Genomic DNA, 43956 nt, shown 5'->3' with positions numbered 1-43956 from the left:
CATCACCAGCCTCATCGGCCCCGACCGCAGCCACCGATAGCGGCCACCAACAAGAGCGTCCGTCTACCCGCTGACCAGGCACTACGCGAACTTCGTTGTTTTTTGCGCCATTACTACCGTGACCCCGGAACGGCAGCGGGGCTGCGGATCCCGGCGCGGTACCGGCACGACTGGGCGCTGTTCGCCGACTGGTGCACCGCCACCAACCACCGGCCCATCCCCGCCACCCCGGAGGCGCTCGCCCTGTTCCTGCGCGAGCACCCGGCCGCGGTCGCGACCCAGCGGCGCCGGCTCTCGGCGATCAACACCGTCCACACCCACCACGGCCACCCGGCGCCCGGCCGCAGCGAAACCGTCCGCCGCCCGCTGGATGCCGCCCGTGCCACCCGCCTCGACCGCCTCGCCCCGCTCCTGCTGCACAAAGCCGCCGAGCTGCCGGTCACCGGCTGGCCGAGCGGGGTGTTCGGCCGCCGCGACGGGCTCCTGTTGACCCTGGCCGCGACCGGGATGCCGTTCGCCCAGCTCGCTCGGCTGCGCCGCGGCGATGTCACCGTCGCCGCCGGCGCCCTCGTCGCCACCACGACCGACGGGGAACGGTTCTGTCTGCCGCCGGAGCCCGGCGCCGGCGCGAGCCCGGCGGTGGGGGTGTACTACAGGTGGGCGGAGATCCAGGCATTCCTGGATCAGTATCCGAACACCGACCTGCTCGCCCAGCACCTCACCGACCCCGTCGAGGTCGAACATCGCGTGCTCACCGACCGGCAGGCCCGGCAACCCCTGCTGTCCCCGATCGACCGCTGGGGACACCTGCCACTGATGCCCCAACCGATGACCGCCCAATCCATCGCCTCGATCGTCCGGGAACACCTGGCCGGCCGGGTACGGCCCCGCACCCCACTGCCCCTGCGCAAGCAGGGGGACCGGGACGACGACCCGCACGTCCGGCTCGAGACCGAGATCGACCTCGATCCGCACTACTACGAACGCGGTATCGCAGCCCGCCGCAGCGCCCGCGACAGCCTCGACGGCCTCGCCGACGTCTTCGACGACATCGAAGCACGTGCCGATGCCTTGCTCGAGGAACTGCTCACCGTGCTGGAGGAGCTGTAGGCATCCTGCCTTTCACCGGGCTGGTGCGCCGGACCCGCCACGAAACTGGCGGCGGGCAAGTCACTAACGCAGGTCGTTGACCGGGGCGAGACCTCGACGTCGATCGCCGAGTTGGTCGGCCTCGACGGTGCGACGGCTGGTGACGCGGACCGAGGATGCGGACAGCTCCGATAACGCCGCCTCGGACGGCGACAACGCGCCGAACTCGACCGTGCCGGGGCGGCTCGGCCGCAAAGTCGGTGGGATCGCCTGACGTAGCGCCCGAACCGGTGGCGGCGCGAGAGTAGAGGTTGGTGGCGGCGTGCGGTGGGCGCCGAGTGATAGGCCGAGGTCCGCCTCCCTCACCCCCATCGGGCCTGTCCGGGATTCGCCGCGTAAGAAATGTCAACCGGCTCAACGCGAGCGCGTAGAACACACCGACCGGCGAAGAAGCTGTCACTTCTGCACCGCGCCGACATCGACGCGCCACGCGCAACCAGCACCGAAGGCGTAGACCCCATGGAGTAGGGGTCCGGTCGTAACGGCGCATCAACAACGAAGTTCACGTAGCGCCCGGCCAGTGGTGCGAGTCCGGCACGGTCCGGGCAGAGCAGTCCCGGTGGGTCCTCGAGAAGTAGGGTGCCTACCGGGAGTGATCGGACTATTGGCCTGGTCGGACAGGGCCGGGTCAGTTCCCCTCGCCGTAGGAGGCGAGCATCTCCGGGGGAAGGGGCTGTTCCATGACGATCTGGGATCCGTCCCAGGTATAGGTGACGGCGGCGGGACCACCGGCCGGGCAGCAGAACGGTTCGTCTCCGGCGAGCCACCGGTATTCGACGGTGACGGAGGTGTCGGTGGCGGCGGCGACCGACGTGTAGGCGTAGGCCTCGGATGTGCCGGTGCCGAGATAGCGGCCGTCGGCGAAGAACAGCACATGCTCCGGAGCGGCAGCACTGTTGCCGCCGACTGCCACCAGCCACATCAGCGCAGGGCACTGTCCGACGACGGCGTCGGTCGCATCCTCCACCTGCCACGCAAAGTCGTCGTCGCTCAGGCTTGCGAGCGCGCTGGCGACCGGTGCCGACGTCGGGTCGAGACACAGCCCCTTTCCTTCGAGGGCGGAGGCCTCTCGAGGCGGTTCCACGGGGACGGCCACGGGTGCCTGCGGCTCGGTCGTCGACCGGGTGGGTAGGGGACCCGGAATGCGGGTCGACGGCTCGGCCGTGATGGTGGGGGCAACCGCCGCGGACGGTATCGCGGGGGCCGGGGTTGTCGGGGTCGCCGGATCGTCGGTGGTGGCGCATGCTGCGAGCAGGGCAGTCGCAGCGACACCGATCGCCAGGATGGTCGTGTGGAGCCTCATGGGCATCTCCTGCAGGGGCCGAGGCGTCGGTCGCCGGACCCACCCGGTACGTCGCGCAGGAAGGGAGCTGCCGTTACGCCATCGTCGGCCCGTTTTCCACGAAGTTCGTACCACACCTGCGGTCGGCCGGCCTTTCCGTACTCCGGGGAGCTGGGACGCGGCGCCGTCGGCGGCGATCCGTTCGAGGTAGCGCCATGCCGTCACTCAGGTCAGGGGTCGTGTCGCATCAGTTCCGTGGCGTCGCGACATAGTCGAAAGTCTTGCCGCTCGCCGTCAACGGGTTATCCCGCTTCCTCGTCGAGGACCCATGCCCTCTTCAGGGGAATGGCGCGACGGGTCTCTTCGGGCAGTTGTTCGTATACGTCGAAGAGCTGGTCCAACACATCATCGGCATCCCAGACTCGCATCGTCAGTCTGTCGGTGCGAATCTCCCGTTTGGCATCCTTCGTGATGCCACCCCAGGCAACGAGTAGTCCCTGATCTGAGCGGTTAGACAACATCGCGCCTTGAAGTCCGCGAACCACAGGAGCCTTGATCTGTCCCTCCTCGGATTTCACTTCGACGATGAGCGTCGGCGAGTCCAGCCCCAAGGGGCCGGAACCCGCGAGGATGTCGACGCCTTGGTCGGGTCCGGGTGGAGAAACGTCACAGACGAACCCGCGAACCCTGAGGATGTCGGCCACGAGTTCACTGAGGCGATGTCCCTTGAAGTTCTCCGACACATGGGTGCGAACACGGTCCCGGATTGTCTCCAATGTGGGAACGGAAACGGGGTCGACGACACTGTCGGAGTCGGCCGCGTCCCCGGTCGACTGTTGCGTCTTGGCGGTCTCGTCGAGTGCTAACGACCCCGGATCTGTCCCGGTCTCAATGACTGTGCGGAATCGGACCTCTGCTTCGTTTCTGCTCGCCGTGAAGATCGTCATTATCGCGCCGAGTGTGTAGAGCAAGTCGTCTTTGATGGCCGACCGGGGCACGTCATCGCGTTTCCAATTGACGGAGACGACGTGTTTCAATGGGGCGCTCGGCCAGTATTCGTAACCTTTGGTGCAGATACCGAATGCGAGGGACTTCGTCGTCTTTCGGGGCAGGATGACGATGTCCCCCGGCATTACATGGAGCAGGCCCCAGAGTTGGCCCGCATTGTTCGCGCGCAAGCCCGATGTGGTGCCCGGCATCGCGTCGTCGAGTAGCTTCCGGACATCCGCACGGGACTTGCAGTGAGAGAGATCGCCGACTTCATCCCACCCGCCACCGGCGGTGCCGTTCTCGAGACACCACTGTTCCCGCTCACCGTGCCTTCCAGCACGGATCACCCATGCGGTCATTTCTCTGATCCCTCTCCGTGCTGTGCGGATGAATCTCCGCGGTGCGGCCCGGTCAGGATCAGGTTGTTTACCGCGGTAAACAACCATACCAATTGGCCCTTTTCGTTTACCGCCGTAAACGGCCGACATACTGCAGCAAGAGCGTGAACTCATCCATGGACTGGGGGCGTACGGAAACGCTCGCACCCTACGACGTGCCGGATGTGGCCGGCTCGCCTGCCTGCTCGCCCCGACGGCAACGTTCGGCTTCCTCGCCCCAGTGCTCTCCGACGGCACGCACCACATGGGTTGACGATTTGAACGCGATCGCTCTTACAGCTTGGCTGTTTCGTTTTCCCTACTGTTGCCAGCCGATTGCACCACGCGGACATGCTCAGGTTGGCTGATGTCGCGCGAGTAGCGCGGTGATAACCTCACGGCGCAGCGAACAGTTACGCATATAGGACGGTGTGGTGGACGAATCGGTGGAACGCAGTTGGTCCCGGGCCCACCACGCACAGCATGCGGCCGGCAACGAGTTTTCGGCTTCTGACAGGGAGCGTGTGCGGCGACGATGACGTCCGAATTGTGTTCTACCGCTCCACGGAATCCTTCGCCCGCAGAACCATTTACTGCCGCCCCCGGCTCGATCGTGATCGTCCGTGACGAGGACTGGCTGGTCACCAAGGTCGAGGCGACGCTGGACGGGTTCTTCGTGCACGTCACGGGCCTGTCCGAGCTGGTCCGTGACACCGACGCCGTGTTCTCGACCGCGATCGACAATGTCGTCGAGGCCGATCCGACGAAGGTCGCGCTGGTCGCCGACACCTCCGACCAGTTCCGGCGGTCCCGGCTGTGGCTCGAGTCGATGCTGCGCAAGACGCCGGTCGCGGTCGCCGACCCGGGCCTGACTACCGCGCACCGTGGCCTCGCGAACCACCTCGAGTATCAGATGAAGGCCGTCCGCAAGGCCCTCGACCCCGACAAGCTTCGCCCGCGCATCCTGCTCGCCGACGCCGTCGGACTCGGCAAGACCCTCGAGATCGGCATGATCTTGTCCGAGCTGGTGCGCCGCGGCCGGGGCGAACGCATTCTGATCGTGACGCCGAAGCACGTGCTCGAACAGATGCAGATGGAACTGTGGACGCGGTTCGCGCTGCCGTTCGTCCGCCTCGACTCGACCGGTATCCAGCGCATCCGCCGGGTGCTGCCCGGCAACCGCAACCCGTTCACCTACTACAAACGGGTCGTCATCTCGATCGACACCCTCAAGAGCGACCGCTACGTCGCCAGCCTGCGCAAACACACCTGGGATGCGGTGGTGATCGACGAGTCGCACAACGTCACCAACTCCACCTCGCAGAACAACAGGCTTGCCCGGCTGCTCGCTTCCCGCACCGACGCGCTGATCCTCGCCTCCGCCACCCCGCACAACGGCCGCGCGGAATCGTTCGCCGAGCTGGTCCGCATGCTCGACCCGAGCGCGGTGAGTCCCACCGGTGAGCTCGACCTCGACGAGGTCGCCAAGCTGGTCATCCGCCGCCACCGCCACCACCCGGACGTCGCCGGCGAGGTGGGCTCCGACTGGGCCGAGCGTCAGCCGCCCCGCAACATCCCCGTCCCGGCGTCGCCGCTCGAGGACGAGGTCGCCCGCGAACTCGAGCAGGTGTGGTTGTGGCCGGGGTCGGGCACCTCGCCCTATTCCGGCAAGAACGCCTCGCTGTTCCCGTGGGTCCTGGCCAAGGCCTATCTCTCCTCCCCGGCGGCGCTGGTCGAATCGGTCCGTGAACGCCGTCGGCGGCTGGACGAGGACGACCCGGCCACCGCACCCGAACGTGACGCGCTCGACCGGCTCGCCGGCCTCGCCGTCCGGGCCCGCCACGCCGGCTCGGCCAAGTACGATGCCCTGCGCGAGCACCTCGCCGAGATCGGCGTCTCCCGCACCGGCACCCGCCGCGTGGTGATCTTCGCCGAGCGGGTCGCCACTTTGAACTGGCTCGCCGATGCCCTCGCGAAGGACCTGAAGCTCACCCCCACGCGCGGTAGGGAGCTCGGCCAGGTAACGGTCCTGCACGGCGGCCTGTCCGACACCGAGCAGCAGGACATCGTGGAATCGTTCAAGCTCGAGTCGTCACCGATCCGAGTACTCGTCACCGGCGATGTCGCCTCCGAGGGTGTGAATCTGCACTCGCAGTGCCACCATCTGGTGCATTACGACATCCCCTGGAGCCTCATCCGCATCGAGCAGCGCAACGGCCGCATCGACCGCTATGGTCAGCGTCATCGGCCTGAGATCACCACCCTGTTGCTCACCCCGTCCACCGAGCGGTTCGGCGGCGACATCCGGGTGCTCACCAAACTCGTCGAACGTGAGCACGAGGCGCACACCGCGCTCGGCGACTCCGCCTCGCTGATCGGCACCTACGACGTGAAGGCCGAGGAGGACGCGATCCGCGAGGTCCTCGCCGGCCACAAGCAACTCGACCACGTGGTCAAGACCGTCGACCAGGTCGGTGCCGGCGGCGGCCTCGACGCGCTGTTCGCCGACCTCGCCACCGGCCAGATCCCCCAGGACGTCCCCGAACCGGTGGGCGCCATCCCGGATCAGGCCGGAACCGGCGTGTACCCAACGGAATTCGCCTTCCTCTCCGACGCCCTCGCCGAGTTCATCAAGACACCCGAGAAAGCACCACCGAACGGCGTGAGCTGGACGGTGCACAAGCGGCAGTCGATCGCCAGCCTCACCCCGCCGCGCGATCTGGCGCAACGGCTCGAGGTGCTGCCGCAGTCCTACCTGCGCGACCGCAAGGTCACCGAGTCGTTCAAGCTTGCATACACCACCCTGCGCGGTGAGGAGGAATTGCGGCAGGCCCGGTCCGGGGAGTCGACCTCCACTTGGCCGGAAGCACACTATTTGGCGCCGCTGCACCCGATCATCGACTGGGCCGCCGACCGAGCACTCGCCGAACTCGGCCGCGACCAGATCTTCGCGGTCCGCGGGGACGTCGCCTTCCCCACCGTGTTGGTGCAGGTCACGCACACCAATGTGCGTGGCCAGGTGGTCGCCGCGTCCTATTACACCGTTGCCTTCCCCGACCCCACTGCCCCGTCCGGGCTCGCCCTGCCGCATGCGAGCGCACCGGATGCCGTGGCGACGCTGGCCTTGTCGGCGGTCAACGCCGGTGACCTGACCGGTGTCGACGCGTTGCAACCGCTGGTCGCGGCGGCTGTGCGCGCCGCCGATTCGGCGGCCGACCAGCAGGCGACCGCGATCCGGCAGGAAACCGCGCAGCGAGTGGACGACTGGATCGCGCGGTCGAGAAGATGGAAGCAGGAGGCCGACGCGCTCGTGCAACGCGCCGACCTCAAGCGGCGCACCGCCCGGATCACGGAGGAAGAGACCCTCGCGCAGGCCATGAACCCCGATCGGCGTCTGACCCGGCCACTGATCGTGGTGGTCCCGCAGAACTTCACGCCCATGGCACAGGAGCCACGATGACCCCGTCGGATGCCCTCGTTCTCGGCGAGGACTTCATCAGCGAGCACTACTTCGGCACCGACGCGAAATCGCAGTCGTTCCAGGCGAAGGTACTCGAACGCCGCAAGCAGTGGGACACCGCCAAGGACAACGGGGACGCGACGCCACGTACCCGCTACACCGAGCACCGAAACGCGTTAACACGCACGTTCAACGGCCTTTCCGAGGCGGCCGACGAGGACCTGCTCGATGAACTCTACCGGCAGCTACGGATGATCCTCGGTTTCGACGCCTCACTGCGGTGGGAGTGCGAACGTCTGGGCGGCTCGGACACCGAACCCGGCCCGGTGCTGGCGTTCCGCAGCCGCGGACTCACCGGTCCGGCGCCGCTGGTGATCGTCGAGGCGCGCGCCAACCTGACGATCGACGACCTGCTCGGCAAGACCGAGAAGACGCTGCTGCGCGAATTTCACACCGACGACGAGGCGATCACCTCGACCGCGTCGCTGCTGTCGCGGCTGTTCGTCGCCGACGACGGGCCCCAGTTCGCGCTGGTCCTCGCCGGCGGTCTCGCACTCGTCACCGAGCGCGAGCGGTGGCTCGAGGGCCGCTACCTCGCCGTCGACCTGCAACTGGTCGGCGAACGCAACGACGACAAACGCGGCGCCGAGATCGACCGCGCCCTTACCTGCCTGGCGGCCGAGTCACTCGCCCCCGACGCCGAGGGCACCATCTGGTGGAGCCAGGTGCTCGAGGAATCGATCAAACACACCGTCGGGGTCTCGCAGGACCTGCGCGAGGGTGTGCGGCTGTCCATCGAGATCATCGCCAACGAGGTGGTCACCCGCCGACGCGAACTCGGCCTCGATCCGCTGCCGGCCGGGCAGGCGCAGCCGCTGGCCCGCCAGTCACTGCGGTTCCTGTACCGCATCCTGTTCCTGCTCTATGCCGAGGCCTCCCCGGAGCTCGCCGTGGTCCCCGTCGGCGTCGACGCCTACGAGCGTGGATACAGCCTCGACCGCCTGCGTGAGCTGACGCTCGTCGAGCTCGCCAGCCCCCGCGCCAAGGCCGGCACCCACCTGTACGACTCACTCGCCGCGCTGTTCGAGCTCGTCGACCGCGGGCACGACGGCGGCGACGAGGACGAGACCGACGACACCGACCCCACCGAATTCGACCCGGCCGACGAGGCCGAGCAGGCCGGGCTCGCCGGGCTCACGTTCCGGTCGCTGCGAGCCGACCTGTTCCGGCCCGTCACGACGGCGCTGATCGACGAGGTGAAGCTGGGCAACGCCGCGCTGCAGCAGGTGCTGCGGCACCTGCTGCTGAGCAAGGAGGCCAAGGGCCGCGACCGCGGTTTCATCTCCTACGCCCAGCTCGGCATCAACCAGCTCGGCGCGGTGTACGAGGGCCTGATGAGCTACACCGGATTCTTCGCCGAGGAAGACTTGTACGAGGTCGCGAAGAACGGTGATGCGTCGAAGGGCTCCTGGGTGGTGCCGCACGACCGCATCGAGGGCATCGCGAAGGCCGACTTCGTCCGTGCGCCCGACGAGGTCACCGGTGAATGCAAGCCGGTGATCCACCGGCGCGGCACATTTGTGTTCCGGCTCGCCGGCCGCGAACGCCAGCAGTCCGCGTCGTACTACTCTCCCGAGGTGCTCACCCGGTTCGTGGTCGGGCAGGCGCTCGAGGAACTGCTCGACCAGGACGGCATCCGCACCCCGGCCCGCGACATCCTCGACCTGACCGTGTGCGAGCCCGCGCTCGGGTCCGGGGCGTTCGCGATCGAGGCGGTGCAGCAACTCGCCGAGCAGTATTTGACCCGGGCACAGGAGGAACGCGGCGAGCGGATCGACCCGGACAAGTACACCGCCGCGCTGCAACGGGTGAAGGCCTACATCGCGCTGCACCAGGTATACGGAGTGGACCTCAACGCCACCGCGGTCGAGTTCGCCGAGATCTCGCTGTGGCTGGCGACCATGGGCGAAGGCCTGTCGGCCCCGTGGTTCGGCCTGCACCTGCGGCGCGGTAATTCGCTCGTTGGGGCGCGCCGCGCGGTGCTGCCCTCGGCAGCGGTCAAGGCGGCGGGCTGGATCACCGCCATGCCAGTCGACAAGCCGATCGCCGGGCTCGGCGAGGATCTGAACGGGGCTGTCCACCACTTCCTGCTGCCCGCGGACGGCTGGGGCAGCACCGTCGACGCCAAGGACGCCAAGGAACTCGCACCCGACACGCTGCAACGCCTCAAACACTGGCGAAAGTCGCTGCGGCCCAAGCTCACCGCGAAACAGGTCACAGCCCTCGCCGAGCTCGCACGCCGCGCCGACCGGCTGTGGGCGCTGGCGCTGCGCCGGCTCGAGATCGCCGAGACACAGATCCGCCGCGACATCCCCGTGTGGGGCGCCGACCAGCTCCCCGTCGGCGGCGCCGTCACCCGAGAACAGATCGAAGCCTCCCTCGCCGATCCCCACGGCTCCTACCAGCGCCTACGCCGCGTCATGGACGCCTGGTGCGCACTCTGGTTCTGGCCCCTCACCGACGACACCGCCACCGTGAACGGCGAACTCGTGACGCCACCGACCATCGACAACTGGATCGACGCCCTGCGGCAACTGCTCGGCCAAGACCTCAAGGTGAGCCGGAAGGACCAGCAACAGCACAGCCTCGCCGACATCGCGGAATGGACGGAACTCGGCGAAGCCGAGGACGCCGACCTCGCCTTCGCACAGGCGAAGGATCCCGAGGACGTGCTCACAGCGCACCCGTGGCTGGTGGTGTGCGAGCGGCTGGCCGAGCGGCACGGGTTCTTCCACTGGGAGCTCGACTTCGCGCCGGTATTCGCCCGAGGTGGATTCGACTTGCAGGTGGGAAATCCACCCTGGGTGCGGCCAATAACGGACGTAGACGCTCTTCTCGCCGAAGGCGATCCCTGGTTTCAACTCGCAATCAAGGCGACTCAGGCACAGGTGAAAGCGAAACGGGAGGCCACGCTCACACTGCCAGGAATCTGCAACCTTGTCATCGACGGGACAGCGGACGTCGCCGCCTTGGCCGAGTTCGTGGGCGACTCTCGCCAGTATCCGCACCTCGTGGGCTTACAGCCGGACCTCTACCGCTGCTTCATGGAGCAAACCTGGCGACACATATCGGCCAGAGGCGTGGTGTCCCTGATTCATCCCGAGACGCATTTCACCGACGAGAAGGCGGGGGTGCTGCGGGAAGCGACGTACGGACGATTGCGCCGGCACTGGCAGTTCATCAACGAACTCCAGTTCTTCGAGATTGACCATCATGTCTCCTACGGCATTCACGTATACGGACCGCACCGCGACCCGAACTTTCTGAGCGCGGCCTCGCTGTACCACCCCGACACCGTGGTGCGCTCGCTGCAACACGAAGGAACGGGGCCGGAGCCCGGATTGAAGGACGACGCCGGTGCATGGGACCTGCGGCCACACGCGGCACGGATCATCACCGTCACCGACGAAGTACTCGAATCGTGGAAAAACGCACTCGAGGCTCCCGCAGTGCCGGCTCGGCAGACTCGAATGGTCTACACGGTGAACCGATCGGCAGCGAGCGTGCTCGAGAAGCTCACAGCCACTTCACGAATCGGGGCACTCGGACTTCAGTTCTCGGCGGGCTGGCACGAGAAGAACGACCGCACCAAGGGGTACTTCGAAGCCGAGTGGGGTGTCGCAAACTCATGGGATGACGTGATCCTCCAAGGCCCGCACCTACACGTCGCGACCCCGCTGTACAAGACGCCGAACTCGACGATGCGGAACAACCTCGACTGGTCAGCGACCGATTTCGAGGCGCTCGCCGCCGACGCGATCCCGGCGACCTCGTACAAGCCCGTCTGCGCACCGGAGAAGTACGATGCCGACTACACCTCCTGGGAGGTCACCGGCGAGGACGGCATTGTCGAGACCGTTCGTGCCCGGGATTGCTACCGCATCGCCTGGCGAATGATGGCCGCGAACACCGGAGAACGCACCCTCATACCGGCCATTCTTCCCCCTGGCGCAGCGCACATTCATGGACTCACCGCCGCCGCGATCCCTCACAGTACTCGCACAATTGCAACAGTTGTTGGCGTTGCGAGTTCGTTGATCGCAGACTTTGGAGTTAGGTCCGCGCCAAAGGCGACGATCTCTCCCACCACAGTGTCACGTCTCCCGTTCGTGGACCACTCGCGCATCCGATTGGCCATAGCCGGCCGCGCCCTTCGTCTAAACTGCGTAACCACCGCCTACGCCAGCCTATGGAACGAATGCGTCTACCCAGCAATGCAATCCGACTCCTGGACCGGCGGTTTCACCCACACCCGTCGCCGCCCCCTGGGCGAGATTGGCCTGGAGTGGACCCGTGACACCCCTCTCCGTATCGCCGCGGACCGCCGGCAGGCGCTGGTGGAGATCGACGCGCTCGTTGCCCTCGGCCTGGGCCTGACCGCGGACGAGTTGTGCACGGTGTACCGCACCCAGTTCCCGGTGCTGTACGGGTACGACCGCAAGACCTACCTCTACGACAACGCAGGGCGGCTGGTGCCGCAAGAGGTTCTCGTCAAGTGGCGCACCAGGGGCGACAAGCTGTCCGAGGAGGAGCGCACCGCCACCAATCCGGCCGGCAAGACCTACACCTATGAGCTGCCGTTCCGGTTCCTCGACCGGGAGGCCGACATGCGGGAGGCGTACACCGAGTTCGAGCGGCGCCTCGCCGCGGAGCGGTAGCGCATGTCGGAGTTGCTGCCGCTCGCGCAGGCCGAGTCGATCAAGCACAGCCTGCTCGACTATCTCGGCACTACGTTTGCGCTTGCCGACCCCGATGCGCGCCGGGTGCTCGACGAGTTCCTGCAGCATCCCGAGACGGGGATGTTCCGCGGGCCGTATGTGCGGTTGCGGCTGCCGTTCCGTCCGGCCGCGCCGGGCTGGCGCGACAGCCTGGAATGGTACGAGGGCTTCACCCCGTACGGGCATCAGGCGGTGGCGTTCGAGCGGCTGTCGAGCTACCGCCTCACGCCCGAGCGGCCGCGCCCGCTGCCCACACTGGTCACCACCGGTACCGGGTCCGGCAAGACCGAGGCGTTCTTGTACCCGATCCTCGATCACGTGCAGCGCGCCAAGCGTCGCGGAGTGACCGGGACGAAGGCGATCATTCTCTATCCGATGAATGCGCTCGCCAACGATCAGGCGTCCCGGCTCACCGCCCTGCTTACCGAGCACGCCGCGCTCGGTGGCATTACCGCGGCCCTCTACACCGGTGAGGCGGGGGACAAACGCACCCGGGTGACCGCGGACGGACTGATCACCGACCGCGACGTGATCCGCGACCTCGCCCCGGACATCCTGCTCACCAACTACAAGATGCTCGACCAGCTGCTGCTGCGGCCCGCCGACGCCGACCTATGGCGGCAGAGCGCACACAGCCTGCAGTACCTGGTGCTCGACGAGTTCCACACCTACGACGGAGCCCAGGGCACCGACGTCTCCATGCTGCTGCGCCGACTCGGCCTCACCCTGAAAAGTCACTGGGCCACAGACGATCCGATCATCATGGCCGAGGATCGGGCCCGCCCGCTCGGGCGTATCACACCCGTCGCCACCTCCGCCACCCTCGGCGACGGCGGTGACCCGGCCGCCATGCTCACCTTCGCCCACACCGTCTTCGGTGAGGAGTTTCCCGTCGATGCGGTCGTCACCGAGTCGCGCCTGTCCATCGACGACTGGGTCGGCGACGCGCCCACGAGCGAATCCGTCGCCGGGTGGCGTGCCGGCAACCTCGACCCCCAGCGGATCACCGACCTCGCCGCCGCGGCGGCCGGGCCGGCCGACCCTCGGACGCTCACGCTCGCGGTGTTGCGCGGACTCTACGACGGCGGTGACGACGCGGCCCTCGCCGCCGCGGTCATCGGCGACGGCCCGCTCGTGCTCGACCTCGTCAAGACCCACCCGGTGTTCCACCGCCTGGTCGCCCTCACCCGCGAGGCCGTCCACCTCGACGACCTCACGCCAGCACTGTTCCCCGACGACACCGCGCGCAGCGTCAGGGCGGCGGTGCGGCGCACCGTCACCGCCGCCCTGGTCGGCGTACTCAGCCACGTGCGGGCCCGGCACGGTCGCGCGGCCGCATCGGTCGACGTGCACCTGTGGACGCGCGAACTCACCCGCCTCGACCGGGCCGCCTCAGGTGCACCCCTGTTCGCATGGGGCGACGACGGCGTACGCGTCGACAGCATGGACCCCGACCTTCCGACCGAGCCGCTTCTGCCGGCCGTGTACTGCCGGCACTGCAACCGCTCCGGATGGGGCATCGCCCTCGCGCCCACCGGATCCGACCTCGACTCCGACGACACCACCATCCGGCGCCGGGCACTGCGCAACGACGACCGGTTCCGCGCGCTCATCCACGCCCCCGGCGAAGCCGCCGAACTCGAGACGAAACTGGCCGAGGGCGCCGGGACCGACCGGTCCGACGATGAACCGTCGGGCTTGGCGTGGCTGCTCGTCGACGAACGCCGGCTCGCCTACACGCCGCCCGGCGCGGCCGTCCTGGCCGAGGGCCGCGCACTGCCGGTGCTGGTGCACCGCTCCGACTCGGCCGGATCGGACTCGGTGAAAGACGTCTGCCCCGCGTGCCGGCAGCCCGAAGGCATCCGCTTCCTCGGCTCCGCGATCGCGACCATGCTGTCGGTGTCGTTGTCCACCCTGTTCGGCAGCCCGGATCTCGATGCCCGGGAGAAGCGGGCGCTGGTGTTCACCGACAGCGTGCAGGACGCCGCGCACCGCGCCGGCTTCGTGCAGGCCCGCTCGCACGCCCTGACCCTGCGCACGTTGCTGCGCCAGGCCCTCGCCGACGGCGAGTCCGACCTCGACTCGCTCGCGCACCGCGTCATCGACCTCGCCGGCGACGATCCGGGCGCCCGCTACCGAGTGCTGCCCCCCGAACTGGCGGACCGGGACGCGTTCAGCGAGTTCTGGAAACGGCCGACACTGGCCCGGGTACCGTCGAAGACACGCACCAATGTGCGACGCCGGCTGCTGCTGGACATCCAGCTCGAACTCGGACTGCGGTCCGGCGTCGGCCGCACCCTCGAACGCACCGGGACCATGGTCACCCGCCTCGATATCGCGCCGACCGTGCTGCTCGCGTGCGCCCGCGAGACGGTCGACTCGCCCGACGTGCAGCACGGCCTGTTCGGGCCCGTCGACGATGCCCGCCTTCTCGCGTGGGTCCGCGGTGTTCTCGAACGCATGCGCAGCCGGGGCGCGATCGAGCACGAGTGGTTCGCGAAGTTCCGCCAGGAGGATGGCAACCGGTGGTGGATCACCGGCGGACGGCGTCGTGGCGAGGGCATGCCGGGCTTCGGCAGGGGGAACTCGGCCCCCGGCTACCCCGTGCTCGGCGGGTCGGTGCGCGACACCGACCTCGAACCCGTGGCGTCGGTGCGCGGCTGGTACGCCCAGTGGACCGCGAAGGCGCTCGGTGTGGGTCGCCAGGAGGGCGCGGTCCTGGCGCGGCTGCTGTTCACCCGGCTGCGCCGCCGCGACGTCATCGGCGAGGCCACCTCGAACAGCGGTGCGCAGACCTTCCACCTGCCGGCAAGTGCGATCGTGGTGCGTCCGGTCGCCGACACGGAACTCGCGTCGGGCGCCATCGCCCTGGCCTGCACGATCTGCCGCGACGTCCTGCACGGCGCCCCGGAGGCCCTTCGCGATCTGCGCGACGCTCCGTGCCTGGTCGACCGGTGCGACGGCAGGCTGCGGCCGCACCAGCTCGAGGACAACTTCTACCGGCAGATGTACGCGGCCACCGACATCCGGCGCGTGGTGGCCCGTGAGCACACCAGCCTGCTGCCCGACGACGTGCGTCTCGAGTACGAAACCCAGTTCAAGCAGCCCACCCCGCCGCCCAACGCGCCGAACGTGCTGGTCGCCACCCCGACGTTGGAGATGGGCATCGACATCGGCGACCTGTCCGCCGTGTTGCTGTCGTCGCTGCCGCGCTCGGTCGCGTCGTACCTGCAACGCGTCGGGCGTGCCGGCCGACTGACCGGCAACGCGCTCGCACTGGCGTACGTTACCGCCCGCGGTGACCAGCTGCCGCGTTTCACCCGGCCCGAGGCCACCATCAACGGTGCGGTGCGTCCGCCGGCCACCTACCTCGACGCCGAGGAGATCCTGCGCCGCCAGTTCACCGCGTCGGTCGCGGACGTACTCGCCCGCCGCGCCGGCGCGCCGCATCCACGCACCACAGCGGATGCGTTGCGCTCTACCGGACGCCGGACGTATCTGGGTGCGCTGATCGCCGAGGCCGAAAGCCGGGCCGCCGACCTCGCAGGGGAGTTCCTCACCGGATTCCCCGCCCTCGATGCCGAGGTCGCGGCACGTCTGCGCGCCTTCCCCCAACCGTTGACCGGCCCGGGCACCAGCGAACTCGCGGCCCGGTGCCACCGAGCGTCGGCGGAGTGGAACCGCCGCATCGAGATGCTCACGCACCGCAAGGCCGCTGTGGACAAGGCACTTCCCGGCCTGCAGGATCGGGCCACCTCTCCGGCTGCGACCGAGGAGACCCGCCGTGACCTGCGGGCAGCGGAGGCTGCGAAACGCCTGATCAACAAGCAACTCGCCGAATTGCGGTCCGAGTACTGGGTGAGCGCCCTGGAATCGTTCGGGCTGCTGCCGAACTACACCCTGCTCGACGACACCGTGACCCTGTCGGTGTCGGTGAACTGGCTCAACCCGGACAGTCAGGAGTACGAGCACTCCGAGTTCGAACTGCACCGCGGCTCGGCGCAAGCCTTGCGCGACTTCGCTCCCGGCTCCACCTTCTACGCCAACGGTTTCGCGATCGCGATCGACGCGGTGGACCTCGGCGCCGACGGTGATGCCGTCACCCAGTGGGCGTGCTGTCCCGCATGCGGATACGTCAAGGAACTTTCCCCCGACCTGGCCGGGGCGGATGCGCCCATGCGATGCCCACGCTGCGGGTCGGCCGCCATTGCCGACACCAGCCAGCGTCTGCCGGTCGCCGAACTGAGTACGGTGTCGGCGATCATCCGGCGCGAGGAAGCGACGATCGACGACTCCCGCGACGAACGCAACCGGGAACGGTTCACCGTGCTCACCGCCGCCGACATCGACCCCGCGCACGTCGGCAAGCGCTGGTTCGTCGAGGGGGTGGGCTTCGGTGCCAAACACCTGCGGCACATGCAGATCCGTTGGCTGAACCTGGGTGCAGCAGCAACCGGGGGCGGCAGCCGCCTGCTCGCCGGGCAGGAAGCCGATGCCGCGCTGTTTCGGGTGTGCTCGGAGTGCGGCAAGCTCGATGCGGCCACCGGGGCCAATCGGGCGAGCGAACACCGGCCGTGGTGCTCGCTGCGCACCGCGATGGAGGAGTCGATCACCTCGCTGGCGCTGGCCCGCCGACTGACCACCGAGGGTCTGGTGCTGCGCCTGCCACCGTCGGTGACGCTGGGGGACTCGTTCGCGATGCCCTCGCTCTCGGCCGCGATCCTGCTCGGCCTGCGGGAATACATCGGCGGCGATCCCGACCACCTGGAGATCACCCCCACCGTCGACCCGTCCCCGCACGGCGCCGACCATGCTGCGCTGCTGCTGCACGATGTGGTGCCGGGCGGCACCGGTTACCTCGCCGACTTCACCAAACCGGAAACGGTGTGGGACATGCTGCACCGGGCGTGGGCGGTGGTGAAGGACTGTCGGTGCCGCGACGAGGGCAAACTCGCGTGCGAGAACTGCCTGCTGCCGTTCGCGGCCCTGCCCGACGTACCACGGACCTCGCGGTCCGCCGCTGAACGACACCTGGCGAACCTGCTGGCGGGCAAGGAGTTCGGACCGGCCGACGAGCCGGAGGTACCCGACACGATGCCATGGTCGGTCACCGAGACCGAACCCGACGTCACCGAGAACGAATCCGATCTCGAGAAGCGATTCCGGGTCGAGTTCGCCGAACGGCTCAAGGCGCTCGGCGCGACCATCACCGAGAAGCCCACCGACCGCGGCATCATGTGGGACATCGCGCTCGGTTCGAGCAACCGGTGGACGCTGCGGCCGCAGGAGAACGTGCTCGGCAGCAAACCCGACTTCGTGCTGACCTCGGCTCGCGGTGGCGTCCCGCCGACCGCGATCTTCACCGACGGGTGGGCCTACCACGCGACCCCGGCACACAACCGCATCGCCGACGACGCCGAGAAACGCCGGAACCTGCGCGACGGGGGCTACCAGGTCATCGCCGTCACCCGTGACGACGTCGACGGTGCGGTGCTCGACACCCCCGGATTCCGCTCCGAGGTCACCTCGTTCGTCTTGGGCCGAGCCGGAGACCAGCTGTCCAAGAGGGCACTCGACCTCGTCTTCGGCAATGCGATCGACCTGCTGCTGGCCTGGATTCAGCAGCCCTCGCGGCAGGCTCGCGGCCAGCTTGCGCACTGGTTGCCGATTCTCGGCCTTGCCAGCCTGCAGGGCGTGGGGCGCCGAGCTCATGGAGCGCCCACCGCACTGGCGCTGGCGGCACTCGACGATGCACTCGACGAGTCGCCCTCCGGGGACACGCTGGTCTGGCGCTACGGCGGATTCGCCGCCGCCATCAGACTCTCACCCGGCTCGCAGTCGTCCACCGAGGTCGCGGTGGTGCTCGACGACGCCGCCGCGGCGCTGACCGAGGATGCCAAGGGCGCGTGGCGGGAGTGGCTGCGCTGGGCGAATCTGCTCAACTTCCGATCGCTGCCGACCGAGATCACCAGCCGGGCCGCGCTGTCGGGGGGCCTGCCGGCGCCCGTCCCCCCACCCACGCCCGTCCCGGCGCCGGAGCCGCAGGCCGCGACCGGCCTCACCGGTCCGTGGCGCGACGTGTACGACGAGGTCGCGGCGAGCGAACGCGAACTCGTCACCCGCCTCGCCGCGGCCGCCGTGCCGGTGCCCGAGGTCGGCGAGGAGTTCCGCGGCATCCCGCTCGAGATCTCGTGGCCGGACCGCAAGGTCGTCGTCGACACCGGCATCGAGGACGCGGAGCGCGAGGAGTTGTCCGCCGCCGGCTGGGTCCTGTGCCCGGCCGACACCGACGCCGTCAAGGCTGCGTTGCAGGAGGCAGGTGCGTAAATGGCACAGATCATTCTCGGCCCCGGACTGTCCGGGATGGACGGCAGCCTGCACCAGGCCACCTACCGGTTCCTGGCGAAACTTGCCGCCGACGACACCGCGCCGGGCCTGCACATCGAGCCGATCAACAACTCTGCCGATCCGCGGGCTCGGACCGGACGGGTGGACATCTCCAACCGTGCGGTGCTGTTCAAACTGCAGGGCAGCCAGCAGGACGCGTCCTACGTCTTCATCGGTACGTTTCCGCACGACGAGGCCATCGCCATCGCGCAGAAGTCGCGGGTGAACATCAATCCGCGCAACGGTGTCGCCGAGCTGATTCCCGTGGACGACCAGCCGGTCACCGCATCTGCCCCGGTCACCCCACCGCCGGTGACGGCACCGCCGGCCGCTGCCGAAGACGAGGTCGAGACCAGTCTGCGGGCCCGCGAGTTCACGGTCGACGATTTCACTGCCTTGGGCATGGACGCCGCGTTCGCGGAAGGGGCGCTCGACCTCCTCGGTAGCGACGCCGTTCTCGACTACGCCGAGCAGGCGCCCGCTGCATGGCAGGCCAGCGCATTGCTCGACATCTACACCGGCGAATCGTTGACCACGATCCGGGAGAAGTACCAGCTCGATCAGCCGGCCGCCGTTGATGCCGCCAATGACGACGACGTGCTCGCCGCGCTCAAACACCCGGCAGCGCAGATGGAGTTCGCGTTCATCGAGGACGACGCCGCGTTGCGGGCCGCCATCGAGAACCCCGACTTCGCAGCATGGCGCATCTTCCTGCATCCCGAACAGCGGGCGTATACGACGCGCAGTTACAACGGCCCGTTCCGGCTGTCCGGCGGTGCTGGCACCGGGAAGACGGTGGTGTTGTTGCATCGTGCTCGCGAGTTGCATCGTCGCGATCCCGAGGCACGGATCGTGCTCACCACCTTCAACCGGACCCTTGCCGACGCGCTCCAAGAGCAGCTGAGCGTGCTCGATTCGACCATCGTGCTCGCGGCAGAGCTGGGGGAGCCCGGGATCTACATCGCCGGTGTCGACGCGATCGCACACCGGGTGCTCACCTCGTTCGCGATCGAACTCGGCGGCGCGGACGGTAATCCGGGTGCCGTCGCGCAGGTGCTCGGACCACGCACCGCGCAGGTGAGTAGACACACCCATGCTCAGGCCTGGGCGATGGCCGCCGAGGAACACGGCGCCGGACTCGGACCCGACCTGTGCACCCCGTCGTTCCTCGAGGCCGAGTACGCCACCATCGTCCTGCCGAACCGGGTGACTACCCGAGAGGAGTACCTCAAGGCCCGCCGCACCGGGCGCGGCGTATCGCTCAACCGTGCCCGGCGCAATGCGGTATGGGACGTGATCGAGGCATACCGGGCCGCCGCCGCCGCCGACGGCACCACGGACTTCGAGGAGAAATCCGCCATCGCCGCCCAGGTCCTGCACAACATCAACGGCAAGAGGCTGGCCGACCACGTGCTGGTCGACGAGGCACAGGACCTCAGCCCGTCACGACTGATGCTCCTGCGGGCACTCGCCCCGTCGGGCAAGGACGATCTGTTCATCGCGGAGGATTCGCATCAGCGCATCTACGGCCAGCCGATCGTGCTGGGCCGTTACGGTATCAACATCGTCGGCCGCGCACGCCGGCTCACACTGAACTACCGCACCACCGAGCAGAACCTGCGCTACGCGTTGGGCATCCTGTCCGGCGCCGAGTACAGCGACCTCGACGACGAACCCGAGAGCACGGAGGCGTACCGGTCGGCACGACGCGGCCCGAAGCCGCGCCCGATCGCGGCGAGATCACTCACCGACGAATACGACATCGTCGCGCGCACCGTCCGTGAGTGGCTCGACGCCAAGGTGGCCCCCGAGTCGATCGGTCTGCTGGTGCCCACCCGCAAGGAAGGCGAAGCGCTACCACGCGCCCTCGGCGACCGCGGTGTGACGGTCGCCTTCGTCGACCGGGACACCGCCGGACCGTCCGGCACCCCCCAGGTGATGACCATGCACCGCTCGAAGGGCATGGAGTTCGCAAAGGTGGTCCTCGTCGGTGTCGGCGCCAAGAACATGCCGCGCACCTACTTCATCGAGGCGCTGCCCGAAGGCGACCGTGCCGACGCACTGCAGCGGGAGCGGTCGCTGCTGTACGTCGCCGCGACACGAGCTCGAGACGAACTAGTGGTGGTGTACGCAGGTGACCCGAGCGAGCTGCTGCCACAGATCGGTTCGGACATACCCACATAGGCGACGTTCCCACCGTCACGTTCGATTCCAGTACCCGAAGCCACCGAATCGAGACCATGGGTCCGCGCCGGTTCCCGGAGGCCTCGGGGCTGTCGCACATGCAGCGGGCGAGATCCGGGGATAGAAGGGGGCCCCGACACGAGAGTTGAACGGAACTATCTGCACCGGTGAGGATCCGACTTCCACCACCGCGCAGTCCTGGTCGGGCATCGTAGCGGCCACAGAACCGAGACCAATGGGCTGTGTCACAAAAACTGAGGAGAAATGATGGCGAATAGCGGCTGGGAGTTCTGGCGAGTTCCTCCGGTGGCCGACGACGGTTGGAATGGCTGGCCATCACACGACCCGGCGCCCGTGGGATCGACCGCCGCAAGGTCTGGACGTTGATGCCGAACGGCTTGTCGTTCATCGCCAACTGGTGCCTGACCAAGGACTACTGGCGTGAAGACACCCCGAGTGTGTGGGCGTTCGAGAATATCGACGTCGAGGAAGCCCGACAGGTGGCACTCGAAGTGCCGCAGCTTTCGCCAGAGACCCATGGCTCTTCGTACGCGTCGATACTCAAGAATCGTTACGAGCCATGGAATCATATAGCAGAATCAGAGGAAGTGAAGGAGGGTGTCGTGTCAAAGAAAATCGTTGTCGTAGGCGCCGCCAAGCAGATTATTCTAGGGTTGAACAGCGAGAGCAGGTCCAAGATGGCGGACTGCCTCAGCAATGAGCTGGTTCCCCCCATAAACGTCACCTTCTCTCGCTCAGAGGGGGGGAAAACGATCACCTACACGCCCCTGAGCAACGGCTGGATTGCGGCGACGCGGCCAGAGGAATCATCCGAAAGACCGCCAGGTATCCGCGAGAAGAGAACCATATTGCTCGACTTGCTTTCGCCGGGGTCGGCACTCGCAGTCCTGTGAACTCCTCATGCGCCCTCCATGCGCCAGACCAGCCAGAATAGACAACGAGGAGATCAGGAGCCATTCCCCTGAATAAATAACCAGACATCGTCTGAAATCTGAGGCGAAGCGGTCGCAGTTTTGGGTTCTTCCGACTCGGGGGGAAGGGATAAGGCAAACAAAACTGTACCAATCACAACTGCAACGGATGCATATGCAAGGCTGCGCCGCAACCGATCAAATTCCATCCGCGTTCGGCGGTAATTGGCATATTGGATAACGTTGTATGCGGCGTTTCGCAAAGTCTGCGCAGCAGGGCCCGAATTTGGCATGGTGCGGGCGGCAGCATTCGCCTGCTTAAGCTTTCCATACAATTCTTCAGGGCTTTCTGCTAGATCGCCATAGAGCTCATCGCGATAATCAGTCAATTCCGAATAGACCGTACTAATTATCTTCCTGCGCTCTTGAGCTCGCCCGTTTCCGATGTTTATCCGGTTCTCGAACTCGGCGACGTTGAGTTGAGCGAGAGTGATCCATTCGTCGGTAAGTAGTGCGGCGGTTCGCCAGATCATGTAGCCAACCCCTGCGAGGGCGACAAGCAGACTCCCTACCGCCAATGCAAGACGTGGCCACTGGTCGAGCGTCAGGGAACCTAAACCACTTAGTTGTAGACCTGCCACGAGCGCTGCTCCTACGCCGGCAGCGGCAGCAAGCATCCATTTTGTGGCACTTCGAAGACTCTCAGTTGCCGCCGCATACGAGTCTGCAGGTGACGTAGGACCAGCAGCAGTAGTCACAGACTCTCCTCCACGCCGGAAACGGGGACTACAGCGATGTTCGCCCTGCATAGCGCCTTTGTCAACACTTGTCTACAGGTGTAGATCTTCGTTGACATATGTTGACAAGTGTTGACAGGCGTTGACAAGGAGTAGATTCGAGACCAAGATGGACGGTCTACCGACGACCCAGAGGGAGTATCCGGTGGAGACAATCAAGATCAGGGATGTGCGGGGAGACCTCATCGAGGAGCTGGCGCAGGCAGGCAAGCTGGTGGGAATCACCAACAACCGAGTACTCGTCGGAGTCCTTTGCCCCGTCACTCAGCGCTGGATCGAACACGTGGTGGAAATGAACTACTCCCGCCTACAACAAAACCTTCCTGCGGGTGAAAGGGAGGTGGCCAGCAAGCAGCCGCTGACAACTCTCGACGAGCTTCTCGAAAGCCAAGAGGAAGCCGAGATGCCCTTGCAGTCGGATTCGAACCAAGCCGGCGTGATGGGCGCCTTCCTCCCTGACATTGGCAAGATGGTCACGGCGACAACATCGGGTGCAATCCACGTAGCGGGCGCGTTGCATGCATTGCTCACTGCGTGCGGCCCAGGATCGGATAAAGCTGAACCTCAGACAACATCCATCATGGAAGAGACCAAAACTGTCCGTATCGGAGATTTGTCTGGAGCCGTGATCGAAAAGGCTGGCCGTGACGGTCAGATGATCCTGGTAACGAACGACCGCGTTCTCGTAGGAATCATCGTTCCGGTTACTAAGCAGTTGGTGGCGCATGTTGTGGAACAGAATTTATCCCGAGTGATGTATAACATTACTCAAGGGGAGAGAGAAGTAAAAGAAGGGCATACCAGCACCCTGGAAGACGTTCTTCGAGAAGCCGATCAAGATTCACAGGACCCCAGTCCAGTGCATAAAAAGCGGGTGCGAAATCGCCACGTCCCCAGCTGACGAGCTACGGGTCAAAGGCTGGCGTCAACTCATGAGTAGGCGTCGTCAAGCCTCTGATGGTTTGATCTAGAGCTAGGTGTGACGCCTCAGTTGTGATCAGACCGGTGGTGCCGGGTTCAGTCTGCTTCTGCCGTGGAGTGGACCCGGTAGTTTGGCGTTGTGTTCAGATCTAAGGTGACTTATTTCGCTAGTCCTGAGTTGCATCAGGTCAGCAGTTTCGTGGTGGCCGAGGGGATTGTGGTGCCGCTTTCGTGGTTATTCGGCAGCCACCACTGGCCTGAGAGCTCGGTGTCAGACATCGACCAAGGTTAGCGCTGTAGATGGACGCTGGCGTAACCGCTCCCACGAAGCGTCCGTCGACAAGGGACGGTCATCGGATGCAATATGCAGTGCTTTACTTGACGTAATATCGCATATCGGCGTTTCGTGTCCCGTTGTGCCACAGTAGTTTTCGTGGGATATCGGCGCAGTTCCTCGCGGGAACGAGGTGCGGGACGAGCGCACATGCACGGTCCGGTCGGCAGTGCCGGTGCATCCCTGGCGCTGTTCTCTGCCGCCGACGTGGTCGGATTGATTGACGGGGACGGTGCCGGCCCTGAACGAGCCTGAACGTGTGGTCCCACGCGAGGTGCGGCACCGGTACCATGGCATCGCGCTCGACCCGTCGTTACAACTAAATACGCTGCATTACAACATGATTGATGGATAATCGTGCTTATCCATCATGGACAACCATGAGTGCATCGACGACACTTCACTCCTTCGGGTCCTGATCGATGCTGCCTCGCACGCTAGGACGCGGGGGCCGAATCGGCGGGGCCGAGTGCCCATGGCTCGTTGGTTGCGGCCCCGCACACCAACTGGGGGCTGGCGGAACGAGCTTGCAGCGTCGCGTGGGCATGATGGCTCGACCCCCCGTGACTGCCGGGAGCAGACAGGTATGGGCAGGGAACCTCACGGCGCCTGTATCTGTTCGGTAAGGTTTTCACGTCACCGTCATACCCCCTGCACGGTGACCGAGGCCCCGCCGGAGTTGCCCCAAACTCTCTCCGGCGGGGTTTCTCAGTTCCATCTCGGGCCGATCTCGACCGAGGGTGCGACACTGCAGGGCGGCTGGCTCGGACTGCGCCTTGCAGGGGGTTGCACAGTGCGGGCCGGCCCTTCTCGTGTTCCGGGCACGGGGTCCCGTCGGCGCTTACGCTGACGGAGCGGGATCATTCCCCTGCCGGGAGGGTGTCGGGGTCCCCGACGCGATGTCGACGCACGCTGCCGGAAACATGCGTGCATTGCATGCACGCTACGCATGCAGCCTTGCGTCGCGACGGACCGAGCCTCCAGTTCGACACCGCCGCCTCGGGCCTGCGCACTCGGTAGGCGCTTGTTCCGCTTGTGGTCGAGGTCCTCGGCCCAGCTCGCAGCACAGCCGCGTTCGTACTCGCTCGGATCTCTGCTGTGCGTGCTTGTCCACCCTGCTCGACCAGAGCTCAGGGGCGGCACCCCCTACTCCCCCGGCTCGACGCTGCGTCGCAGGCAGGGCCCTCAGTCCTGATCGTCCAGCGATGCGAAACGAACGTCCCGCCAGAATTCGCACAGCAGGGTCAACGACCTGTGCTGATCCCATTCCCGCAACGCCGCCACATATCGGGCATGTTGGGCGGTGTCTCGTTCGACGCTGAGTTCGAGGACGGGAAAGTCCAGCCGCCGCATCGCTTCGGCGACCATCACTCGGACCGCTCGGCCGTTGAAATCCTCGAACGGATGCACGTGCAGTGCCTGCGCCTCCAGGTAGGCGAGGGCTTCGAGTTGCAGCTCGACGTCGCCGGCGCAGTAGTCGAGTCGGCCGGTGAAGCTGTGGAACAGCTCCCGCATCTGTCGGTCCACATGGATGTGATCCGGTGGATAGTGGCCTCCCACCCGGACCGGCTTGGTGCGCCACCGGCCGGCGATGTCAGGCATCACGTCGATCAGGATCCGGCGATGGAACTCGCGGAGCAGATCCACGTCCATCGCCTCGTCGGCGAAGCGACCGGAGGCCACCTCGTCGAGCAGCCGGCGCAGTGGCTCGGCGATCAGATCGGCGACCTCGTGGTAGGTCTTCGTGCCGAACAGTGTCTCGAACTGGCGGGTGCTGCCGGTATCGACCGGCTCCGCCGGCTCACCCACCGGTCACCGCTGCTGCACGGATCCGGGCGTGCACGATCAGTGCGAGCCCAGCATGGCGCGCTGGTGGTGCCGTGCCTGCTCGATCCACCGGTCGGAGACCGGCTCCCCTTCCATCGCCATGCTGTGGATCACGTGATCGACCACGGCGGCGCGCCGCCGATAGACCTTCTCCTCGGTAGGCAACGCACGCCACCGTGCGACCAGTGCCCGAACGTCGTGTGTGGTCACGGCGTGCTCCCTTCCGTCTCGATCCGGTCCGTCGTACTCCCCATGATGGCAGCCGGTGGCGACAGCGAGCAATCGAGACGGGCTCTGCCGGCCTGCGGACGTATGCGTACCGCGGCGCTGTCGGCGCCGTGGTGTAGGCACAGCTGGACGACGAGACGACGGATGGGCCTATCGCGCCCACCGGGGCAGGGGGATCGAATGGTTGTGCTGCTCATCTTCAACGTGCTCGGAATCGTGGCCGCGCTCTTCTGTGCGCACCGGTCGTATCGCCGGTACGGCCGCCCGGGTCGGGCAGTGGCGGCCGGCGTCGGAGGGCTTCTGATTCTTCCGCTGATCGTCGTGGTGGCGGTCGCTGCGGCCGCCCCACGCGCATCGCGCATCGGGTAGCGGAACGTCAGGTAATCGCAGTTCAGTACGCATTTCGAGTGCAGTGATCGAGTAGAATTGATCTTGAAACGTTCCCGGAATCGGGGGGAGCTCCGCCCAGGGTCGGGCGCAGTCGAGGAGGTCGCGTGGCGGACGAGAACGCCAACCAGGACACGTTCGGTACCGAGGATCAGGGAGGACGAAATGGCTCCGCAGAGCGAGGATTTCAGGGCGCAGGTCGAGGGGATCGACCTGACGATCGCGGCCGAGGCCAGGCGGATCCTGGTCGAGTGGCTGGGGATCGATCCGGCGACCGAGCAGGAGCAGATCGACCGGGAAGCGTTGCGCCTGCAGCAGATGACCGAGGACGCGGCCGAGCAGTTCGAGCAGGCGACTCCGGACGCGACGTACCGGGACGCGGTACGCGCCAAGGCAACAGCGTGGCGAGCAGCGCGGGAGATGGTGCTGGAGGGCGAGCTGTATCCGCAGGTGACGCCGGAGATGCAGGCCGCTCAGGAGAAGTTCGAGGCGGGGCTCGATCAGCGGATCGAGGAACGCAGGGAGGCAGCCCGGGCAGCGCAGGATCCCGATCGGTGGCGGACGCGGAACGTTCGGCCGAACCCGACCGCGGGTCGAGTCGTGGAAAGGGTGTGGGTGTCGAAGCCGGGATGGTTCCTGTCGCTGGCGGAGGCGCTGATCGCACAGCGGATCGAGGACAACCAGCCGGTGCCGATGACCTCCCGCGATCCGCTGGCGGACGAGCTGGCGGCGATGATCGAGGACGAGATGCGGCGCAACCCGCCGCAGGACCCGGATCTGCCGTTCTGATCCAGGCACAGTGGGCACAGGTCCGCGACGAACAGTTTGGCCTGCGTAAACAGGGCGAGAAGCTCGCTGATCGTCTGGCCGAGGCCAGGAAGGCCCTGGCGACCGCGCAGGAACGCGGACTGGGCCATGGCGTCGACATCAACGGTCAGCGAGTCGCTGCGCTGACCGAGCACCTCGAACGTCTCCGGGGACACTGGCGTGAGCTGAGTGGTCGGGAGAACCAGCTCCGCAGCGAACTCCACGCTCTGGGGATCGACCCGGAGAGCGTCCCCAAACAGACGGTGCGTGAAGTCGCCGCCGCGCAGCCGGCCTGGCGTGAACACCCCGCCACCCGGCGCCAGCTGCGGACCCTCGAACGCCTCGCCCGCGAGACGAACGTGCCATTCGTCGTCGAAGAGACCATCACCAAAGGCCAGGCCCACGATCTGATCGCCTCATTGCTGGCCGGCGACATTCCGCAGGCACAGTTCCCCGACCGTCCCGCGGGGCCGATGTTCCTCCCGGCCGCGACACCGGCCGAGCCGGCCGCGCCGGACACTGCCCTGGCGCTCGAGCCGCCCCCGGCCGAGACTCCGCAGCCGGTGATCGATCCGGTGGCCGAGGTCGAACGTCGTTTGCTCGAGTGTCTCGCCGAACCGGATGCCGAGGTCGATGTTGCCGCGAACCTCGAGGTCAACACGGCGGCGCAGTTCTTCTCCTGGGCCGGCGGGCATTTCAAGGTCAAGGCCCAGGTCGCGCTGGCCGATCTGATGACCGACCGTGCCTCGCTGACCGACGAGATGTTCGTGGTGTGCCGGTCGATCCTGGCGGATCCGAAACGCTGGGGCGAACTCGGCCACGGCGCCGCCGAGGCGTACTGGCAGGCCCGCACCGGCGAGCCGGTGCAGCATCCGGTCACCGCCGAGGTCACGGACACGATCGTCGACGCCCGCGCCCGCGAGGACCGCGCCGTCGCCGAGGACTTCCTCGACACCACCCAAGTCGTTCTCGACGCGCAGGAACCGGCCGCGCTGGAGACCGCCGAGCAGCGCAGTGAGCGCGTCGATGCGGTGCTGGACGGCATCGACCGGGCCGCCACGGTCGAGGTCGAGCAGTGGTGGGCGCGGGGTCGCGCCGCCTACGACCCCGGCGATCCGCTGACCCTGCCGCAGCCGGACACCGATCCGCAGGTCGCCGCCGCGCTCGAGACGGTGCGCGGCCGCAGGGCCCGCGACGAGATCCGCGCCCAGTGGTTCACCGGGGTCGAGCAGGGACGCCGCGAGGCCACCGCCGCGCAGCGCCAGGCCCTGATCGCCGAGGTCGCCGTCCATCCGAGGCTCATCGCACGCGTCGAGGGCCGACGCCCGGACTACCTGCCCGCCGTCGCCCGCGACGACGCCAAGACCCTGATCGCCGAAGCCGCCCGCGCCGGCTCACCGCTGCGGCAGGCCGCAGCGAAAGTGCTGCTCGAGCACCACCCGCTGCCGGCCGAGCTGTACGAGCGGGCCTATGCCGAATGGGACCGCCTCCACGGACCCGAGCTGACCTGGGACCAGGACACCGCCGGAAAGTGGACGGCGTGGATGACCCTGCAGTTGCGCCGGGACCCGCTGGTCGGGTCGTGGGCGGGGCTGCCGATGTGGACCCGCACCGATCTGATCGAGTTCGGCATCGAGACCGCGTTCGCGGTCATGGCCGAGGAACGCCCCGATCTGATCGCCGCCACCGCGGGCATTCCCACCGGGCGTCTGGCTGCCGAGCTGCGCGGAAACATCATCCCGAACCTGCCACAACCCGCGGGATCGGATGTCTCCGCCGGGTTCGTCGCGACCGGCGAATTCCGGCAGCTCCGCTTGCAGGACTACGTGGAATCCAGGGTGCAGCACTACTCGATTCACGGATGGGCATACACCCTCGACGGCGGCAGCACGTCCACCACCGCCGGCCACAATCCGCGGGTGGCGATCGGTGCGCTGCTCGACGCCCGCACCAAGCCGATCCCGGAGTGGATCGAACGCATCTACCGGCCCTACGCCCAGGCCCGCGCCACCGTCGTGACCAGGGCGATCGCCTACGCCCGGAACAACGAGTTCTACCACGCTGCGGCCCGGTCGGATCTGCTGTGGAAGTACGACGAGTCCGGCACCTTCGTGGCCGCCCATTCGCTCCTCGAGGACGTGCGTAGCGGCATCATCGACCAGTTGCGCAGTGATGTCCCGGCCGAGGTCGACCTGCTCGAATCCCTCGGGGTCGATCTGGAGTGGACCCTCGGTCACGACGTGGACCCGACGGTGCTGCGCGAGATTCGGGCCGCAGGCGAGGACCTCTACAGCCTCACGCCCCCCGACCTGACCTTCGCCGGGGCGGGAGATGTGGTCGTCGGGGATCCCGACGGCCGGCACGTCACGATCCGCTCCGGGTGGGCACCGAACAGTAGCGAGCACATCACCTACGTCGATGGTCAGCCCCGTCCCGAGCTGACGATGCGGGATGCGATCGCCGATGCCCGCGCCGTCCTCGCCGCCGCCCCCCAGGCCGAACAGCTCGACCCCGAGCGCACCACCGAGGCCGAGGCCGAACTCGCCACCGACACCGAGGCTGAAGCCGAGGTGGACACCCACGACCAACCGACCACGGAGACCGAGCAACCGCAGGTCGGTGAGGAGGCCCCGCCGCCGTCCCCCCGAGTCTTAGCGCCTGCGGTCGAGGACACAGGCGCGGTGATCTTCGACGAGGTCGAATCGGCTCCCGCCGAGCCGTCGGCCCCTCCCCCGGCCGGCATCGACGGTGCCGCGCCCTCGTGGGTGCTCACCGATCGTCTGATGGTCGGCCACATCGGGCCGACCGCCACACCGACGCCCGCGCCCGAACCGGAACCTGAGACGGCACCGGAGCCGGAGGCTGCCGCCGAGCCGGCCTCAGTGCCGGCGCAGACCGAACCGGTTGCGGCCGCAGACGAGCTGGTCGTTCCCGACACCGAGTACGGCGAGCCGCTGACCAGCCCCCTGTGGCGGGGCGGTGGTCTGGTCAAGGCACGGAAGGAATCCGGCGGATACGTCTACCTCTCCCCGGCCACCGCCGCCCAGTACGCCGCTGCCGATGCTTCCGCCGAGCCGCAGACCACGGTTGAGCAGCCGCAACGCGAGACCACCGCCGCGGCCGCGGTTGAGCGGCCGGAGGCTGTCGCCGAGACCGGGGAACCCGTCCCGCAGACCGGTGGCGTTCAGGCGCACCCGGACACCGACTTCGCGGCCGCGGCCCCGGTGGTGCGTCCTGCCCCGCCGACCGCGGCGGCGCAGGACTTCGCTCTCGGTACCGAGGTGTTGGTCCCCACTGGGGCGAAGGCCCGGGTGCGGGCGAACATCGCCGCCCTGCGCCTGGTGCGCCGGCTCGACGAGCAGCAGCGACCCGCGACCGCCGACGAGCAGGCGGTGCTGGCGCAGTGGTCCGGCTGGGGAGCGGTCCCGGAGGTCTTCGACCACCGCCCGAAGATCCTCGCGCAGTGGGGCGACGAACACGCCGAACTGCTCGACCTGCTCGGGGAGAAGGGCTTCGCGCAGGCCCGCCAGACCACCCTGAACGCGCACTACACCGACCCGGCGATCGTGGCGGAATTGTGGCGGGCGGCGGTGCGGGCCGGACTGCCCGACGAGGCGCTGATGCTCGAACCGGGCTGCGGGGACGGTCATTTCGTCGGCACGGCCCCGGCCTCGGTGCGCATGGTCGGTGTCGAGATCGAGCCGATCAGCGCGAAGATCGCGCACTACCTGTATCCCTCGCAGCAGATCCGCAATCATGGCTTCGAACGCAACTTCGCCCCGGAGAACATCTTTACCGGGGCGATCGGCAACGTCCCGTTCGGCAAGTTCGCGCCCGTCGATCCGATCCACAATGCCGAGGGTCTGGCGATCCACAACCACTTCATCGCCAAGTCCCTGGCGCTGACCGCGCCCGGTGGCTACGTCGCCGTGGTGACCAGCATGTTCACCTCCGATGCCCGCCGCGCCGAACAGCGCGCCGCGATCACCGCGAAGGGTGATCTGATCGGTGCGGTGCGTCTGCCCACCGGAGCGTTCGACCGGCAGGCCGGCACCGCCGTGGTCACCGACGTGCTCATCTTCCGCCGCCGCGAGGACGGAGCCGCCCCCACCGAGGACACTCTCGACTGGGCCACACCCGCCGTGCAGGTCGCCGCGATCGACGCCAAGACCGGTGAGCAGGCGCGGACCTGGATCAATCCCTACTTCGCGAAGTACCCGGGGCGGGTGCTGGGCACTCTCGCTGTGGGCAATGGCATGTATGCCGGGGGCTCGCTGCTGGTCACCCCGCACACCGGCACTGCCCTGGCAGCGCAGTTGCGCACCCAGCTCGATCCGCTCATCGACCGGGCCGTCGCGCGTGGTCTCGGGTTCACCGCCCCGGCCCCGGACCCGGCGGGGGTCGAAGCGTTCACCACGCCGGGGTTGCGCACCGGAGCGGGTCTGGACTCGAACGAGGTGCTGCCCGGTGCGATGCGGTTCCACGAGACCGAGAATCGCTTCGAGCAGTTCACCCTCGGCCGGGGCTGGGCCGAGGTCGGCTGCCGGGGCAAGGATCTGGCCGAGCAGTGGAAGGTGCTCGTCGCTCTGGGTGAGACGGTGATGGAGCTGGCCGAGGCCAGCCGCTCGCGCACCGCCACCGTCGCCGACCGTGACGTGATCCGGGGCCGGCTGAACTCGCTCTACGACGGCTATGTGCGCCGGTGGGGGCCGCTGAACCGGTTCAAGCTCACCGAACCGACCCCGCTGTCGGATGAGAAGATCGCCGCCCGCCTGGACAAGGCGATCACCGAGTGGCGGATCAAGACCGGCCGCGAGGAAGCCGCCGCCGACGGCCTCGACCCGATGGATGCCGGACCGTTCGAGGGGTCGATTCCCGACGAGGTGTACGAGGAGCTGCGCGAGAAGGCGGCCGAGCAGCCGCAGCCGCGGCGGTATTCCGCGCATCTGCAGGGCGCGATCGCTCGTGATCCGCGTCTGGGCATGGTGCTGGCGATCGAGAACTTCCAGTCGCGCTTCGACGGCACCGAGGCGGTGGCGACCAAGACGGCGATCTTCACCGAGGACACCACCCCGTTCAAGGACAAGGCCACCGGCGCCGCCGACCTCGACGAGGCGTTGGCGATCTGCTTCGACGAACTCGGACACATCTCCCCGCACCGGGTGGCCGAGCTGCTGAACCTGTCCGTCGAGGACACCGTCGAGGGGGCCCAGGGCCGCATCTATCCGTCCCTGCACGCCGACGACCGGTGGGAGCTGGCCACCGTCGCGTTGTCCGGGCAGGTCCGCGACAAACTCGCCCTCGCCCAGGTCAAAGCGGCCACCGATCCCCGCTACGCCCCGCTGGTGCAGGCCCTGGAATCGGTGGTGCCGGCGGATGTGGACCCCGCCGACATCGGGGTGCGCATCGGCGCGACCTGGGTGCCGATCGAGGACTACCGCGCGTTCCTGATCCAGGAGTTCGGGCTGCGCCCGGACCGGCTCACCGTCGAGCACGACAAGGTCAGCGGCAGCTGGGAGATCTCCACCGACCAGAAAAGCCGCCACGAGTTCTCCACCGGCTATCCCGACAAGTACGGCACCGGCCGGCTCCCCGGGGTGAAGATGTTCGATCTGCTCGCCAACAACAAACCCATCCAGGTCCCCAAGACCGCCGACGAGCTCGAGCACTCCCCCAAGCCGCGATTCCACGTCAGGCTCACCGAACAGGCCCACGCCTCCGCTGGTGCGCTGCAAGAACGGTTCGAGAAGTGGCTGTGGGAGGACGGCGACCGCTATCTGCGCCTGGCCGCCACCTTCAACGAGCGCTACAACGCGTTCGTCAAGCCGGTCCACGACGGACGCAGCAAGACCTTCCCCGGCCTGAATCCGAAGTACACGCCCTACGACTACCAGGCCGCCGCCGTGACACGGTTCCTGCACGACGAGACGATCCTGCTCGACCACGTGGTCGGGGCCGGCAAGACCCTGACGATCACCGCCTCGTGCATGGAAGCGAAACGTCTCGGACAGATCCGCCAACCCTGGATCGTGGTGCCCAACCACCTGCTCGCGCAGTGGTCGGTCGAAGCCCGCGACGCCTACCCCAACGCCAACATCCTCGTCGCCTCCGAACTCGACGGCCGCGACGACCGGCAACGCTTCGTCGGGCAGACCGCGGTCGGGGACTGGGATCTGGTGATCGTGCCGCAGTCGGTGTTCGGCAAGATCGCCATGCGCCGCGAAGCACAGATCGAATACCTCGACAGCGAAATCGCCGAACTCCGGCAGGCTCTCGACGCCGCCAACAACCAAGGAGCGGAGTTCACGGTCAAGCAGATCGAGAACGCGATCAAGGCCGCCGAAGGCCGCATCGAGAAGATCATCGACGCCAAGGCCACCGACGACGGGCTGACCTTCGAGCAATCGGGCTGCGATTTCCTGTTCATCGACGAGGCCCACGACTACAAGAACCTCACCCGCCCGTCCAGCAGCGCCGACCTGTCGGTGCCGACCGGCAGCCAGCGCGCCACCGACCTGGAGATGAAAGCCAAATACCTGCGCGAGCAGGCCCGCGCTCGCAACGCCGAGCAGGGCATGCCGCACGCCCCGGCCAAGGCGATCGCGTTCGCCACCGGCACCCCGATCACCAACTCGCTGTCGGAGATCTGGGTGATGACCAAGTACCTGCGCCCGGACCTGCTGCACGCCGCCGGTCTCGGGCGCATCGACAACTGGGCGGGCACCTTCGCCAAGCCGGTGTCGGTGGCGGAGATGAACACCACCGCCACCCGCATCCAGATGCGCACCCGCATGGCCGAATACGCCAACGTCCCCCAGCTGGTGGCGATGTTCGACCAGTTCCGCGACGTGGTGACCGCCGATCAGATCCCGGTGCGCCTGCCCACCCTCGACGGCGGCACGCCGCAGATCGTCGAGTTCGACATGGGCCAAGACGCCCTCGACGCGATGGCCGACCTGGACGTGCGCATGAGCACGATCCAGGGCGATCGGATGGACCTGGACAACAGCCTCAAGATCGCCACCGACGGCCGCAACCTCACCATGCACCCCTCACTGGCGAACCTCGCCCCACCCGAGCCGGAGCACAGCCGCATCGAACACGCCGCCGACCTGATCTGGCAGGTCCACAGCGACCATGCCGACCTGCGCATCCCGGCCGACAAGTACGGCCCCGAGATGACCGGGGTGTTCCAGCTGGTGTTCTGCGACCGCGGCACCCCCAAGGCCGGAGCCGGACCCCGGGCCCGCAACCTCTACACCGAGCTGCGCGACGGGTTGGTCGCCCGGGGCATGAAACCCGAAGAAATCGCGTTCATGCACGACTACGAGGGCCCCAAGGCCAAAGCCCGACTGGTCGAAGCGTGCGCGGACGGGCGGATCCGGGTGCTACTCACCTCCACCAAGAAGCGCGGCACCGGCCTGAACGTGCAGCGGGCGCTGAAGCAGATGATCAACCTCGACCCGGCGTGGACCGCCGCGGACATGGAACAACGCCTCGGCCGCATCATCCGCCAGGGCAACGTCCACGAGAGCGTCCGCACGTCCACGAGAGCGTCCGCGTGGTCAACATGGTCGCCCGCCGCTCCTACGACGCGATGATGTACCAGTACGTGGCCCGCAAATCGAACTTCGTCGCCATGATCCGCAAGGCCGACGTGCCACCGACGATGGAAGACCTCGGCGGGGACCTGACCGTCTCGTGGGCGCAGAGCAAGGCCGCCGCCACCGGCGATCCGGTCTTCGTCGCGCAGGTCGAAGCCGATCAGAAGGTCGCCGAACTCGAAGCCCGCCGCGATGCGGTGCTCAACGCCAACGCTGCCCGCAACGCCGCGATCCGGGCACTGAGCCGGTCGATCACCGCCGATGAGAAACGGCTGCCCGAGGTGCGTGAGGTCGCGGGCAAGCTCGCAGCCTGGAGTGGCATCGAAGACCGTGCCCAGCGCAAGTGGGCCTTCCCCCACGCCGCGATCCCCGACTCGGAAACCGCCGATCTCGCCGACGCGCTGCGAGGGGCGTTGATCCGGCTCGAGGAGGAGGTGACCCGCAGCAACGACGAGGTGGTGTTCGGCGCCATCAACGGTGTGCCCCTCACGCTCGGCTACACCCAGGTGATCGGCCAGTTCTACCTCTGTGTCGGCGAGGAGATCGCCTGGTACGACCGAGACCGGTTCCTCAACGCGGTCGAGAAAGCCAGTGGGGCGCAGGGGATGCTGACCACCCTCCGCAATCTCGCCGAGAAGGCCACCCGGCAGGTGCCGGCCATCGAAGCGCGGATCGAACACAACCGGGGCCGGCTCGCCGACGCCGAGGCCGAACCGGGACTCGCCTTCACCGCCACGGCCGAACTCGACGCCGCGAAACTGCGGGCCGAAGAGCTGCGGCTCGAGGTCAACGCCCGCGAGAACTCCCCCGACGCACTACGCCGAACCCGCGACGAACACGAGCGCCGGGCCGCCGACGGGCAATACCCGCAGTGGACCCTCGACCTGAACCCCACCGATGCCTGGGCCGAACACCGCGGCATGAGCAAGTCCGACCTCATCGCCTCGGTACCGGCCCGCATGGCCACAGCCCGGCAAGCATGGCTCGACGGCGCCGGGCAGCGCGAAGCCAGCCGCAGGGCCGACCCGTGGGTGGCTCTCGACGACACCGAAGCGCTCTGGCAGTACGGCTTCGCCGCCGACAGTGGACAGCCCGGCGCCCGAGTGCGCTGGGACGATCGGCAATGGCACCTCGAAACATGGGACGGCAACGGCCGCGTCGAACGCGACGCCGTGAACACCCGCAGCGAGGCATTCGGTATCGCCACACGGACTGTCGAGAAGTTCGCCGCCGAGCAGAACATCGGCCGCGAAGCGATCCACCAGGCCGGCCTCGAGCGCCGCGAACGCCGCGACAATGCCGCGTCCCACACGACGGTGGAACCGACCGCCGCGGTGGTCGAACCCGCCGACGCGATCGTGGAGCCGACCGAGACGGTCAGCGCCGCCCCCGGCACCTTCGGGCTCGATGACACGCTCGCCCACGGATTGCGTGCCGCCGGCGACGTTCGCCCACTGCACAAGTTCAATCCCCACAGCACACGGCCGCACCAGCAGCAGCACATCGACCCGATGCAGCAGTACGAAGCCGAATACGGAGGCGGGTACGAGGAAGACGGTCGCGCCGTCTGATCGCGTCTCTAGTCTCGACACCACCGGTGGGGCAGGACCCGATGGTCCTGCCCCACCACACCACCGACCAGGGGGAACCTGTGACACCACGCAAGACCGAAGCCGAAGCCCGCGCCGCCGTCGCCGCGATGGAACCGATCATGGCCATCGAAGGCCGCGAGATGAGCGACGCCGACAGGGAACTGCTGGTCGAACTGATCCAAGGCACCAAGACCATCGAAGAAGTCACCAAGATCATCGCTCGCGAAGCCGGCTACGAGATCGACTGACATGGCCCCGCGCTACTCCCGCGAATGGCTCGACTACTTCATCCCCGACACGGTCGACTGGCACCCGGACGGAATGCCTGACACCAGCCGCGCCGTGATGAAAAGCCTGGTCCTGCGATCGGAGAAATGGCCGCACGGCATCCCCGACGCCGACCTGCTGCACCGCACCGAAGGCGTCATCAGCTACTCGCGCATGCAGGAGCTGGCCGACGATCCGATCCCCGGCCGGTTCGACCTGCCACACTTCCAACGCATCCACCACCACCTGTTCCAGGACATTTACCCCTGGGCCGGGCAACTGCGCACCGCACCACGGGACTGGCCGATGGTCAAGATGGGGCCGGACGTCGCCGCCGTGCGCAACGGTCAGCGCCGGGTCACCGAAATCCCGCATTCGTACTTCAAGGCCCGCGACGTCCCCGAGGCCAGCGCCCTGGTTCTCGATCGCATCGCCGCCAAGGACAACCTCCGCGGACTCGGACGAGAACAGTTCCTCGACGAGCTGACGAAAGTGTGGCTGCGGATCAATCACGTTCACAGCTTTCGGGAGGGCAACACCCGAAGCCAATTCGCGTTCTTCCGGCAGCTGTGCACCGGGGCTGGCTACACCCTCGACACCGACCGCTTCATCGCCGTCAAGAAAGCCGACCTCGCCAGCAACCCTCTGCTCGGAGACCTCCGCGAGCAATTCGTCTGGGGGCGCTTTGAGTACATGCAGACCGGCGACACCCGCCTGATGTGCGAAGTACTCGACATAGCGATCACCGACCCCACCGACCCACTGCCCGTCGGCCCGATCATCGACCACGGCGTCGACCTGCGCGCCACCGCCGCCGCGACCCTCGGCCACCCCCGACCCGTCCGGGCAAGAACCCCCGGCGCCGCCGCGCCAGACACCCCTGCCGCGACCGTGGACCTGCCCCACAGGCACCACACGAGCCACGACCTCGACCCGTAATTCGAATACCGCTCGCTGCCCGATCCGGTCACGAGACACCGACTTTCCGAATACCGGAACGGGACGGAATCTAGAAAAACCCGAATTCAACCTCGTATGCCTCGGTCTGCTCCGCCACCGCCCGGAGGCCCCGACGGGCACCCGCCCCGATCGCCGACCTGTCTCGACGCCCCGATGCAGCCTTCGCACACGACCAAACAGGAGAACCCTTCATGTACGGCGTCGCCGCGACCGCCGCCGACGCCGACCGGATCCGCCTTGAGGTGGTATCCGGTGGAGTGGCCGCATTGCCCACCTGCAGGAACGTCTTCGATCCGACGTGCTGCGAGGTGGCTCTGGCCCCCAGCTCCGGGGAGCGCTGCACCGTAGGCCCTGCCGAGCGTGACCCCGGTCCGATGTGAAAAGCCCATATACCGCATAACATTTCGGTTTCACGGTATGTCATTCGCGCTGTAGTCCTCCTCCGCCTGAATAGCATTCCAGTCGACCGGTTTTCATGGACGTCCGCCCTCGACATGTCGATTTCGGAAGGGAGGGAACCATGAACAAGAAGGAGTACACAGCTCCCACGCTGCTCAGCCGCGGGGCCTTTTCCCAGATCACCTCTGGGGGAGGGATCTGGTGGGTCGAGTGGGTAGGTAAGTTCAACTGACTCACGCGAGGTGCTCATGGACAGCGACGTCGATTCGTTCGTGCTCATCCGAGGCGACCATCAGCCGGCCGTGGTCCGTGAGCACCTCGCTCAGGCACGAATGTTCGACTTGTCGGCCGGCAACGACCCCGTTCGCCTTTACGTGCAGGCGAGCCACCTGCGGCTCAGTGCAGGGATGATGCGCGGCAACACCCTCGTCGTGATAGGCCCAGCGCCGGTCCCGCAGCGTATCTTGACCGATGTCTTGGCCACGGCCCCGTCGTTGTTACACCTCGATGCACACCTCGGCCAACTCGCCGGGCAGTACTGGCTCGTTGCCTCCATCAACGGCCGAGTCCGGGTGCAGGGATCTGCGTCCGGGCTGCACCGGGTCTTCTATGCAGATGTGGCGGGCGCGACGATGGTTTCCAGCCGAGCCCGCCTGCTTGCGAGCATCGGCGAGTTTCCGGTCGATCGGATCTCGTTGGCGATGCGCCTGCTCGAGCCGCTGCAGCACCCTCTCGCGGAACTGTGTTGCTGGGAGAACATCACAGCCGTCCCTCCTCACAGTTTCCTCCAGCTCGGCGGACCGGATCCGGCACGCCTGTACCGATGGTGGACCCCGCCATTCCCCGACCAAGACCTCGCGGCCGGCGCCGAACTCGTCACCTCGGCGACTCTCGAGACTGTCGGTGACCACCTCTCCGGAAGATCACGGGCAACCTGCGAGATCTCCGGCGGACTCGATTCCTCGACCCTCGCCGCCACACTCCAGATCCACAAGCATCGCGAGGAGCTGCCCTTCGAGCTGCACGGGATCACCGCGGTCAGCAGAGACGAATTCAACTCCGATGCGCAGTGGGCCCGGGAGCTGACCACCAGGTTGCCGCTCGACAGCCACACTTTCCTCCAGCCGGACCAACTGCCTTGGGAATACGACGAACTCGACGACGCGTTCCGCTATCCGCTCGATGAGCCGAGCATCGCGATCGGCAGCCACAGTCGGCTCAATGCCGTCACCGACCTGGCACGCGCTGTCGGGACGGAGGTGCACTTCACCGGTTACGGCGGGGACCAGCTCTTCCTGGCCCACCCTGCCCTCAGTCGTGAGCTGCTCGTCACACACCCACTCACAGCCCTCAGACGCCTTCGCGCATACCGGTCGATGTATCGCTGGCGAGGATCCGATCTGGCGCGCCAGCTGATTGCGCCCGGCTCCTACCGGAGCTGGCTGAACCGGACCTATCTGTCGTCGGCCCCGAGGGATCCCCATGCGGCGATGCTGTCCTGGGGTGGGCAAGCTGTCGTTCCACACTGGCTGAGCGCCGAGGTCACCCACGCGATCGCAGCGCGCATCCGCGCGATGAGCGAGCTGCACCCTCTCGCCCCTTCCCCCGGCCGACACCAGGAACTCGGCGCGATCTACGAGATTTCTCGGGTGGTGCGCGGTGTCGCTGACATCGCTCACTTCCGTGGCGGCATCGGCGTCGTCGCGCCCTTCCTCGACGAGCGCGTCATCAACGCTGCACTCTCGGTGCGAATCGATCACCGTCTGGATCCGTACCGATACAAACCACTTCTGCTCGAGGCCTTCAAGGAGTTCTTGCCGGACAGCCTCCAGCGCCGCACCACGAAAGGTGCACACAACGCCGACAAGGCCCAAGCGCTTCTGCGCAACGCCTCGGCGATCCGCACGCATTTCGCGGATTCGAAACTGGTCGAGGCCGGCCTCATCGACCCTCACCGCCTGTATCCCCTGCTCCGGCAACCCGACACGCCACTGTTCGACAACAACGATCTCGCCATGACCGTCGCATGCGAGGCCTGGCTCCGATCCGTCGACAACCGCAGCTCGTCCCCGACCCGCCCAGGACACAGCTCATCGGAACGGAGCACAAGACCGGATGAACCTTCGGAACTCGGTATCGATGACCCGCACCGACTACGGAGCCGTCCTGCTCGACCAGAAGAACGGCTCCTACTTCCAAGTCAACGAGATCGGCGCCGACATGATCACTGCGCTGCTCGACACGAACGATCCCGACCGTGCCGTCCGAGCACTGCACGATCGCTACGACGCGCCGCTGGACGACCTTCGCACGGACCTGCTTTCCTATCTGCAGCAGCTGGCCCAGAGCGGACTGATCGACGATGACCTTCGATAAGGACCGCCCCGTCCTGTCCGACGTGGCCCTGCACCCCACCGAGACCGGGCTCGAACTCCCGTGGCGGTCCAAGGTCAAGGTCGGCGCCAGTGTGCTCGTCGCCAAGCAGCTGGCGCGACTGACCCCCTGGACACTGCACCGGGTCCTGACCTTCCTGGCGCGACGAGCGCGACCGGCACGCTACGACGAAGCCGAACGCGCCGTCCTGGCAGTGGTACAGCACGACCCCACCTGTGCGGGCCGGTTCGGTTGCCTTCCCCGCTCGATCGCTGCGTGCCTGTTGCTGCGGACGGACGGCTCGTGGCCGATCTGGTGCACAGGCATCCCCGCCGCTCCACCCTTCCGTGCCCATGCCTGGCTCGAAACCGAGGGACGTCTGGTCGCCGAGCTGGGCCAGCCCAGCTCGTATCGCACCCTCATGACCGTGCCACCCCCGGCCACCCCACCCAGCGATCTCGGCCAGGAGTCCTCGTGACGCTCACCCGCTACACCCAACTACTGTCCTACCTCGGCCGATGGCGCGGACGCATGGTCGTGGCCACGGCGGTCACGCTGTTAGCGACGGTGCTCGGGCTGGCACAACCCCTGCTGGCGGGACACATCGTCGACAGCATCTCCACGTCCTCCCCGATCCTCGCTCCCTCCCTGCTGCTCGTCACGGTCTTTCTCCTGCAAAGCGCCACCGAGTCCGCGGGACGTTACCTGCTCGAACGCGTCGGGGAACAGCTCGTGCTCGCGCTTCGGGAGCGCTTTGCCCGCCAGGTGCTGGCGTTGCGGATCGAACACGTCCACGCCACCCGCGTCGGCGACCTGCTCTCTCAGGTCACCACAGACCTGGCGTTGCTGAGCCAGGTGCCGAAGAACCTGATCGAGGTCGCCACCGGCGGGTTGGCGGTCGGTGTCGCGGCAGCAGTGATGTGCTATCTCGACCCTCTGCTGTTCACGGTCGCACTCGTGATCACCACGATCGCCTTCGGTGGGGCCAGCCTGGCGTTGTCCCGAATCCAGCAGGCCGCCGCCGACAAACAGTCCGCCGTGGGGTCGCTGGCCGCCAACCTCGAACGCTGCATCTCGGCAATCCGCACGATCCGCATCTTCGGCGCCGAACGCCGGGAAGAAGCGGCCATCGTCGTCGCCGCCCACACCGCGTACGACGCCGGTATCCGGTCGGCGGCGCTGACCGCGCTGGCCACCCCCGTCATCCGCCTGTCCACATCGGGATCGTTCCTGCTGATCCTGCTGATCGGCAGCATCCGCGTGGCCAACGGATCCCTCGAACTGGGCACCTTGGTGACCCTGTTCCTGTTCACCATGTACGCGCTGTTTCCCCTGTCGAACGTGTTCCAGGGAGTGATCTCGCTGCGGATCGCCCTAGGCTCGTTCGATCGCGTCCATACGACGCTCTCGCTCGCCACCGAAGACCAACCCGTGCCGCCCGCCGCATCCGCTGCTGCACCACCGCCACCGCGGCCGCTTACCCCTGTTCTCGAATTCGACCACGTCTCCTTCGCCTACAGCGATCGCCGAATCCTTGACGAGGTGTCCTTCACCCTCGACCACCGCACCACCTTGGCCATCGTCGGCGCTTCCGGCGCAGGGAAGACCACCATCCTCTCCCTGATCGGCAAGTTCTACCCGCCGGCAACCGGATCGATCCGCCTCAACGGATGCGAGTACTCCGCGCTGAGCCCCGCGGACGTCCGATCGGCGCTGACAATCGTCGAACAGGACGCTCCCGTCCTGCACGGCACCATCAAAGACAACCTGCTTCTCGCTCGCCCGGACGCCACCGACGACGAACTGTGGTCAGCACTCGAAGCAACGAACCTGTCTCTGCTCGTCTCCCGACTTCCCGGTGGGCTCGACGCTCCGGTCGGCGACCGCGGCAGCACCTTGTCCGGCGGAGAACGCCAACGACTGGCCCTGGCCCGGGCTATCCTGTCCGGCCGTCCCCTCGCACTCCTCGACGAACCGACATCCAACCTCGACATCCGAAACGAAAAGCTGCTCCTCGAGGCGCTGGACGAGCTCCGGGAGCACACCAGCGTGATCATCGTCGCCCACCGGCTTGCCACCGTACGCAGCGCCGACATGATCATCGTCCTCGCGGACGGAAAAATCGCCGCCTGCGGACAACACACCGATCTGATGAGCACCTCCCCGCATTACCAATCCCTGGTCGAAAGCGGCCTCGGTGGGTCGCAACCTCACCTACCAGACCCCCGACCACTGGCTGAGATCGACGGCACCACCGAAATGCACCGGTAAGCGGGGCAACCAGGGCAGAAAAAGTCCGTGGCACCATCTCCGAGATCGGACACCCCCTTCCTGCAGCGGGGTTGCCGCACTGTCGCCGATCCCTCGTGCTCGCTTCGGCCGGGTCGATCGCTGCCCCGACCGTCACCCGGCATGTCCTGACCCGCCCGCGCTGGTGCTCGATGCCCCGGGTGCGATGGCCGCGGCCGGGGTGATCGGGGTGTGCACGCTCGGGTGGGTGGCCGTGCAGATCGTGGTACTCGACATCACCGCTCCGCGAGCCCAGCTCGCCCTGACGTCGGCCGGGGCGGTGCTCCTGGTCACCCCGGCCGGTCCGGCGGTTGCCCGCCGGCGATGAGGCCGGGGAGGGTTCTGTGGGGATGGACCGGTTCAGGTGACGGGGATCGGGGGTGCCCAGCGAGCGCCGCGCACCGTCTCGCGCCGGTCGGGGTCGGCGATGAGGGTGGGCAGCAACAAGCCCCACATCTCGTCGATCCGCCGGGGCAGGTCGGGGCGGTCGGTGAGCAGCCCGGACAGCTGTTGAATGCCGGTGAACGCCCCGATCACGAACCGGGCCACCGCATCCAGATCCAGACCAGCGTGTAGATCACCGTCGTCGGCGGCGCGGTCGACCAGGGTGCGGCAGGCAGTGATCCAGTCCCGGTACGGGTGGACGGGGGTGCGATCGGCGAGTTCGGTGGACAGGCGCAGTCCCGCCCGCACCAGCACGCTCGTCTGCAGTTGCTCGCCGAGGGCGTGGCTGAGCATGACGATCTGCTCGAGCGCCGCGGCGTCGGTGGCGGTGACCCGCCGGACGAGGGCGATGCTGCGGTGGTGCTGTTCGTCGATGATCGCCGCGACTGCGGAAGGCGGACGCGCGAGCACGCCACCTCGCACTGTCGGCGGGTGAGCACGCGGTTCGGCGTCTGATCCGGCCCGCCGGGAGGTCAGCGGGCAGGGTTACTCGAGGTAGGCGCCGGTGGCCGGGGTCCACACGATCGCCCCGCCGGTGAAGGTCTGCCGCAGCCCGTCGACCCCGTACGGCTGCTGCGCCGACGTCGGCAACCCCAACGGCCCGGCCGGCCCACCCAGTGAGGTGTACAGATCCTTGATGTCGTCGCACACCGGGTACGGCGACGGCCAGTACGACTGGCAGCCCGCCGCCACCGAGGTCGCGGGCTGCGCCCCGGCCACCCCGGTACCGCCGACCAGGCACAACAGTGCCACCCCGGCCCCGGCCACGCCCGCGCCGAGCCGCCGCACCACCGCACCGGACACCCTCGTCACACCCGCACCCATCACGCACTCCTTCCCGGAAGCAGGGCACACCCCTGCGCACCGAACCGCCGCCGCGGGAGCGGACAGCCCCTCGTATGTAGCACCGAAATGCCGGGATTGACCGACTTTCTAAGAAAATACCGGACGAATGGTTTCCGTGATGAAAGTGTTACTCGGTGCGGTTGTGATTCTTGGGAAATCGTTTACGTTTCCAGACAGCGATGGCGCCACCGCTGACCCTGTCCCTGCGAAAGACTGTAGATCCCAATGCAATCGCTCCATCGCCGTGCCCCGCGCACGCCCCGCCGCCGATGGGCCGCCCGCTGTGTGCTCGCCGGCACGACCGCCCTGCTGGTCGCCACCTGTAGTACCACTGCCCTGGCG

General features: G+C 67.3%; 24 protein-coding genes and 1 pseudogene. 18 read left to right on the top strand and 7 right to left on the bottom strand.

Annotated elements, in window-relative coordinates; genetic code table 11:
• Positions 1 to 102: 102 nt before the first annotated feature.
• The gene (locus G6039_RS18720) at positions 103 to 1110 is read left to right on the top strand and encodes a hypothetical protein (protein ID WP_043800266.1); all 1008 of its coding nucleotides are present in this window, start codon (positions 103 to 105) and stop codon (positions 1108 to 1110) included.
• Positions 1111 to 1777: 667 nt separating this feature from the next.
• On the opposite strand, the gene G6039_RS18715 is transcribed toward G6039_RS18720, so the two are convergent.
• Both G6039_RS18715 and G6039_RS18710 read right to left on the bottom strand, forming a co-directional pair.
• Positions 1778 to 2452, bottom strand: coding sequence for an LppP/LprE family lipoprotein (locus tag G6039_RS18715; protein WP_051446099.1), 675 nt, complete (start codon positions 2450 to 2452; stop codon positions 1778 to 1780).
• 281 nt (positions 2453 to 2733) lie between these two features.
• Entirely contained in the window at positions 2734 to 3780 is a 1047-nt protein-coding gene (locus G6039_RS18710) for a restriction endonuclease (protein WP_043800264.1), read from the bottom strand.
• Between the two features lie 631 nt (positions 3781 to 4411).
• On the opposite strand from G6039_RS18710, the gene G6039_RS18705 reads away from it, so the two are divergent.
• The 5 genes from G6039_RS18705 (at position 4412) to G6039_RS18685 (ending at position 21521) form a co-directional block, all read left to right on the top strand.
• Complete coding sequence (locus G6039_RS18705; RefSeq protein ID WP_308936527.1) at positions 4412 to 7258, top strand: helicase-related protein; 2847 nt, start codon at positions 4412 to 4414, stop codon at positions 7256 to 7258.
• On the top strand, positions 7255 to 11976 hold the full coding sequence (locus G6039_RS18700) for an Eco57I restriction-modification methylase domain-containing protein (protein ID WP_043800261.1): 4722 nt from the start codon (positions 7255 to 7257) through the stop codon (positions 11974 to 11976). The genes G6039_RS18705 and G6039_RS18700 overlap by 4 nt, the downstream gene beginning before the upstream one ends.
• A 3-nt stretch (positions 11977 to 11979) precedes the next feature.
• Positions 11980 to 18363, top strand: coding sequence for a DEAD/DEAH box helicase (locus tag G6039_RS18695; protein WP_043800259.1), 6384 nt, complete (start codon positions 11980 to 11982; stop codon positions 18361 to 18363).
• The gene (locus G6039_RS18690; protein ID WP_043800257.1) at positions 18364 to 20607 is read left to right on the top strand and encodes a 3'-5' exonuclease; all 2244 of its coding nucleotides are present in this window, start codon (positions 18364 to 18366) and stop codon (positions 20605 to 20607) included.
• 320 nt (positions 20608 to 20927) lie between these two features.
• Positions 20928 to 21521: a hypothetical protein gene (locus G6039_RS18685; RefSeq protein WP_152103809.1), complete on the top strand. Its 594-nt coding sequence runs from the start codon at positions 20928 to 20930 to the stop codon at positions 21519 to 21521.
• A 53-nt stretch (positions 21522 to 21574) separates the two neighbouring features.
• Here the strand turns inward: G6039_RS18685 and G6039_RS18680 are convergent, their stop codons facing one another.
• Positions 21575 to 22297: a hypothetical protein gene (locus G6039_RS18680; RefSeq protein WP_152103808.1), complete on the bottom strand. Its 723-nt coding sequence runs from the start codon at positions 22295 to 22297 to the stop codon at positions 21575 to 21577.
• Positions 22298 to 22481: 184 nt separating this feature from the next.
• On the opposite strand from G6039_RS18680, the gene G6039_RS18675 reads away from it, so the two are divergent.
• On the top strand, positions 22482 to 23237 hold the full coding sequence (locus tag G6039_RS18675) for a hypothetical protein (RefSeq protein ID WP_152103807.1): 756 nt from the start codon (positions 22482 to 22484) through the stop codon (positions 23235 to 23237).
• 1539 nt (positions 23238 to 24776) lie between these two features.
• On the opposite strand, the gene G6039_RS18670 is transcribed toward G6039_RS18675, so the two are convergent.
• Entirely contained in the window at positions 24777 to 25400 is a 624-nt protein-coding gene (locus G6039_RS18670) for a Fic family protein (RefSeq protein WP_043800254.1), read from the bottom strand.
• A 36-nt stretch (positions 25401 to 25436) separates the two neighbouring features.
• Positions 25437 to 25628, bottom strand: a complete 192-nt coding sequence (locus G6039_RS18665; RefSeq protein ID WP_043800253.1) for a hypothetical protein — start codon at positions 25626 to 25628, stop codon at positions 25437 to 25439.
• Between the two features lie 570 nt (positions 25629 to 26198).
• Between G6039_RS18665 and G6039_RS18660 the strand changes: the two genes are divergently transcribed.
• The 11 genes and pseudogenes from G6039_RS18660 to G6039_RS18620 all read left to right on the top strand — a co-directional run bounded on the left by G6039_RS18660 (position 26199) and on the right by G6039_RS18620 (position 42652).
• Positions 26199 to 26822, top strand: a complete 624-nt coding sequence (locus G6039_RS18660) for a hypothetical protein (protein WP_043800249.1) — start codon at positions 26199 to 26201, stop codon at positions 26820 to 26822.
• 281 nt (positions 26823 to 27103) lie between these two features.
• Positions 27104 to 34441 carry a DEAD/DEAH box helicase family protein gene (locus G6039_RS18655; protein WP_235194084.1) on the top strand — a complete coding sequence of 2446 codons (7338 nt, stop codon included), beginning with the start codon at positions 27104 to 27106 and terminating at the stop codon, positions 34439 to 34441.
• Positions 34402 to 36015: a hypothetical protein gene (locus tag G6039_RS30730; protein ID WP_235194083.1), complete on the top strand. Its 1614-nt coding sequence runs from the start codon at positions 34402 to 34404 to the stop codon at positions 36013 to 36015. Before G6039_RS18655 ends, G6039_RS30730 begins: the two co-directional genes overlap by 40 nt.
• A gap of 41 nt (positions 36016 to 36056) precedes the next feature.
• Positions 36057 to 36284, top strand: coding sequence for a hypothetical protein (locus tag G6039_RS18650; RefSeq protein WP_206531162.1), 228 nt, complete (start codon positions 36057 to 36059; stop codon positions 36282 to 36284).
• Position 36285: 1 nt separating this feature from the next.
• On the top strand, positions 36286 to 37242 hold the full coding sequence (locus G6039_RS18645; protein ID WP_043800247.1) for a Fic/DOC family protein: 957 nt from the start codon (positions 36286 to 36288) through the stop codon (positions 37240 to 37242).
• Between the two features lie 541 nt (positions 37243 to 37783).
• A complete protein-coding gene (locus G6039_RS18640) occupies positions 37784 to 37894 on the top strand; it encodes a lariatin family lasso peptide (RefSeq protein ID WP_103079657.1) in 111 nt (36 codons plus the stop codon).
• Positions 37895 to 37910: 16 nt separating this feature from the next.
• A pseudogene (locus tag G6039_RS18635) lies at positions 37911 to 39695 on the top strand (asparagine synthase-related protein); the annotation flags it as partial.
• Between the two features lie 82 nt (positions 39696 to 39777).
• The gene (locus tag G6039_RS31445; protein WP_059175127.1) at positions 39778 to 40038 is read left to right on the top strand and encodes a lasso peptide biosynthesis PqqD family chaperone; all 261 of its coding nucleotides are present in this window, start codon (positions 39778 to 39780) and stop codon (positions 40036 to 40038) included.
• Entirely contained in the window at positions 40025 to 40513 is a 489-nt protein-coding gene (locus G6039_RS18630; protein WP_051446098.1) for a lasso peptide biosynthesis B2 protein, read from the top strand. The genes G6039_RS31445 and G6039_RS18630 overlap by 14 nt, the downstream gene beginning before the upstream one ends.
• Positions 40510 to 42306 carry an ABC transporter ATP-binding protein gene (locus tag G6039_RS18625; protein WP_051446097.1) on the top strand — a complete coding sequence of 599 codons (1797 nt, stop codon included), beginning with the start codon at positions 40510 to 40512 and terminating at the stop codon, positions 42304 to 42306. The genes G6039_RS18630 and G6039_RS18625 overlap by 4 nt, the downstream gene beginning before the upstream one ends.
• Positions 42307 to 42469: 163 nt before the next feature.
• Positions 42470 to 42652: a hypothetical protein gene (locus tag G6039_RS18620; RefSeq protein WP_174824803.1), complete on the top strand. Its 183-nt coding sequence runs from the start codon at positions 42470 to 42472 to the stop codon at positions 42650 to 42652.
• A gap of 32 nt (positions 42653 to 42684) precedes the next feature.
• On the opposite strand, the gene G6039_RS18615 is transcribed toward G6039_RS18620, so the two are convergent.
• Both G6039_RS18615 and G6039_RS18610 read right to left on the bottom strand, forming a co-directional pair.
• Positions 42685 to 43179 (bottom strand): TetR/AcrR family transcriptional regulator, encoded by a 495-nt coding sequence (locus tag G6039_RS18615; protein ID WP_235194082.1) that lies wholly within the window; start codon positions 43177 to 43179, stop codon positions 42685 to 42687.
• 75 nt (positions 43180 to 43254) lie between these two features.
• Positions 43255 to 43593: an LGFP repeat-containing protein gene (locus G6039_RS18610; protein ID WP_232334228.1), complete on the bottom strand. Its 339-nt coding sequence runs from the start codon at positions 43591 to 43593 to the stop codon at positions 43255 to 43257.
• Positions 43594 to 43956 lie beyond the last annotated feature (363 nt).

The organism is Rhodococcus aetherivorans (genome assembly GCF_011058165.1).
Classification (GTDB): domain Bacteria; phylum Actinomycetota; class Actinomycetes; order Mycobacteriales; family Mycobacteriaceae; genus Rhodococcus; species Rhodococcus aetherivorans.
Note: the sequence above shows the minus strand (reverse complement) of the source record. Positions and strands in the feature narration are given on the sequence as shown.

Excerpts from the sequence above, each read along its gene's own strand:
- G6039_RS18715 (WP_051446099.1), bottom strand. The coding sequence starts at position 2,452 with ATGAGGCTCCACACGACCATCCTGGCGATCGGTGTCGCTGCGACTGCC.
- G6039_RS18710 (WP_043800264.1), bottom strand. The coding sequence starts at position 3,780 with ATGACCGCATGGGTGATCCGTGCTGGAAGGCACGGTGAGCGGGAACAG.
- G6039_RS18700 (WP_043800261.1), top strand. The coding sequence starts at position 7,255 with ATGACCCCGTCGGATGCCCTCGTTCTCGGCGAGGACTTCATCAGCGAG.
- G6039_RS18695 (WP_043800259.1), top strand. The coding sequence starts at position 11,980 with ATGTCGGAGTTGCTGCCGCTCGCGCAGGCCGAGTCGATCAAGCACAGC.
- G6039_RS18690 (WP_043800257.1), top strand. The coding sequence starts at position 18,364 with ATGGCACAGATCATTCTCGGCCCCGGACTGTCCGGGATGGACGGCAGC.
- G6039_RS18660 (WP_043800249.1), top strand. The coding sequence starts at position 26,199 with ATGGCTCCGCAGAGCGAGGATTTCAGGGCGCAGGTCGAGGGGATCGAC.
- G6039_RS18650 (WP_206531162.1), top strand. The coding sequence starts at position 36,057 with ATGGTCCTGCCCCACCACACCACCGACCAGGGGGAACCTGTGACACCA.
- G6039_RS18645 (WP_043800247.1), top strand. The coding sequence starts at position 36,286 with ATGGCCCCGCGCTACTCCCGCGAATGGCTCGACTACTTCATCCCCGAC.
- G6039_RS18640 (WP_103079657.1), top strand. The coding sequence starts at position 37,784 with ATGAACAAGAAGGAGTACACAGCTCCCACGCTGCTCAGCCGCGGGGCC.
- G6039_RS31445 (WP_059175127.1), top strand. The coding sequence starts at position 39,778 with ATGAACCTTCGGAACTCGGTATCGATGACCCGCACCGACTACGGAGCC.
- G6039_RS18630 (WP_051446098.1), top strand. The coding sequence starts at position 40,025 with ATGACCTTCGATAAGGACCGCCCCGTCCTGTCCGACGTGGCCCTGCAC.
- G6039_RS18610 (WP_232334228.1), bottom strand. The coding sequence starts at position 43,593 with ATGGGTGCGGGTGTGACGAGGGTGTCCGGTGCGGTGGTGCGGCGGCTC.